The sequence below is a fragment of the Bradyrhizobium sp. AUGA SZCCT0176 genome (assembly GCF_018130145.1).
Taxonomy (GTDB): Bacteria; Pseudomonadota; Alphaproteobacteria; order Rhizobiales; family Xanthobacteraceae; genus Bradyrhizobium.
The window spans coordinates 57,672-115,342 of record NZ_JAFCMB010000005.1 but is presented as its reverse complement, the minus strand read 5'-3'; the positions used below and the strand labels follow the sequence as shown (position 1 = coordinate 115,342).

Here is a 57,671-nt window from a genome sequence, read left to right as displayed (position 1 = left end):
TTTCACCGATCTCAATTACGTACCCGATGCGCGCCGCTTCGACATGGGCGAGCGCGATTATTTTATTTCGATGGAGATGGCGTCCATTGGCATGGAAATGCTCGCCGAATGGGGCGCCGCGGCCGTGGTGCAGCGTATCGCGATGCTGACGGAGCGGATTGCGGAAGGCGTGCGAGACATCGGCGTCAGCGTACCGGATGCGCGGCTGCGCGCGCCGCATATTTTGAGCCTGGCGTTCAAGGGCGGGATGCCGGCGGGACTCGTCGAGGGACTGGCCAGCGACGGCGTCTACGTCGCGCCGCGATTGGGACGGCTGCGGATATCGCCGCATGTTTACAATGATGAGGCGGATGCGGATCGGTTTGTGGAGGTGTTGGCGCGGCGGTTACGGGGATGATCCGCTGATCTACCCTCCGTCATGGCCGGGCTTGTCCCGGCCATCCACGTCTTTGCAACAACGCAGAAAGCAAGGCGTGGATGCCCGGGACAAGCCCGGGCATGACGATAGAACTCAGGATGACGCGGCACGTTTCTGCGCGGGCTCCGCGCCCGTCATCGCAAAGCCCTCATACCCCTTCGCCGCGACGTCGTCGCAGATCTGCCGATAAGGCCCGACGCCGCCGATATAAGGCATGAAGATGCGTGGCTTGCCGGGGACGTTGGCGCCCATGTACCAGGAATTGGCCTGCGGATAGAGCGTGGTGTAGGCGACTTCGTTGACGTGGGCGACCCAATTATCCTCGGCGTCCTTTTTGGCTTCCATGGCCTCAAAGCCGCGGTCGCGCATATAGGTCACGCAGTCGGTGATCCAGTCGACATGCTGCTCGATCGAGACGATCATGTTCGACAGCACCGACGGGCTGCCGGGACCGGTGATGACGAAGAGATTGGGAAAGCCGGCGCTCATCAGGCCGAGATAGGTGCGCGGACCCTCGGCCCATTTCTGGTTCAGCGTCTGTCCATTGCGGCCGCGGATGTCGATCCTGGCGACCGACCCGGTCATCGCGTCGAAGCCGGTCGCCAGCACCAATGCATCGACTTCGTAGTCCTTGCCGCCGGTGCGGACGGCATTGGCCGTGATCTCCTCGATCGGGTTGGCCTTGATGTCGACCAGCGTCACGTTCGGACGGTTGAAGGTCGAAAAATATTCGGTGTCGATGCAGATGCGCTTTGAGCCGATCGGATGATTGTTCGGCTGCAGCAATCTTGCCTTCTCGGGATCCTTGACGATTTCGGCGATCTTTTCGCGGACGAAATCGGCGGCGGTGTCGTTGGCGGCCTGGTCCAGCGCGAGGTTGTTGTAGACAGACATGAAGGTGAGCCCGCCGCGGTTCCAGCGCGCTTCGTATTTGGAGCGGCGCTCGTTGTCGCCATCGTCAAGCGCGCCGCGGTCGGGCATTTCGGTATAGATGCCGTTGCGCGATTCCGTGCGCGCGAATTGCCTGACTTCCGGATATTTGGCGCGGAACGCCTGCCGCTCTTCCTCGGTCAGCATGGCGTTGCGGGCGGGAATTGAGAAATTCGCGGTGCGCTGAAACACCGTGAGGTGGCCGGCCTGCTCGGCGATCACAGGCACCGACTGGATGCCCGACGATCCCGTGCCGATCACACCGACGCGCTGGCCGGTGAAATCGACGGTTCCATGCGGCCAGTGTCCGGTGTGATAGATCTTGCCCTCAAAACTATCGAGACCCTTGATCTCGGGCATCCGTGCGTTCGACAGGCAGCCGGTGGCGAGCACGACGAATTTTGCGGTCACGGTCTTGCCGTCGGAGGTGGCGACCGACCAGAGGTTGGTACGCTCATCGAACTCCGCGCGTTCGACGACGGTGTTGAACTGGATGTCGGGACGGAGACCAAAACGGTCGGCGACGTGGTTGGCGTACTTCAAAATCTCCGGCTGCGGCGCGTAGCGCTCGCTCCAGTCCCATTCCTGCTGCAGCTGTTCGGAGAACGAATAGGAATATTGCATGCTCTCGACATCGCAGCGCGCGCCGGGATAGCGGTTCCAGTACCAGGTGCCGCCGACGCCATCGCCCTGCTCATAGACCCGCGCTGAAAAGCCCTGCCCGCGCAGTTTATGCAGCATGTACATGCCGGCAAAGCCCGCGCCGACCACGACGACGTCGTAGCTCTCGGAAACTTTCCCGGAAACGGATGGCAATGCGGACATGAATGCGGGCTCCCTCGATTTATTGTCGATTTGGCAAACAGCATTCTCCGCTGGGTACGAAAGCGCAAGAGACAAATCGGCCGCGCCGGGTTGCATATTTTGCGACGTGGAATGCGAAAGATTACGTGTCGGGAAAGCCGCTTGGCATCCCAGCCCCTGATGGGCTAGCGTCGGTCAACACGGCAAACAAAAACCAACAACGAGCGGCGTCAAAGCCGCCCCAGGGAACGGATACGACCATGAAATCCCCGATCTGCGACATGCTGGGAATAGAATTTCCGCTGCTGGCGTTCAGCCATTGCCGCGACGTGGTCGCCGCCGTCAGCCGCGCCGGTGGATTTGGCGTGCTGGGTGCGACCCGATATTTGCCAGAGACGCTGGAGCAGGAACTAAAATGGATCGACGACCACGTCGACGGCAAGCCCTACGGCATCGATGTGCTGATCCCGGAAAACATCTCGACATCAGGCGAGAAGAACGTTTCCTGGAAAAGCCTGGAGAAGCGGGTTTCGCAAGAGCACCGTGATTTCACCCGCAACCTCCTGAAGAAATACAACATCGAACTCACGACCGAGAGTGTCGCCGACAACCAGCCGCAACCGTTTGACGCCGAGATCGCGCTGGAGTTGCTCGACGTATCCTTCCGTCATCCGATCAGGCTGATCGCCAACGCGCTCGGCGTGCCGCCGAAGGCGATGATCGAGATGGGCCGCAAGCACGACGTGCCGGTCGCCGCCCTCATTGGTTCCAAGGAGCACGCGCTTCGGCAGGTCGCAGCCGGCGTCGATATCCTGGTGGCGCAGGGCACCGAAGCCGGCGGCCATTGCGGCGAAGTTTCCACCATGGTGCTGGTGCCGGAGGTGATCAAGGCGATCAAGCCGATCCGCAACGTGCCGGTGCTGGCCGCGGGCGGCATCATGACCGGACACCAGATGGCCGCCTGCATGGCGATGGGCGCGGCCGGGGTCTGGACCGGCTCGGTGTGGCTTGCCACGGTCGAATCCGAGACCACCGAAATTTTTCGTGAGAAGATGATTGCGGCGTCCTCGCGCGATGCCATCCGCTCCAAGGGCCGTACCGGCAAGCCCGCGCGGCAATTGCGCTCGGTATGGACCGATGCCTGGGACCGCGGGCCCGACAGCCCCGGCGCGCTGCCGATGCCGCTGCAAAGCATCATCAGCCGCGACGCCTTCAACTCGATCGACCGCGCCGCGGCTGCCGGCAACGTCCAGGCGCGCGACCTCGTCAGTTATTTCGTCGGCCAGGGCGTCGGCCTGATCGACAGCGTCAAATCCGCCGGCGCGGTGGTGCAGGAATTCAAGGAAGATTTTGTCGACGCGGTCGAGCATATGAACGCGTTGATGGAGGAATGACGACATCTCCCCGTCATTGCGAGCGAAGCGAAGCAATCCATCGCGCCGCGGAAAGAAAGAATGGATTGCTTCGTCGCAAGCGCTCCCTTGCACAAACGCTTTGCGTTTGTTGCAGGCAATGACGGGGATAGAGTGAAAACACCTAACGTGATACCCAGCAAGAGAAACAAGAATAAATGACCTCCATCCCCGAAGACCGCATTCCCGTCATCGTCGGCGTCGGCGAAATCGTCGACCGGCCAAAGGATATCGCCGCCGGACTCGAACCGCTCGCGCTGCTGGAACAGGCGCTGAAGCGCGCGGAGGCTGACAGTGGCGCAAAACTGCTTGGCGAACTCGGCTCGCTCGACGTCGTCAATTTCCTGAGCTGGCGCTACCGCGATCCCGAAAAACTGCTCGCGATGCGGCTCGGCGCGAAACCGGCGCATTGCTATTACGGCCCGGTCGGCGGCGAGAGCCCCATCCGTTACCTGCATGAGGCGGCCAAGCGCATCGCGCGCGGCGAATGCAGCGTGGCGGCGGTGTGCGGCGCCGAGGCGCAGTCGACCGCAACTAAAGCACAGCGGGCCGGTATCGATCTGCCATGGACGCCGTTTGCCCATGACGTCGAGGAGCCGAAGCGCGGCGCGGCGTTCCAGAAGCCGATGGCGGTGACGCTCGGCGTGTTCCGCCCCATCACGGTCTATCCGCTGTATGAGTCCGCCACATCAGCGCATTGGGGCCAGACCCCGCGCGAGGCGCTGGCCGAATCCGGACAGTTGTGGTCGACCTATGCGCGCGTGGCGTCGGAGAATCCCAATTCCTGGCTGAAGAAGCAGTTCACGCCGGACGAGATCACAACGCCGACACCGGAAAACCGGCCGATCGCCTGGCCCTACACCAAGCTGATGGTAGCCAACCCGACCGTCAACATGGGCGGCGCGATCCTGATGACGTCGCTGGCAAAGGCGCGCGCCGCCGGCGTGCCCGAGGACAAGCTGATCTATCCGTTAGGCGGTGCGTCGGCGGAAGAGCCGCGCGACTATCTGGTGCGAGATCAGTTTTTTGAGAGCCATCCGCAGAATGCCGTGCTCAACGCCGTGATGGATCTGGTGGAGGGCGACGGCAAAAAATTCGACGCGATCGAATTGTACAGCTGCTTTCCCTGCGTGCCCAAGATGGCGCGCCGGACGCTCGGCCTCGGCCCCGATGTCAGGCCCACCGTCACCGGCGGCCTCACCTTTTTCGGCGCGCCGCTCAACACCTATATGACGCACGCGGCCTGCGCGATGGTGAGGAAGCTGCGTGAAGGCGGCACGCTCGGCCTGCTCTACGGCCAGGGCGGATTTGTTACCAAACATCATGGCCTGGTGCTCTCGCGACAAGCACCGAGAGAGGCTCTGGCGCAGGACACCAGCGTCCAGGCCGAAGCCGACCGCCGCAAGGGCGCCGTGCCTGAATTCGTCACGGAAGCCAGCGGCAAGGGCAAGGTCGAGAGCTTTACCGTGATCTATGGCGGCAAGGGCGATGTCGAGCATGGCGTGGTGATGATGCGCACGGCGGATGACGCGCGTGCCCTGGCGCGAGTGCCGGCGAGCGACAGCGCCACGCTGGCGCATCTGCGCAACATGGAGCGCACACCGGTGGGGTCGCTCGGCGAGATCGTCACGGCCGGTGATGGCGTGTTGGAGTGGCGGGTGGGGTGACTCTCTCTGCTCCCTCGCCCCGCTCTTCGCGGGGTCGAGACGAGCGAAGCTCGCTCTTAGAGGGTTGGGGTGAGGGGCTCTATCCGCGAGCGCACTTGAAGTGAGACCTGTACCCCCTCACCCGGCGCTACGCGCCGACCTCTCCCCGCAAGCGGGGCGAGGTTAAGGAAGCTCGCCCTACCCCTTCACGTCCTGCTTTTCCGAGGCCGTCGTCGGCTTGCCCTTGGCGGCGGCGCCGACGACGCGGACCGGATCGCCGTCGGCGATGCCATCGGGCGGCGCGGTGATGATGCGGTCGTCGGGGGCGACGCCGGAGGCGAGTTCGATCTCGCGGCCGAGATCGCGGGCGATGGTCACGGTCTTGAACAGCACCTTGTCGTCAGGCCCGACGGTCGCGACCCGCAAACCGTCCTTGTTGAAAATGAGAGCGCTGGAGGGAATATGCAGCGGCACGGCGTCGCGCTGCAGGTTCAGCCGCACGCTGGCATAGCCGCCCGGCATCAACTCGCCGCTCGAATTATCCAGCGCCAGCTGCATCCGCGTCGTGCCGGATGCCACCTCGACCGACTGCGAGGAGGCCTCCACCGTCGCCGCAAAGCTGCGGTTCGGATATTCCGGCATCGTGAGCGCGGCCTTTGCGCCGATCTTGATCGCGGGCACATAGCTTTGGGGCACGTTGACATAGACGCGCAGCTTGGTGATGTCTGACACCACGAACATCGCCGGCCCGGTGCCGCCACCGGCATTGATCAGCGCACCGACATCGGTCTCGCGCGCGGTGACGATGCCGTCGAACGGAACCGTGATCTTCTTGTAACCCGCCAGCGCCTCCAGCCGTTCGACATTGGCGGTACCGGAATTGACGGCCGCCTTCTTGTTGGCGAGGTCGGCGGTGCGCTCGTCGATTTCCTGCATCGAAACGAAGTTCGAGGCGAGCAGCGTCTTGCGCCGGTTCAGCGTGGCCTCTGACAGCCGCGCGCTCGATTGCTGGCTCACAAGATCAGCTCGGGCCTGCAGCAATTGCTGGTCGAGGTCGGGCGCCTCGATCTCCGCGATTACCTGGCCTGCCTTGACCTTGGCGCCGATATCGGCGCTCCAGCTTTTCAGATAGCCGCTGACGCGCGCGAATATTGGAGCGCGCGAATAGGCTTCGAGCCGGCCCGGAAGATCGATGGTGGGGTTGAGCGCGCGGGCATTGGGGAACGCGACGGCGACGCTCGGAACCGCCTGGTTGTCGGTCCATTCGCGCAGCTTCGCGCCGGATTCTTCGCGCGCCCGGATGCCGGTGGCGACGATCAGCCCCGCCCCGATCAGCGCCACGACCCCGAATAGGCCCAATTTCCGGCGCGATACCGGCGGGCGTTGTTCAGTGGTCATGCGGGCTCTCCGGTGCGGCGTCGGCAATGACGCCCTGTTTCTTGTGTACCATACTGAACACCACGGGAACAAACATCAGGGTGGCGATGGTGGCGAAGATCAAGCCGCCGATCACCGCCCGCCCGAGCGGCGCATTCTGCTCACCGCCCTCGCCGAGCCCGAGCGCCATCGGCGTCATGCCGATGATCATGGCCAGCGCCGTCATCAGGACCGGGCGGAAGCGGACGAAGCCGGCTTCCAGCGCCGCCGCGATGGGATCGCCGAGTTCCTCGTAACGCTCGCGCGCAAAGCTGATCACCAGCACGCTGTTGGCGGTGGCAACGCCCATGCACATGATGGCGCCGGTCAGCGCCGGCACCGACAGCGTGGTCTGCGTCGTGAACAGCATCCAGACGATGCCGGCCAGGGCCGCGGGCAGCGCCGTGATGATCACGAACGGATCGGACCAGGACTGGAAGTTCACCACGATCAGGAAATAGATCAGCACCACGGCAGCGAGCAGCCCGAACAGCAAGCCCGAGAACGCGCTGTTCATGGTCTGCACCTGGCCGAGCAGCACCACCGAACTTCCTTTTGGCACGTCCTTCGCCGTCTCCGCCATCGCGGTCCGGACGTCGGCGGCAACCGCGCCGAGGTCGCGGCCCTGCGGCGTCGCGTAGATCTGCACCATCGACTGGATGTCGTATTGCGAGACGACGGCACTGGAGGCCGAGCGCCTCACGTCCGCTATGCCGCCCAGGATCGGCGCCTGCGGATTGCCGGTCGCCGTAATGGGCAGCGCCTGCAGGGCGCTGAGCGAGTCCATCTTGTATTGCGGCGTCTGCATCACGATCGAATAGGACACGCCGTTGTCGGGGTTGAGGTAGAAGGTCGGCGCGACCTGCGAACTGCCGGCGAGATTGACCACGAGGCTGTTGGTGACGTCGCGCTCGGTCAGACCGACATATTGCGCCCGGGTGCGGTCGACATCGATGTTGAAGGTCGGCGCATTGGGCGATTGCTGGATGCGCGCGTCCGCGATACCGGGAATGCGGCGAATCTTGCTCAGCAGCTTGTTGGCATAGTCGAAGTTCGCCTTCATGTCCGCGCCGCGGATCTGCAGGTCGATCGGCGCCGGCGCGCCGAAGTTCAGGATCTGGCTGACGATGTCGGCCGGCAGGAACGAGAAGTTCATGCCGGGGAACAGCCGCGGCAATTGCTCGCGCAAGATCTGGACGTACTCATCCGTCGGCCGGTGGCCTTCCCTGAGCTTGATCTGGATGTCGCCGTCCGCCGGTCCGATCACGCCGGTGTTGTTGTAGGTCATGTTGATGCCGGAAATCGGCATGCCGATATTGTCGGTCAGCGTTTCGATCTCGCCGGGCGGAATGATCTTGCGGATCGCCTTCTGCACGTCGGCGAGCTGGTTGGCGGTCTCCTCGACGCGGGTGCCGACCTGGGTGCGGACATGCATCAGGATGTTGCCGGCATCGACCGCCGGAAAGAAGTTGCGTCCGAGATACGGCACCAGCAGGAAGGACAGCGCGACCACGGCAAGAAAGCCGGTGACGAACAGCGGCCGCCGTCCCAGCGCCATCGACAACAGATCGTGGTAGCCGGCGCGAATCCGCTCGAACCGCGCCTCGAAGGCGCGCTGGAAGCGCACCAGCGGATTGCGCGTCGGCGGCGGCCCGCCCTCATGATGGACATGCGGCTGGAGCAGATACTTCGCCATCGTCGGCACCAGCGTGCGCGACAGCAGGAACGACCAGATCATCGCGAACATGACGGCTTCGGCCATCGGCACGAACAGAAAGCGCGCCACGCCCTGCAGGAAGAACATCGGCACGAACACGATGCAGATGCACAGCAAAGAGACGAAGGCCGGCGTCACGATCTGGTTGGCGCCATCCAGGATCGATTGCTCGACCGGCTTGCCCTGCTCCAGATGGTAGTTGATGTTCTCGATGGTGACGGTGGCATCGTCGACGAGGATGCCGACCGCCAGCGCCAGCCCGCCGAGCGTCATGATGTTGAGCGTCTCGCCGATCGCCGACAGCATGATGATAGCGCCCAGCACCGACAGCGGGATCGAGACGGCGATGATGATGGTCGAGCGCCAGCTTCCGAGGAACAGCAGGATCATCACGCTGGTCAGAAGCGCGGCGATGACGCCTTCGACGGCAACGCCCTCGATGGCGCCGCGCACGAACACCGACTGATCGCCGATGAAGCCGATCTTCAGCGTGTCGGGCAGCGAATCCTTGACCTCGATCACCTTCTGCTTGATGCCCGCGATGATATCGAGCGTCGAGGTCGCACCCGCCTTCAGCACCATCATCAGGACCGAGCGGTTGCCGTCGACGTGAACGATGTTGGTCTGCGGCGGATTGCCGTCGCGCACGGAGGCGACGTCGCGAACATAGACCATCGCGCCGTTCACCGCCTTGATCGGCAGGTCGCCGAGCTCTTCCATTCGAAGCGGCGAGTTGTTGAGCTGGATGGTGTATTCGAACTGGCCGATCTTCTGGGTGCCGACCGGCGTGATCAGGTTCTGCGCGGCGAGCGCGTTGGCGACGTCCTGCCCGGACAGGCCGCGGGCCTGCAGCGCGGCCGGATTGAGGTCGATCTGGACCTGACGCTGCTTGCCGCCGAACGGATAGGGAATAGCCGCGCCCGGCACGGTGACGAGCGGGGTACGCAACTGGTTGATGCCGATATCGGCGAGGTTTTGTTCGGTCAGCCCTTCACCGGACAGCGCAACCTGGATGATCGGAACGGTGGAGGCGCTGTAATTGAGGATCAGCGGCGGGGTCGCGCCGGGCGGCAACTGCCTGATCATCGTCTGCGAGATCGCCGTCACCTGGGCGTTGGCGGTACGGATGTCGACGCCCGGCTGGAAGAAGATCTTGACGATCCCGATGCCGGTGTAGGAATTGGCGACGATGTGCTCGATGTCGTTGACGGTGGTCGTCAGCGCCCGCTGAAACGGCGTGATGATACGCCCGGACATCTGGTCAGGCGGCAGGCCGGTATAGTTCCAGACCACCCCGATGACGGGGATGCGGATATCCGGGAAGATGTCGGTCGGCGTGCGCAGCGCGGCCAAGGGTCCGATGATCAGCAGCAGCAGCGCGAGCACGACGAAAGTATAGGGCCGGCTCAGCGCAATACGGACCAGTGCGATCATCTAGGAGGCAATCCCGAGGCCTGTGAAGGGCTGAGAACCGGCATCCAAAAAAAGGCCAGTTCAACCGCGCTGATTTAGCCGAACCGGGGCCAAATAGCCAACGCGGGCAGCGCAGCCGTCCTTCACTTCCTTGGCATAGCTGCTGGCCCCGGCTCGGGCCGGGCAGCACGCCGACCAGCCGGATGGCGGGTTGAGGTACGGTAGAAGTACGGAGCCCACCGTTCCGCAAACGCAGGCAACCAAATGCAAAAAGCCCGGCCCCTTCGGGAGGCCGGGCTTTCGTATCGTCATCCCGTTATGGTCAGGCCGCGCGCACCGAGTCGAGGAACTTGCCGACCTCTTGCTTGAGACGGTTGCTGTCGCCCGACAATGATTGCGCGGCGGAGAGAACCTGCGTGGAGGCGGAGCCGGTCTCGGAGGCGCCGCGCTGCACGTCGGTGATGTTGGAGGACACCTGCTGGGTGCCGTGGGCGGCCTGCTGCACGTTGCGGGAGATTTCCTGCGTCGCAGCACCCTGCTCTTCGACGGCCGCGGCAATGGTCGAGGAGATCTCCGACAGCTTTTCGATGGTGCCGCTGATTTCCTTGATCGCGTTCACGGAGTCCTGGGTCGCCGCCTGGATGCCTGATATCTGCTGGCCGATCTCGCCGGTGGCCTTGGAGGTCTGCTCGGCCAGCGCCTTCACTTCCGACGCCACGACCGCGAAACCACGGCCGGCATCGCCGGCGCGCGCCGCTTCGATGGTGGCGTTGAGCGCCAAGAGATTGGTCTGCTCGGCGATGGTGTTGATCAGCTCGACGACGTCGCCGATCCGGCTCGCCGCCTTCGATAATTGGCTGACGCGGTCGTTGGTGGTGCGGGCCTGGTCGACGGCCGCAGTGGCCATCCGCGCCGATTCCTGAACCTGACGGCTGATCTCGTTGACCGAGGAGGACAACTCTTCGGTCGCTGACGCCACCGACTGCACGTTGGTGGAAGCTTCCTCGGAGGCTGCGGCCACCATCGTGGTCAGTTCCTGGGCGCGCTCGGCGTTCGACGTCAGCGTGCCGGCGGAGGCTTCCAGTTCGCTCGAGGCCGACGACACGGTCTCGACGATCTCGCCGACCGCCGTCTCGAAGTTATCGGCGAGCTTGATCATGTCGTCCTTGCGCTGCCGGGCGGCGATCTGGTCCTGCTTGATCTTCGTCTCGGCTTCGTCGCGGGCCTTCTGCTCGGCATTCTCTCTGATGATCGTGACCGTCTTGGCGAGGTCGCCGATTTCGTCGCCGCGCCTGGCGCCGGGAATCACGACGTCGAGGTTGCCGCCGGCCATCTCACCCAGCGCGCCGTTCAGGCGCATCATCGGACGGGAGATCCCAAGGAAGGAAAACACCATCGATGCAAACAGCGCGATAATCACCACGATACCCATCGCGAGGCTGACCGTGCTGGCCCGTTCGGTCTCGGCGGCGGCTTCTTCCTTCGATGTGGTGTAGTTCTTTCGCGCTATTTCGACCAGGCTATCCATCTGCGTGCCCGCCTCCTGGGCAAACTTGACGGTGCGGTTGGTGACAATGTCCGCCTTCAATTCCTCGATCTTGACCACTTCGTCATTGGCGGCCAGGAAACGTTTGACGATCGAATCCAGCGAACTGACCACCACCAGCAGATCGCGGTCATCGGCCTCGCCCCGCAACAGGTTGAAATTGGCCTTGAGCGCGGCCTGGGTCTTGGCGATCTGGGCGATCAGGCTGACATCGCCGGTGGCGCCCAGCCGCCAGACCATGGCTCGCAACGCGTTGACCTTGGCGTCGGCCATATGCAGCAGCTTTTCGATCTCGAGCTTGTTGTCGAGCTTGGCCAGCGCGGGTGACGCCAATTGGGTCTCGATCGCCTTGGTCCATTCAGCCGAAATCGCCGAGCGCTTGTCGATCACCGTGAGAAGATTGAGCTGCGTCTTCGCCAGCTCATCGACGCCAGTCGTGTAGGAATTCATCAGCGACCTGATTTTCTCCAGGCGCTGCTTGATCTCCGGTATCGCCGCAATCGCCAGCGCGTCATCCAACGCCTTGGCTTCAGTGGCTTTCAATCGATTGAGCTCAGCCGCGTTCCTTTCGACGTCCGCGGCCTTTGTCGACAGGCGGATGTTGCGCGCGGCAAGCTCGATCTGCCGTCCGTTCAAATTAGCTGTTATCGCGGCGTCGATGACCCGCTGCGAGCGATCCGCACGGCTGTTTGCCGCCTCGATCGCCCGTTCCGACATCATCTGGTTGGCCACCATGCCGCCCGCCAGCAATATGCCGACGGCGCCGGCCAGGCCCAGCTTATATCCGATGCGATTGAGCTTGATCATTGTCAGCGAACCCCAAATTTCCCCAAAACGCGCAGTCGGCGATGGCCAGCGGGAACCACCGAACAGCGCGCGCGCCGTAAAGATGGTGCTCTTGTAAACAAGACTGGTTAATTTTAGCTCAGTAGAGGCTACCGAGTAGCCCAACCGGATTTCGCTGCAAGGTTGCAGGACGAAAAAGCCCGGCCCCCTTGGGAGCCGGGCTCTTCGCCGGTGATCGGCCGGGTGTCAGGCTGCCCGGACCGAATCCAGGAACTTGCCGACTTCGAGCTTGAGGCGGTTGCTGTCGCCGGACAGCGACTGCGCCGCCGACAGCACCTGCGAGGAAGCCGAGCCGGTCTCGCTGGCGCCGCGCTGGACGTCGGTGATGTTGGCCGAGACCTGCTGGGTGCCTTGCGCCGCCTGCTGCACGTTGCGGGAGATTTCCTGTGTCGCGGCCCCCTGCTCTTCCACCGCGGCGGCGATGGTCGACGAAATCTCCGACAGCCGCTCGATGGTGCCGCTGATTTCCTGGATTGCGTTGACCGACTCCTGGGTCGCGGCCTGGATGCCTGATATCTGCAGGCCGATCTCGCCGGTGGCTTTCGCGGTCTGCTCGGCCAACGCCTTCACTTCCGACGCCACGACGGCGAAGCCGCGGCCGGCTTCGCCGGCGCGCGCCGCCTCGATGGTGGCATTGAGCGCCAGCAAATTGGTCTGGCCTGCGATGGTGTTGATCAGTTCGACGACGTCGCCGATCCGGCTCGCCGCCTTCGACAATTCGCTGACCCGGTCGTTGGTGACGCGGGCCTGGCCGACGGCGTCGGTCGCCATGCGTGCCGATTCCTGCACCTGGCGGCTGATCTCGTTGACCGACGACGACAGTTCTTCGGTCGCTGACGCCACCGACTGCACGTTGGTGGAAGCTTCCTCGGAGGCCGCCGCCACCGCGGTCGTCAGCGACTGCGAACGTTCGGCGGTCGCCGACAGCGTGCCGGCCGAGGCTTCGAGCTGCGTCGAAGCTGACGACACGGTCTGAACGATCTCGCCGATGACAGATTCGAAATTGCGGGTGATGCCGTCGACCCGGCGGCCGCGCTCGATCTTGGCTTCGGCGTCAAGGGCCGCGGCCTCGTCGGCAGCCTTCTTCGCGATCAGCGCCTGCTTGAACACCTGCAAGGCGTCTGCCATGGCGCCGATTTCGGTCTTCTCGCCCTGATGCGGAACTTCCGCGCTGAGGTCGCCCTTGCCCAGCGCCTGCATCGGGGTGACGATGGAAGCGATGCCGGTTGAGACATCGCGAACCAGATAGATGCTGACGGTAATGCCGATGATGACGGCGGCGCCGAGAATCACGGCCAGCATCATGAAGGCGGACGCGTAGCTGTCAGCCGCGCTCTGAGCCGCCCGGTCGGCACCGGCGTTGTTGAGGTCGATGTCCTTCTTCAGGACGGCGTCGGCCTCGAGTCCGATCTTGTTGACCGTCTTCGAGTTCATTTCATGCGCCTCGAGCGGAACCTTGCCGACGGCGCTGCGCGACAGCGCCATTACTTCCTCGGTACCCTTCTTGTATCGCTCCCAGAGGTCGGACCATTCCTTGTAGAGCGCACGCTCCTCCGGGGAGGCGATCATCGGCTCGTAGAGCGCGCGGATCTTGTTGTTGTTCTCGACCACGCTCGCCAGGGTTTTTTCCTGGGCCTGCTTTACTTCCAGCGTCCCGACCAGCATGTGCTCGCGGATCACGTTGCGGTAGGTGAAGACGCCGGCGCGCAGGTCGCCAAGCACGCGAACGCTCGGCATCCAGTTGGTCGTGATATCGACGGTGTCGGCGTTCATCGCCCGCATGTTGCGGACCGCCAGCAGGCCCATGCCCGTCATCGCGACCAGCAGGAAGGCAACGACAGTAATGATTTTGGCGCGGATCGAGTACTTGGCAAGCATGGGTTGGAATCTCTTGGTTTTGGACGCGCGCAAGACGCGCCGGTTGCGACGGGCGGGTTAAGTCGACGCCCTTACACGCAGCAGAATCTTATTCGTTCTCAGGTTGTGTTAATTTGGCGCACCGTAAAAATACGGTACGCGACAGAAGTCTCTGAGAAATGAATAGCGTAGGACGCTCAGCGCATCAGCTTGAGTGCGTCGGAAAAGAATTCGGCGCCGCCGAAATTGCCCGATTTCAGTGCAAGCAGCATCTCGCCGTTTTTCGCGCCCACCGCGCGCAGAACCGGCACGCCTGCAGCGATTTCTGCGCCGACGAGGAAGCCGGGAATCCCCAGGCGATCGACCACGGCGCCTGAAGTTTCACCACCGGCGACGACCAGCCGGCGCACGCCGGACTGCACCAATCCGTCCGCGATGTCGGCCATCGCCTGCTCGATGGCATGTCCGGCTGCATCGCGGCCATGCCGGGATTGCAGAGCTGCGACCTGATCCGGCGTCGAGCTGCTCGCGATCAGCAGCGGGCCCTCACCGATCCGCTCCTTTGCCCACGCCAGCGCACGCCGCGCCTCATCCGCGCCCGCAACGACGCGGTCGGGATCGAGATGCAAGACCGGCATCGCCTTTTCGGCATTGGCAATTTGCTGCAGCGTCGCCTGCGAACAACTGCCGGCCAGGCACGCGGCCGGTCCGCCGACCGGCGCATCGGCGTTCGCCTTTGTCACGTTCGATTTAGCCTTGCCGGAAGCCATCATCGCCCGCGCGAGGCCGAGCCCGATGCCGGAGGCGCCGACCGACAATCGATGATCGAGCGCGACGTTGCCGATGGTTTCCAGATCGCGGTCGAACACCGCGTCGATGATGGCGGCGCCGATGCCTTTGCCGGCGAGATCGGCAAGACGCGCGCGCACAGAAGCTTCCCCGCGCGCGAGCGTTGCAAGGTCGACCAGTCCGACTTTCGTCTGGCTCTGCCGCGCCAGCACCCGCACCAGATTGGAATCATGCATCGGGTTGAGCGGATGATCCTTCAGCGGACTTTCGTTCAGCGGCACGGCGCCAACGAACAGATTGCCCTGATAGACGGTGCGGCCGGTTTCCGGAAAGGCCGGCGTCACCAGCACGATGGCATCGCCGGAGTCGCCGCGCAGCGCATCCATCACAGGACCTATATTGCCGGCGTCGGTGGAATCGAAGGTCGAGCAGATCTTGAACAGCACGTGATCAGCGCCACGGCTGCGCAGCCATTTCTCCGCCGATCGCGAGCGCGTGACGGCCAGGCCCGCCTCGATCGAGCGGCTCTTCAGCGACACCACGACCGCGTCGACTTCCGGCAGCGCGAGATCATCAGAGGGCACGCCGATAGTCTGCACCGTGCGCAGGCCGCAGCGCGTCAGCGTGTTGGCGAGATCGGATGCGCCGGTGTAGTCGTCGGCGATGCAGCCCAAAGACAATTTCACGATTTTGCTCCGGCGTAGGGTTTGAACCAGCCGAGGCCGTCGGTGGTGTTGCCGCGCGGGTTATATTCGCAGCCGACAAAGCCGCCATAGCCGAGCCGGTCGAGCTCAGCGAACAGGAACGGATAGTTCAACTCCTCGCCGTCGGGTTCGTTGCGCGAGGGAATGCTGGCGATCTGGATATGGCCGATGATTGGCATCATCTCGCGCAGCCGCATGGTGACGTCGCCATGGATGATCTGGCAGTGATAGATGTCGAACTGCAGCTTCAGGTTCGGAATCTTCAATTCGGTGATGAGATCGCGGGCGAACAGGAAATCGTTGAGGAAGTAGCCGGGCACGTTGCGCGCATTGATCGGCTCGATCACCACGTCGAGACCATGGGGCGCGAAGAACTCGGCCGCCCACGCCACCGACTTGTAAAACTGCTCGACCGCCTTCGGTTCGCTGCGATTGGCGATGCCGGCCATCAGATGCAGCCGCTTGACGCCGGTCGCCTTCGCGTAAGGCAGCGCCGTCTCGAGGCTTCGCTTCAGATCGTCAAAGCGCTCCGGCAGCGCGGCAAAGCCTTTTTCACCGGCATCCCAATTGCCCGGCGGCAGATTGAACAGCGCCTGCGTCAGACCATTCTTTTTCAGCCGCTCGCCGACGGTCTCCGCCGGATGATCATAGGGAAACAGGAATTCGACCGCGGTGAAGCCGGCCTTCGCCGCGGCGTCGAAGCGGTCGAGGAACGGGACCTCGTTGAACATCATCGAGAGATTGGCGGCAAAGCGGGGCATGTTCTGTCCTCTTGTGTGTCGCGATTATTTGGGCTCGCCCGGCAGATGCGTGCCGGTGACGCGGGCATACATCCGCGCCACCGAGGCGTCGTCGTCGCGGCCCATGCCGGAGGCCGCCGTCATCAGGAACATCTGCAACGCGGCGGCGGCGACCGGCACCGGGAATTTCGCCGATCGAGCCATGTCCTGGATGATGCCGAGGTCTTTCACGAAAATCTCCACCGCACTGCGCGGCGCGTAGTCGCCATCGAGCACGTGCGGCATGCGGTTCTCGAACATCCAGGAATTGCCGGCGGAGGCCGTGATCACCTCATAGACTTTTTTGATGTCGAGGCCCTGCTTGGCGGCAAACGTAATCGCTTCCGAGGCCGCGGCGATGTGCACGCCGGCCAATAGCTGGTTGATCATCTTGAACGCGGCGCCCTGCCCCGCGGCATCGCCGAGCTCATAGAGTTTGGCCGCCATCGCATCGAGTGCCGGGCGCGCCTTGGCGAACGCGGCGGCGCTGCCCGAGGCCAGAATGGTGAGTTCGCCCTGCGCCGCGCGCTGCGCACCGCCGGAGATCGGCGCGTCCAGATAGAGCCGGCCGGTTTCCTCGAGCTGTTTCGCCAGCCGCCGCGCTACATCGGGATCCATGGTGGCGGAGGAGATGAACACCGCCCCCTTGGCCAGGGTTTCCGCAACGCCATTGGCGCTAAACAGGATGGCTTCGGTTTGCGCGGCGTTGACGACGACGCTGACGACGATATCGGCGGCCTTGGCCGCCTCCGCCGGGGTTTTGGCGCCGTTGCCGCCGTCGGCCACGAACCGCGCCACAGACTCCGCCGAGACGTCGCAGCCCGTCACCTCAAACCCGGCGCGGCGCAGCGAGGTGGCCATGCCAAAGCCCATCGAGCCCAGCCCGATGACGGCGGCGCGCGGTTTTGCGGATTCTGGCATTGTGGCGTTTCCTTGTGCTCTTGGAGTCTGACCCTTGCGGCTTTGCCTCTGGGTATCACGGCTTGGCCGCGCTGCCAAAGCGTGAGAAAAGGCTCGCGAAACGGGGTTTGGGCCATGGGCGAGACAAGGATTCGGGAGGAAATCTGCCGCCTCGGCCGCTCGCTGTTCGAGCGCGGGCTGACGCCGGGCTCCTCGGGCAATATCAGCGTCAGGCTCGACGATGGTGGCTGGCTGGTGACCCCGACCAACGCCTCGCTCGGCTCGCTGGATCCGGCCCGGCTGTCGCGGCTCGGAGCCGACGGCAAACTCGTCTCCGGCGACGCCCCGACCAAGGAAGTGCCGCTGCACACCGCCCTCTATCAGACCCGCAGCGCCGCGCGCGCCGTGGTGCATCTGCATTCGACCCACTCGGTGGCGCTCTCGATGCTGCCGGAGATCGATCCGCGCGCCGCATTGCCGCCGATGACGCCCTATTACCTGATGAAATGCGGCCAGACCGCATTGGTGCCGTATTTCCGGCCCGGCGATCCCGCGGTAGCGGATGCGATCAAGGGGCTGGCCGGCAAATACTCGTCCGTGCTGCTCGCCAACCACGGCCCGGTGGTATCGGGCGACACGCTGGAAGCCGCGGTGTTCGCGATCGAGGAACTGGAAGAAACCGCGAAATTGTATCTGCTGCTGCGCGGGCTGAACCCGCGGTATCTGTCACCGGAACAGGTGGCGGATTTGACCAAGGTGTTCGGGCTGGTGCTGCCGGAGCATGGGCACGAGCACGATTAGCCATTGCCGCCAGCCCCGTCATTGCGAGCGTAGCGAAGCAATCCATGGCGCCGCGTCCGGAGAGATGGATTGCTTCGTCGCTGCGCTCCCGTGCGCAAACGCTTCGCGTTTGTCGCAGGCAATGACGTGGAGAGGCCTCCCATCACCGCTAACACAACTACAATCCCAGATACGCCTTCCTTACATCCGGATTGGTCCTGATGTCAGCCGCGCTGCCCTGCATCAGCACGCGGCCGGTTTGCAGGATGTAGGCGCGGTCGGCGATTTCGAGGCACTCCGCCATCCGCTGCTCGACGATCAAGACGGTCATGCCGGTGTCGCGGATGCGTTTCACCGCCTGGAAGATTTCATCGACCAGCTTCGGCATGATGCCCTGCGAAGGCTCGTCGAGCATCAAGAGCCGCGGCCGCGTCATCAGCGCGCGGCCGATCGCCAACATCTGCTGCTCGCCGCCCGAAAGCGTTTCGGCGCGCTGATCCAGCCGCTCCGACAGCCGAGGGAACAGCTTGAACACCAGGTCCAGCGGCGCCTCGCGGTCGGCTTCGCCGCGATAGAGGTAACTGCCGAGCCGCAAATTGTCGCGCACCGAGAGCCGCGGAAACAGCCGGCGGTTTTCCGGCACATAGGCGATGCCGCGCGAGGTAATGACATGCTGCGCCAGGCCGTCGATCCGCTCGCCGTCGAAGGTGACGGTGCCGGAACGCGGACGCTCGGCGCCGGCGATCGATTTCAGCAGCGTCGACTTGCCGGCCCCGTTGGCGCCGGCGACGCAGACGACCTCGCCCTTGGCGACCTCGATCGTGACAGCCGAGATCGCGACCAGCCCCTGATAGGCGGTGGTGACTTCATGCACCGACAGCATGACGATCCCCCAAATAGGCGGTGATGACTTTCGGATCGCGAACGACGTCGGCGGGCTTGCCCTCGACCAGCACCTTGCCGAGATCGAGCACGATGGCGCGATCGACCAGCGGCATCACGATTTCCATGACGTGCTCGACCATCAGAATGGTAACGCCGGTGTCGCGCACCTTGCGTACCAGTTCGACGCCGGTCTGGGCCTCGAGCGGCGTAAGACCGGTCAGGCATTCGTCGAGCAGCAGCAGTTTTGGTTCGGTCGCCAGCGCGCGCGCCACTTCGAGGCGGCGTTTTTCCGACGGGACCAGATCGCTGGCGAGCACATTGGCGCGCGCGGCCAGGCCGCAGAACTCCAGCACTTCATGGGCCTTCTGCCGCGCTACGCGCATCACGGTGTTTCGCATCAGCGCGCCGACGATGACATTGTCGATCACGCTCATGGTCTCGAAGCTTTTCACGACCTGAAAGGTCCGGGCCACGCCGCGCACGCACCGCTCGGCTGCCGGCAGCGCGGTGACGTCTTCGCCGTCGAACCAGATCGTCCCTTGCGTCGGCGGCAGTACGCCCGCAATCAGATTGAACAGCGTCGATTTGCCGGCGCCGTTCGGCCCGATCAGTCCGACGATCTCGCCGCGCCCGACCGAGATCGAGACGTCGCTGTTGGCGACGAGCCCGCCGAAGCGTTGCCAGACGCCGCGGGTTTCCAGCAGGGGCGTGCTCATCGCGTCGCCTCCTTGCGCCTGGGCGTGAACAGCGAGACCAGGCCTTGCGGCCGCGCCAGCGAGATCGCGATGATCAGGCCGCCATAGACGATCAGATCGACACCGCGGCCGGAACCGCCGGCATAGGACCGCGTCAATTCCGTGACCGGAATCAGGATGACGGCCCCCAGCATCGGCCCCCACAGCGTGCCGATGCCTCCGAGCACCGCGGGCAGCGCCATCAGCAGCGAGATGTGAAAGCCCATGATGCTCTCGGGATCGATATAGGAGACGAACTGCGCATAGAAGCTGCCGCCGACCGCGACCAGAAACGCCGAGACCGCGGCTGCGCCCATCTTGGAATTGAACACGACGACACCAAGGCTTTCAGCGGCGTCCGGATTGTCCTTCACCGCGCGCCACCAATAGCCCCATTTGGAATCTTCCAGCCACCAGGTGACGAACCAGGCGACGCAGGCCAGCGCCAGCGCAAAGTAGAAGTACGGCAGCTTGCTGCGCGCGAACTGGAATTTGAGCCAGCTGTCGCCGCGCACGGGAATCTCGATGCCCAATGCCGCGCCCGCCCAATCCCAGTTGTGGAACAGCAAGAGCCCGATCTCGGCAATGACGATGGTGGCGATCGCGAAATAATGTCCGCGCAGGCGGAAGCAGGGATAGCCCAGCCCCATCGCAATGACAGCCGATATCAGGCCGCCGCCGAGCATGCCGAACCACGGCAGGACGCCGAACTTGGTGAACAGCAGCGTCGTGGTATAGGCGCCAATCCCGAAATAGAGCGCGTGACCGAGCGAGATCTGTCCGCAATAGCCGGAGAGGATATTCCAGCTCTGCGACAGCGCCGCCCACATCAGCGTTAGCACCATGATGTTCTGGACGTAGGAGTCCTTGACGAACAGCGGCACCACGGCAGCGATGGCGGCGAGGCAGAATGCGACGATCAGGTCGCGGCGACGGCGTTTTGCGAAATCCGTATCCATCACATCGACCCGAACAGACCGCGCGGCCGCACGAACACGACCAGGAGATAAACCGCATAGATGCCGACCGACTTCAGCGAAGGCGGCAGGATCAATGCGGTGGTGGCTTCGACCAGGCCGACGATGATGCCGCCGGCAAAGGCCCCGAACACGCTGCCGAAACCGCCCAGCGCCACCGTGACGTAGGCAATCAGCGCAAACGACGCACCGACGTCGGGATAAATATAAAAGAAGATCGACATGATGGCGCCGGCGAGACCCACCAGCGCTGCACCGAGGCCCCAGCCGAGCGCGAACACGCGGTTCTTGTCGATACCGACCAGCGCCACGGCGCCGGCATCCTCGCGGGTGGCTTCGAGCGCGCGGCCGAAATCGGTGCGGTTGATGAAGAAGTAGAGCCCGCCGAAGGCCGCCATCGCCACCGCCGCGCCGATCAGTTGCGGCTGGGGCAGGAAGATGCCGCCGATCGAGATGGTTTTGCCGCCAAGCCATGAATGGGTGACGCTGCGGTAATCCGGCGTGAAGAAGAACTGCGCCACGCCGCGCATCACGATCGCAAGCCCGAAGGTGGAGAAGATCTGCACCATGCCGGCATTGGCCTTTGCCCTGACCGCGAAGCGCACGATCAGGAGATAGACCACGGCGCCAAAGACGAACAACGCCGCAGCGACCAGCGGCGCCGCCAACAATGGATCGATCGCGAAGAACGCGAACAGGAAGAACGACGCGTACATCGCGATCATCAGGAATTCGCCATGGGCGAAATTCACGACGTCCATCAGGCCGAAGATCAGCGCGAGGCCGACCGCAATCAGCCCGTAGAGCAGCCCCATCAGGAGGCCGCTCGCCAGGCTTTGGATAATGGTCTCGGCTGTCATGTCCCCCGCCCCCGTGTCCGGCCGTTACTTCATCGGCCAGACGGCCTCGGCGACCGCGCCTTGCGGCGGGGAGATGGTGACGAACTTGCCGCCGATATATTGCAGCAGCACCGGATCGGCGTCGTTGTTCTGGCCCAGATCGTCGAACTTCACACGCTTCCACGGCATGATGGTCTGCTCGCCCGGGATTTCGGTCGCGGCCAGCGCCGCGCGGATCTTTTCACCGTCGGTCGACTTGGCGCGGTTGATGGCGTCCGCCAGCACGATCAGGCCCATGAACTCGCGCGAGGTGTTGTCGTTCAGGTCCTTGCCCGACTTCGCCTTGAACAAATCGTTGATCTTGCCGACCATCGGCCGCTTGGCGGCGAGATCGAGCGAGAAGCTGCCGCGGGTGATGACGCCCTCGAGCTTGTCGCCAACCGCGTCGTACAGCGCCTTTTCGGAAAAGCCCGCGGCCTGCGCCACGATGGCCTTCGGCTTGTAGCCGAGTTCGGCCATGGTCTTGACCAGCATGATGCCGTCGGTGGTGTAGCTCGAGGGCATCAGCACGTCGGCATTCGCCGACTTGAGCTGCTGGACCTCTGCCGACAGCGACGGCGAATTGGAACGGTACTTGATGTCGGCAACGATCTTGTATCCGCGCTCATTCGCAAGCTTGATCTGCGCGTTCGCGGAGTCGGTTCCGAAGATGGTGTCCTCGTGGAACAGGGCCAGCGTCTCGATCTTGGTGCCCTTCTTCTTCAAGGCGTCGTAGAAGTCGAACATCGCCTTGGTGAACATTTCGTCGTGGGGCGCGGCGCGGAAGAAGAATTTCAGGCCACGGGTATGCAGGCTCGGCGACGAGTTGTCAGCCGAGACAAACGGGGTCTGATAGCGCTCGCAGATCTGGCTGATGGTGACCGCCACCGAACTCTGGTAGCTGCCGATGATGGCGCAGACTTTCTCCTGCGTGATCAGGCGCTCGGCTTCGGCACGGCCCTTCTGGGGATCGCCCTGATGGTCGGCGAACACGAGGCGAATCTTGGCGCCGCCGAGGCCAGGCAATCCGGCATCCTTTGCCAGCGGCAGCTCGAAATCATGCTTGTTGTTGATGATGTCGGTGGCGGTGACATAGGCGTGCTGCGCGTCGACGCCGATCTGCGCATTGGCGCCGGACATCGGATAGGTGACGCCGATCACCACTTCGGGCGTTTGCGCGCGGGCCGCGATCGGCGCGAGAGCGGCGGCAGCGGTGGCTCCAAGCAATACATTGCGGCGCGTGATCGTCATTGCAAATCCCCTTTTGAACGGCTGACATCGATGAAGCGGTTGGCGGTTACGGTAAAGCCTCAATGATCGGCACGAGCTGCATCAAAGCACGGCAAGCGCCTTGTTCTGCAAATCGGTCACCAGCATCAATCCAGGCGCATGCGTGATCGCAAACGGCAATTTGGCCGCCGCGATCACCGATTGCGGCGTCACACCGCAGGCCCAGAACACCGGAATCTCGTCGTCCCCGACCGGCACCGCGTCGCCGTAGTCGGGCTTGTTGACATCGGCGATCCCGATCGAATGCGGATGACCGAGATGAACGGGCGCACCGTGCACCGAAGGAAAGCGCGAGGTGATCTGCACGGCGCGGATCGCATCCGCCGGTTTGAACGGCCGCATCGACACCACCATTGGACCCGCAAACGGGCCCGCCGCGCCGCAGGCGATGTTGGTGCGGTACATCGGCACGCGCACATTGCGCTCGATGTGGCGGATCGGCAGGCCGTCCGCCAGCAACGCTTCCTCGAATGAATAGGAGCATCCGATCACGAACGCCACCAGGTCGTCGCGCCAGTGCGCGGTAATGTCGGTCGGCTCTTCCACCACTTCGCCGTCGCGCCAGACGCGATAGCGCGGCAGGTCGGTGCGGATGTCGAGGTCGAGGCCGAGCGAGGGAATTCTGAAATCACCGACATCGGACATGCCGATGATCGGGCACGGTTTGGGGTTGAGCTGGCAGAACCGGTGAAACGACGCCGCGAGCTTTTCCGGCAGGATCACCAGATTGCCCTGCACGTAGCCGTTGGCGACACCGGCCGTGGTGGTGGCCATGCCGGTCCGGCAGGCGTGCCGGGCGGCGACGCTGGGCGATAAATTCGCCGTATCGAAGCCGGGTCGTTCCGTCTTTGCCAAGCTGGTCATCGTTGCAACAGCTCCAATCAGGTCGACATGTACTCCCGCATATGGCTATTATAATGTCTAATCGTCATTTTTAATCAAGATCGATAAAATTAATTTATCGATATGCGGGCAGAGGGTGCATGGTCGATTTCAAGGCAATCGAGACCTTCATGTGGGTGGTGACGCTCGGCAGCTTTCGCGGTGCTGCGCAGAAGCTCAACACCACCCAGCCCGCCATCTCGCAGCGGATCGCCCAGCTCGAACGCGAGGTGGGCGTGAGATTGTTACAGCGCGAGCGCCGCATGGTGATGCCGACACCGAGCGGCCGGCAATTGCTGGTCTATGCCGAGAAACTGATCGGGCTGCGTTCGGAAATGCTGGCTGTGGTCGGCGACCACTCGGCGATGCGCGGCGTGCTGCGGCTCGGCGTCGCCGAGACCATCGTCCACACCTTCCTGACGCAGCTGATCAAGAGCGTCAATCACACCTATCCCAACCTCTCGCTCGAGATCGAAGTCGACATCACCTCGAATTTGCGCAACCGGCTGCTGGCGCAGGAGATCGAACTGGCGTTCCTGCTCGGGCCGGTGACGGGGCCGACCATCAGCAACCGGGTGCTGTGCGATTATTCGGTTGGATTCCTTGCCAGTCCTTCGCTCGGACTAGGCAAGGAACGGCTGTCGGTGCATGACCTCGCCAAATTTCCCATCATCACCTTTCCGCGCAAGACGCCGCCTTACGAAATCGTCCGGTCGCTGTTCAACCGACCCGACCTGCCACCGATGCGCCTGCACGCCAGCGCCTCGCTCGGAACAGTCAAACACATGGCGATCGAAGGCCTCGGCATTGCGGTGATTCCAACGGCGATCGTCGAAAGCGAAATCGCGGATGGCAGGCTGCAATTGCTGTCGACCAACCTGCAGATGCCATTGTTGACGTTTTCGGCGAGCTGGCTGGCTTCTCCGGACACCATCGCGGTCGAACGGGTGGCCGAATTGGCGGCCTCGCTCGCGCAAGGTGGCGTCGTTGTTGACGCGCCGCTGCAGGCGCGTCATTGAAGCGGATCGGGTGAGCATCAATCAAGACCGGAATGGCTCAATGACCAAGATCGCATCCAACCTGCAAATCGATTCCGCCCGGCTGTGGGACACCATTCACGAAACCGCCAAATTCGGCGCAACGCCGAAAGGCGGCGTGCGGCGGCTGACGCTCGGACCTGAGGACAAGCAGGTCCGCGACTGGTTCCGGAAAGCCTGCGAAGCCGCCGGCCTCGAGTGTCACGTCGACGCGCTCGGCTCGATGTTCGGCCTGCGCAAGGGGCGCGACATGTCGAAGGCGCCGATCGGCGTCGGTTCCCACCTCGACACCCAGCCGACCGGCGGCAAGTTCGACGGTATACTCGGCACGCTCGCCGCGCTTGAAGTGGTTCGCACCCTCAACGATGCCGGTATCGAGACCGAGACGCCGATCTGCATCTGCAACTGGACCAATGAGGAAGGCTCGCGTTTTGCGCCGGCGATGATGGCGTCGGCCGCCTATGTCGGTGATTTCACCACCGACGACATTCTGTCGCGCAAGGATGCCGAGGGCGTCACGGTGGCGGAGGCGCTCGACAGCATCGGCTATCGCGGCGAGAGCCCGGTCGGCCGGCAGAAATTCTCCAGCTTCGTCGAACTGCATATCGAGCAAGGCCCGATTCTCGAAGCCGAGAACAAGACCATCGGCGTGGTCGATTCCGGCCAGGGCGTGCTGTGGTACGACGGCAAGATCACCGGGTTCGAAAGCCATGCCGGCTCGACGCCGATGCCGTTGCGGCGCGACGCACTGGCGACGCTGTCGGAAATCGTGCTGGCGATGGAAGCAACCGCCAGGAAACACGGCCCGAAGGCGGTCGGTACCATCGGCGAGGCCGTGATCGCCAATCCCTCGCGCAACGTCATTCCCGGCGAAATCGCCTTTACGATGGATTGCCGCAGCGCGGACGCCGCGATCATGGACGCGCTGGACAGGGATTTGCGCGCGGCGATCACCGAGATTGCGGTCCGGCGCAAGGTCGACGTCAAGCTCGACTTGGTCTGGCGCAAGCCGCCGACCCATTTCGATCCGAAACTCGTCGACGCCGTCGAGAACGCCGCCACCGCGCTGGGCTATTCGCATCGCCGCATCACCTCCGGCGCCGGCCACGATGCCTGCAACCTCAATACGGTAATGCCGGCGGCGATGGTGTTCGTGCCCTGCAAGGACGGCATCAGCCACAACGAACTGGAAGACGCCACGCAGGCTGACTGCACCGCCGGCGCCAACGTCCTGATGCATACCGTGCTGGCGCTTGCCGGCGTGGCGTCATAAAATAATCAAAACCGGAGGGACTGCCGTGCGCGGTGTTTTTGTCGATGCCAATGATTCGCTGGCCGTGATCTTCGAGCGGCTGGAACAACCCGGTGACCCCAAGGTCCGTATCAACAGGGATCCCGACATCACCTCGGATCAGTATCCGGCCTTGCTCGACGGCGCTGAAATCGCCGTCGTCGATCACACCGCGCTGCCGACCGAGATTGCGAAAAAGTGCACCGAGCTGAAGCACGTGGTGTTCCTCGGCACCGGCGCGCGCAGCTACATGAATCCGGAAGAGCTCGCCGAACTCGGCATCGAGGTGCACCTGATCAAGGGCTATGGCGACACGGCCGTGGCCGAATGCGCCATCGCGCTGATGTGGGAAGGCGCGCGCGGCCTCGCCAGCATGGATCGCGGGATCCGCGCCGGCAACTGGCTGCGCGATGACGCCATGCAACTGACCGGCAAGACGCTGGGGCTGATCGGCTACGGCGGCATCGCCGCCGAAGTCGCGCGGATCGCGCTCGGCAGCGGCATGCGCGTGATCGCCTGGAACCGGTCACCCAAGAAGCACCCGAAGGTCGAGTTCGTCGAACTCGATGAGCTGCTGAGCGAGAGCGACGTCATCTCGATCCACCTGCTGCTCAACGACGAGACGCGCGGGATGGTTTCGCGTGCCTGTATCGAGGCGATGAAGCTCGGCGTCATCCTCGTCAACACCGCGCGCGGCGCCATCGTCGACGAGGAAGCGATGATCGAGGCCCTGAAATCAGGCCAGATCCGCCATGCCGGCCTCGACGTCTTCAACATCGAGCCGCTGCCGGCGGATCATCCCTTGACCAAGCTGCCCAACGTCACGCTGTCGGCGCATTCTGCGTTCCGCACACCGGAGGCGAGCGAGAATCTGATCGGGGCGGCGCTGGAGCACTGCCGGCGGATCGCGAAGGGGAAATAGGATTTCTGTCGTCCCGGCCTTGAGCCGGGACCCATACGCCGCGGCGGTCGTGATCGTCGCAGGTGTGAGCCACCTTGCTTTAGCCGATAGCACAACGCGGTATGGGTCCCGGCTCAAGGCCGGGACGACGATCGAGTTTGTGATCTCGCAGTCCTAATCCACCATATCCGCGACCGCCTTGCCGCAAGCGGTCGTATCCGCGTTGCCGCCGAGATCGCGGGTGCGCAGCGTGCGTTCGCCGAGCGTGCGCTCGATGGCGCCGACGATCGAGGCCGCCGCTTCCTTCTCGCCGAGATGCTCCAGCATCATCGCGCCCGACCAGATCATGCCGATCGGGTTGGCGATGCCCTGCCCGGCAATGTCAGGCGCCGAGCCGTGCACCGGCTCGAACACCGACGGGAAATTGCCTTCCGGATTGATATTGCCTGACGGCGCGATGCCGATGGTGCCGGTGCAGGCCGGGCCAAGATCGGAGAGAATATCGCCGAACAAATTGGAGCCGACGACGACGTCGAACCAGTCCGGATGCAGCACGAAATTCGCGGTGAGAATATCGATGTGGTACTTGTCCCACTTGACCTTGGGATAGTTCTTCGCCATCGCCTCCACGCGCTCGTCCCAATAGGGCATCGTGATCGAGATTCCGTTGGACTTGGTCGCCGAGGTCAGATGCTTCTTCGGGCGTGATGCCGCAAGATCGAATGCGAATTTGAGAATGCGATCGACGCCGACGCGCGTCATCACCGTCTGCTGGGTGACGAATTCACGGTCGGTATCCGGGAACATGCGCCCGCCGACGGAAGAATATTCGCCCTCGGTATTTTCGCGCACCACCCAGAAATCGATATCGCCGGGCTTGCGGTTCGCGAGCGGCGACGGCACGCCGGGCATCAGCCGAACCGGGCGTAAGTTGACGTACTGGTCGAACTCCCTGCGGAACTTGATCAGCGAGCCCCACAACGAAATGTGATCGGGGATTTTTGCCGGCCAGCCCACCGCGCCGAAATAGATCGCGTCGTGCTTGCCGATCCGGGCCTTCCAATCCTCCGGCATCATCTCGCCGTGCTTTTCGTAATAGTCCCAGGACGCGAAGTCGAAATGATCGAAATGCACGGCGACGCCGTGCTTTTTCGCGGCCGCCTCAAGAACGCGCAGGCCCTCCGGCACCACTTCCTTGCCGATGCCGTCGCCGGGAATGACCGCGATCCGATAGGTTTTTTTGCTCATCCTTGAAATCCTTGGGTGGCTTGCTCTTTGGGTCGTGTGCCATGCCCCAGACACGGCCTGTTGATGGCCTTGCAATGGACCAAACGGCGCGCGGGTGCAACGCTGCAGTGCAATGTTGACCACTGATGGGCCGACCGCCTACCAATTTCGCAGACCACTCCCCCGATACCCCTCATGAAGCGAGAATTCCCATGGATCTGCATTTGCGCGGCAAGCGCGTCCTGATCACCGGCGCCTCCAAGGGCATTGGCGCGGCCGCGGCCGAAGCTTTCGCCGAGGAAGGCTGCGACATCAGGCTGGCCGCCCGCAACGGCGAGCAATTGAAGGCGCTGGCAGATCGCCTGCGTTCGAACCACCAGATCGACGCCTCGGTGCATGTCGTCGACCTGCGCAAGCCGGCCGACATCGAAAAGCTGGTGAAGGATACCGCCGACATCGACATCCTCGTCAACAATGCCGGCGATATCCCGGGCGGCTCGATCGACAAGATCGACGAGGCCACCTGGCGTCACGCCTGGGAACTGAAAGTGTTCGGCTACATCAACCTCACCCGCGCGGTCTATGCGCAGATGAAGGCGCGCGGCCATGGCGTCATCGTCAACGACATCGGTGCCGCCGGTGAAAAATTCGACGCCAATTATATCTGCGGCAGCGCGGGCAATGCGGCCTTGATGGCGTTCACGCGTGCACTAGGCGGCAAGAGCCTCGCCGACAATATCCGCGTGGTTGGCATCAATCCCGGCCCCGTCGGCACCGACCGCCACGTCACGCTGCTGAAGACTCGCGCCAAAAACCAGTTCGGCGACGAGAACCGCTACAAGGAATTCCAGAAGGGCCTGCCGCTCGGCCGCCCCGCCCATGCCCGCGAGATCGGTGACCTGATGGCGTTCCTGGCCTCGGACCGTTCGGGATATACGTCGGGCGTGATTTATACAGTCGACGGCGGGATCAGTGCGGGGTGGGGGTAGCGCGATCAACCGCCGTCATTGCGAGTGAAGTTAAGTTCGTCATTCCGGGATGGTGCGCTAGCACCAGACCCGGAATCTCGAGATTCCGGGTTCGATGCTTCGCATCGCCCCGGAATGACGGGCACATCAACCTGCCGTCCTTTCAAACAATTGCCTTATCAGCGTCGTGATCCTCCCCGTCGGCGACATCATCTCGTGCATGATCGAAAAATGGTCGGCGCCGGGAACTTCCTCATAGGTCACCGGCAATCCGTATTTGGCGCGGTGGCCAGCGAAGTCGGCGGTTTGCTTGCGCAGCAGCGGCAGCTCGGCGCTGCCGGCCACCAGCGACAGCGGCTTGAGCGGACCGCCCGGCTGCTTCACCGGCGAATTGCGGAGCGACGTCGCCTCGTCGGCTTTCAGTTTCTCGTTGAGATAGCTGTGCCTGATCGGCTCGAGGTCAAAAATGCCCGATATCGCCATCCCGGCCCTCACTAACGGATGCGACAGCGCCATCGAGGTGAGATGGCCACCGGCGGACCAGCCGGACACCACGATATCGTCACCGGCCGCACCGAGCGCCGGCAATTGTCCGGTGAGATAATCGATGCCGGAATGGATTTCGGCGACAATCTCGTCGAGCGTCGCATCCGGCGCCAGCGTGTAGCCAATCAGCGCTACAATGATGCCGTGCGCCATCGGGCCTTCGGCGAACACTGTAAAGGCCTCCTTGGCGCGGGTCTGCCAATAGCCGCCATGGATGAACAGCAGCGTCGGCGCCTTGTCGGCGGCTTTCAGGAAGTCGATCCGGTTGCGCTCGCGCGGGCCGTAGCGGAGGTCGAGTTGGTCGGGGAAGCGCTTGCGCATGTCGGCGGAACGCTGCTCCCAGCCCGCGACCAGCTCGACGGCGCCGGGCACGGCGACGACATTATTGAGGCCGAGATCGCGCTCCTGCTGGCTCATCGCGCGCCAGTCCAGCGCAGAGAACAATGCCGGCATTCCAAATCTCCAGTGCAGCCACGACGTGGGCGCGTTTCCACTTTGCCAAAAAATGTTCTACAGCACCATTCACGACCAAGAAACTGCGGAGAGAAAAGTGGCTGATCAGGGGCTGGTGCGAGAGACGGCGTGTGCCATCGTTGGCAAACTGAGAGCGGGTGAAGTCACGCCACTCGATCTGCTCGACGTGCTGGAAAAGCGGATCGCCGAAGTCGACGGCCCCGTCAACGCGCTGCCGACGCTGTGCTTCGACCGCGCCCGCGACCGCGCCAAAACGCTGATGAAAAAGCCGGTCGGCGAGCGCGGCCTGCTCGCAGGCCTGCCGATCCCGATCAAGGACCTCACAGCGGTCGAGGGCGTGCTGACCACGCAGGGCTCGCCGATCTACAAGGATAACATCCCGGCGAAATCGGACATTCTGGTCGAGCATCTCGAAAACAATGGCGGCGTGATCTACGCCAAGTCGAACACGCCGGAATTCGGCGCCGGCGCCAACACGTTCAACGAAGTGTTCGGCGCGACGCGCAATCCCTGGGACACCTCCCGCTCCGCCGCCGGCTCCTCGGGCGGTGCGGCGGTGGCGCTCGCCACCGGAACAGCCTGGCTCGCCCACGGCTCCGACATGGGCGGCTCGCTGCGCAACCCCGCAAGCTTCTGCGGCATCGTCGGGCTGCGGCCGAGCATCGGTCGCGTCGCGCACACGCTCGCGGCCGCGATCGACCGCAACCTCGGCGTCCAGGGCCCGATGGCACGCAATGTCGAAGACGTCGCCTTGCTGCTCGACGCGATGAGCGGTGAACATCCCGGCGATCCCTTGTCGCTGCCGGTGCTGCCGAATTCGTTCCTGTCCGCCGTGCGCGCCGGCAACAAGCCGAAGCGTATCGCCTATTCGCCCGATCTCGGTATCACCCCTGTGGACCCTGAAGTCGCTGCCATTACCCGCAAGGCAGCGCAGCGTTTCGCCGAGCTTGGGGTCATCGTCGAGGAAGCCCATCCGGATCTGCGTGAGGCCCATGAATGTTTCCACGTGCTGCGCGCGTTCGACTTCGCGCTGAGCAAGGCGCAATTGCTGCGCACCAAGCGCGACCAGCTCAAGCCCGAAGTGATCTGGAACATCGAGGAAGGCCTCAAGCTGACCGTCGAGCAGATCGAGCGCGCCGAAGCGCAGCGCGTCGCGATGACCGCACGCACGCTGGAATTCTTCGACAAGTACGATCTGCTGCTGGCGCCCGCCACCATCGTGGCGCCGTTCCCGGTCGAGAACCGCTACGTCGCCGAGTGCGCCGGCAAGAAGTTCGACAATTATGTCGAGTGGCTCGGCATCGTCTACGCGATCACGCTGGTGTGTTGCCCCGCGTTGTCGCTGCCGTGCGGTTTTACGGCCTCGGGCCTGCCGGTCGGACTGCAGATGGTGGCCAAGCCGCGCGGCGAGGCGCAGCTCCTGGCCGGCGCAAAGGCGCTGGAAGATATTCTGGGCGTCCGCGGCACCACGCCGATCGAGCCGCGCGCGCCGAGGTAACGCGTCTTTCCCTCAAATCGTCGATGCATCGTCACGAATGAGGTTCCGATATGACCGAAGACCAGGAGCCGCCGCCGGAGAGCAAGCTGACGCGCAGCAAGCAGCGCTGGGCGCGCGAGGGAAAATTCCTCACCGGCAAAGTTACCCGTCCCGATGACCAGCGCTTGCCGCCGGGCCAACATCTGACGCGCGACTGGCCGGTGCTCGATCTCGGCCTGACGCCGAGCATTTCGCGCGAGCGCTGGCGGCTCGACGTCTACGGCGCGGTCGAAAATCCGATCTTCTGGAATTTTGCCGAATTCAGCGCGCAACCGCAGACGCAATTCCTGTCCGACATCCATTGCGTCACCACCTGGTCGCGCTACGACAATCAATGGGAGGGTCTTTCGACCCGCGACCTCCTGATCGCGTGCCGGCCGCGCGACGAGGCAGCGTTCGTGGTGCTGCATTCGCATGACGGCTACTCCACCAACCTTGCGCTGGAGGATTTCGCCGCCGAAGACGCCCTGCTCGCCCACAGCTGGTCCGGCCAGCCGCTGGAGCAGGACCATGGCGGCCCGGTGCGGCTGGTGGTGCCGCATCTCTATTTCTGGAAGAGCGCCAAATGGCTGCAGAGCATCGAATTCCTCGATAAGGACGCGCCGGGCTATTGGGAAGTCCGCGGCTATCACAACCGCGGCGACCCGTGGGCGGAGCAGCGTTACAGCGACTGACGCCTTACTGAGCCAAGGGAGAACGCCCGTGCCGACCGAACGCTTTCAATTCACCGGTGAAGGCGGCCATCAGCTTGCCGCGGCGCTGGACAAGCCCGACGGCGCCACCCACGCCTATGCGCTGTTTGCGCATTGCTTCACCTGCGGCAAGGATGTGCTGGCGGCCAAACGCATCGCAACCGCGCTAAACGCCCGCGGCATCGCGGTGCTGCGGTTCGACTTCACAGGCTTGGGCTCCAGCGAAGGCGATTTCGCCAACTCGACCTTTACGTCAAATGTTGCCGACCTCGTCCACGCCGCCGATCACCTACGCGAAACCCGGCAGGTGCCGACGATCCTGATTGGTCACAGCCTCGGCGGTGCCGCGATCCTCGCCGCTGCCGGGCTAATCCCCGATGCCAGGGCGGTCGTCACCATCGCCGCGCCCTCCGATCCCGCCCACGTCACGCATTTGTTTGGGGATCGCATTGAGGACATTCGCACCCAAGGCAAGGTCGAGGTTCAGCTCGCCGGACGCCCCTTTCACATCAAGCGTGAATTCCTCGACGACATCGCCGAACATGGCCTGATGGCGCATGTCGCCAAATTGCACAAGGCGCTGTTGATCATGCATTCGCCGACCGACGACACCGTCGGGATCGACAACGCGACCAATATTTTTGTCGCTGCAAAGCATCCGAAGAGTTTCGTGTCGCTGTCCGGCGCCGATCATCTGCTCAGCAACAAGCGCGACACCGTCTATGTCGCCGACGTCATCGCCGCCTGGGTCGAACGCTATGTCGAACCGCTTCCGGCCCAAGCGGCCGCCGAACTCGGCGAGGTAGCGCGCAATGTCGTGGTGCGCGAGACCCGCGCCAGCAAATTCCAGCAGACCGTCACGTCAGGGCCGCACCAGATGCTGGCCGATGAACCCGTTGCCGCCGGCGGCCAGGACAGTGGGCCCGGGCCGTATGACTTCGTGCTGGCGGGCCTTGGCGCCTGCACCTCAATGACGATGCGGATGTATGCCGACCGCAAATCGCTGCCGCTCGATCGCGTCACGGTGACGCTGCAGCACAAGAAGATCCATGCGGAAGACTGCGCCGAATGCGAAACCCGCGTCGGCATGCTCGACCAAATCGACCGCGTGATCTCGATCGAAGGCGCGCTCGACGCCGAGCAGCGCAAACGCTTGATGGAGATTGCCGACAAGTGCCCGGTGCATCGCACGCTGACGTCGGAAATCCGGATCGTGACGAAGGCTGCGGAGTAACGGAGCTAGGCCGTTGCCAGCGGACGCACGCGCAGCGCGCCGCGCAGGCCCAGGGCCGTGCCGACCAGTATGCCAGCAACCGCGATCAGCGAGGCGAGCGCCAGGGTTGAAAAGCCTGACAGGCCCTGCCCGATCGAGCAGCCGAACGCCATCACGCCGCCGGCGCCCATCAACGCCGCGCCGCCGGCCGAGCGCAGCATGTGGCGCGGCGACTGATAACCTTCCAGGTGAAAACGCCCGGTCGCCAGCGCCGTGATGAGGCTGCCGGCGAGCACGCCGCCGACGGTGGCAATGCCGAAATTCAGCGTCGATCCCGTCGACAGCATGACATATTGCAGGGCATCCGCGATCGGCGCGATGAAGGTCAGCGACACCACCGGCGTCGGATTGAAGTCGTCGGCGCCGAGATAGCCGCTCGCAAACCAGCCCCCCGCCACCAGAAGGCCGATCACAAGACCGGCGGCGACCTGGCCCGGCGATTTCCGGAACGGGGCATGCGCGAAGGCGAAGATGATCAGCGCGGCGCTGACGGCGGAGGCCGCCAGCATGCGCGCCGTGATTTCACTGAGGCCGAACGCCGACAGCAGTGCCGGGACGGAATTGACCGTCGTCGTGGTCTGCGAGGCCTGCACCATCGCGATGCGCGCGGGCGCGATCAGGCCCTTCAGCGTCATCATCGCAAAAATGCCGAGCACGATCACCACCACGAAGGAGCGAAGATTGCCGCGCCCGAGCAGCACCAGCGCGCGCGAGCCGCAGCCGTTCGACATCACCATGCCATAGCCGAACAGCAAGCCACCGAAGAACATCAGCGGCACCGAAAATGATGGTTGCAGGTAAATCGACTTGCCGAGATCGACGAGGCCGGCCGCCGCCAGCAATTGCGTCGATGCCACCGCGACGCCGATCGCGAGCGCGTAGGTGCGGACCAGACGGCCATCGCCTTCCGCCCACCAGCCGCGCAGGCTCGAGAGCATGCAAAAGCCGCTCAACAGGCCGACCACGCCGTAAACGAGGCCGATCAGCAGTCCGCTCAGCACAATGATGTTCGCAGTGCCCTGCACGGCATTTTCCTCAAGCGTTCGGCGATATCAACCGCGACAGCATAAATATGCTACAGATTTCACCCTGCTATAGCGGCGCATGCATGGGGGCGTCCACGGCGGGGGCGAACAAAGAATGAAGCTTCCGCGCAGCGGCACAACGAGAGAATAAAACAATCGACCCCAACCGGAATGCGACTGGTTTCGTTCCCGCTGCAACGAGGAAAAAGTTCTGTCCGAGAGGATTTACACCGGCCGCAGGATCACGCGGTCACGCGACGAACCCGCCACCGCGATGAAAGCGGCCTTGGCCTGTTCCAGCGGATAGATCGCGGCCGGCTTGATCGGGAACGGCTTCAGGTGGCCGCTCGCAAAGCCCGGGCCCAATTCCCTGAGCACCGCGCCGGTTGCGACCGACGACAGGCCGAGCGTATCGATGCCGACATAGGTGTGCTGGCCGCGATAGAACTCCAGAATGTTGAACTGCACGATGCGATCGACCGCGGCGATCAGGATCTGGCGCCCGCGCAGCGCCAGCGATTTGTGCGCGGCCTCAAAATAGGGATCGCCGACGGTGTTGAAGACGATGTCGGCCCCCTTGCCGTCGGTGAGTTCGCGCACACGCGCCGCGACATCGGTCGCGGAGGCATTGATCACGTCGACCTTCGAATTGGCGTGGCCTTCATAAAGTTCGTCCTTGCGGACGACGCCGATCACGCGCGCGCCGTGCCAGCTTGCGATCTGCACCGCCGCCTGTCCGACCTTTCCGTTGACGCCCATCACAAGCACAGTCTCGCCGGCTTTTGGAATGCCGGCGCGGCGCAGCCCTTCCATCGCGGTCACGAAGGGAACGCCGATGCCGGCGGCCTCCTCCCACGAAATGCTTTTGGGTTTCTCCACCACGGCATCGGCTTCGACCACGAGATGGGTGGCATGGGTGCCGTCGCGGCGAATGCCGAGATCGCCGGAAGAGCCGAACACTTCGCGCCCGATCGACCCCGCCGGGCCGTCGATCACGACGCCCGCATAGTCGCGGCCCGGCGTGCGCGGAAACACCGCATAGGACATCAGGCCGGTCGCGGCCTTGACGTCGGACGGGTTGACCGCCGCCGCCTTGACCTCGATCAACAGCTCGTTTTCGGCACGCGACAGCGCCCGCGTCTCGACCACGGGCGCAAGCGAAGCCGGGTTCTCCGCCTTCGCCGCCAGCCGGACGCAGCGCGCTTCAACTGTCTGACCAGGTGGTGTGGAGACCGGCTTCATCGATATTCCCTGTGATGTGGGCTTCCAGCGCGATTTGACGCCCGCAGGGATCGTTACACCGTCGCGGCTTCGTCCCATGACTAGCGGACTGCCCGCTGAGTTCAAGAGGCTTGTTGAAGGAAGCCGGCTAGATCTTCGGCGGCGGCGCCGAACCCAGAATGGCTTCGATCGCAAGGCCGAGCCCAAGCAGTTTTGTATCGCTGCCGACCGGACCATCGATCTCGAGTCCGACCGGCAGTCCCTCCGGCGTCATTCCAGCATAGAGCGACAGGCCGGGAAGGCCGGCATTGCTGCCGGGATCGGTATTGCGGATCATGGTGTCGAATGTCGGCACCGGCGCGCCGCCATTGATCGACATCTCGCCGGACCCCTTCCCGGCATCGATCAAAGGCGCCGGTGCGATGGTGGTCGGAAACAGAATGCAGTCCAGATTATTGTCGCGGAAGTACGCCTCGTACATTTTCTGCAGCGCGGGCCGATGCACCGTGATGGCATCCTGATAGGCGGCACCGAAGGCGTCGGTGGTGATGGCGCCAAACACGCCCTTGACATCGGGACTGGCGATCCCGGCCACGATGTCGGCCAGCGTGACATCCGTGATGCCGCTCGCCTCGAGATAAGCGGGGATGTCTGCGATCGGTTCGTGCAGCGCCACCGGGAACGACACCTTTGCATCCAGCTCGAACAGGCCAGGCATATCGACATCAACCAGAACGACGCCGGCGTCGGCAAGTTTTGCACGCGCAGCCCTGGTCACGGTTTCGAGGTCACGGTCGAGCCCGCTCCAGAACGCCGCCGGGATGCCGAACCGCTTGCCGCGCAACGGCTCGATCTTTGCCATCGGCGTGGCGGTGATGACGGAATCGAGCAGCGCTACATCCGCGACCGTACGGCCCATCGGGCCCACGGTGTCGCGGGTGTGGCTGATCGGAACCACCAGATTGGCGTCGTCGTAGCGGCGCTGTGCGCCGCCATTGCCGACCGACGGTCGCAGTCCGACAATGCCACAAAGCGCTGCCGGCACGCGGGTCGAACCACCGGTATCGGATCCCAATCCGCAGCTGACGATACCAGCGGCAATCGCCGCGGCTGTTCCACCTGAGGAGCCGCCCGGGATCCGCGTCTTGTCATAGGGATTCTTCACCGGCCCTGCAAAGGACGCGAGGTTGGTGCTGGTGATGCCGAACGCCAGCTCGTGCATGTTGGCCTTGCCGATCATGATGGCGCCGGCCTTCAAGAGCCGGTCCCACGACGGCGCATTGCGGCTCGTCCGCGCGTTCTGCAGCGCCGGCGTGCCAGCCGATGTCGGCATGTCTGTCGTGTTGATGTTGTCCTTGACGACGATCGGGAGCCCGGCAAGCGGGAGTGCGCCGCGTGAGCCCTCGTCGATTTCCGCCGCGGCTGCGATGGCCGGATCCTTGTTCAGAATAATCAGCGCATTCAGATCCTTGACCTGTTCGGCGCGCGCGATCGCGGCCTTGGTCACATCGACGGCCCTGATCTTCTTGTCCCTGACAGCGGCAACGATGTCGGCGGCGGTGGTCGGGTTGGAATCAGCCATGGCGGAACTCACGTCTCCGAGAGAAGGAAGCGGCGACCGCAAAGCCGGCCGACGACTTCAGATATCACGGCAAGACGGATCGGGCATGAACACATTTTCAGCTATCTGATGCTATCCCTTCGGCCGCTTGTCGAACACGCGTTTGGCCTTTCCCAGCGATCGCTCCAGGGTCTCGGGGGCGACGGCTTTGATGCGGGCGGTGATGCCGATGGTGTTCTTGATGAAGGTTGCGACTTTTTCCGTGTGCGTGGGCAGACCGCTGCCGTCCCAATGTTCGGGACGGGCTTCCGCCAGCACGGTCATTTCGTCCATGCGGCCCTCGCGCGTCAGTTCGATGATGAAATGTCCGCCGCACCAGTCGGTCGCGAGCAAAGCTTCCTCGATCTGGGTCGGGAACACGTTGACCCCGCGCAGGATGATCATGTCGTCGGAACGACCCGTGACCTTTTCCATCCGCCGCATGCCCGGCCGCGCCGTGCCCGGCAGCAGCCGCGTCAGGTCGCGGGTGCGGTAGCGGATGATCGGAAAGGCTTCCTTGGTCAGCGAGGTGAACACCAGTTCGCCTTTTTCGCCGTCCGGCAGCACTGCGCCGGTCTCGGGGTCGATCACTTCGGGGTAGAAATGATCCTCCCAGATATGCAGGCCGTCCTTGGTCTCCACGCATTCCTGCGCGACGCCGGGGCCGATCACTTCCGACAGGCCGTAAATATCGGTCGCGTCCATATCAAAAGCCTGTTCGATCTCGACGCGCATCGCGTTGGTCCAGGGCTCGGCGCCGAAGATGCCGAACTTGAGCGAGGATGCGCGAGGGTCGAGCTTCTGCTTCCTGAACTCGTCCAGGATCGCCAGCATGTAGCTCGGCGTCACCGTGATGATGTCGGGCTTGAAGTCATTGATCAGCTGCACCTGCCGCTCGGTCATGCCGCCGGACACAGGCACCACGGTGCAGCCGAGTTTCTCGGCGCCGTAATGCGCGCCTAACCCGCCGGTGAACAGGCCGTAGCCATAGGCGTTATGCATGATCATGCCGGTGCGGCCGCCGGCGGCGCGGATCGAACGCGCCATCACCTCCGACCACACGTCGATATCGGCCTGGGTGTAGCCGACCACGATCGGTTTTCCCGTCGTGCCGGAAGACGCATGGACGCGGACCACTTTCTCGCGCGGCACCGCGAACATGTTGAACGGGTAGTTGTCGCGCAGGTCGGTTTTGACCGTGAACGGAAATTTGGCGAGATCGGAAAGCTGCTTGAAATCGCCGGGGTGCACGCCGGCCTTGTCGAAGGCCTTCTTGTAGTGTGCGACGTTGTCGTAGGCATGCGCCAGCGACCATGCGAGGCGCTTTGTTTGCAGCGCCACGATCTCGTCGCGGGAGGCGCGCTCCACCGAGTCCAACTCGGCGCGGTAGCCGCCTGCACTGGATTGAAGCCTGGTCGAAGCCATCGCGCGTTTCCTCAAAGATCGTTTTTGTTTTATTTTATCGTGGTACCGGGCAGCCACGCACCACCGATGGCGCGGGAATGACCGCGGAATTCCGCGATCACAACGTCACCAGCGGTGACCTGCACATCGTAGATGCCCGACCTGCCGCTGCGGGAGATCTCGCGCGCGCTCGCCACCAGCACATCGCCGAGCTTGCCGGGCCGGATGAAGGTGACATGGCACTGCGCCGCGACCGCGCGCTCGTTGTGGGTGTTGCAGGCAAAAGCAAAAGTGGAATCCGCCAGCGTAAAGATGAAGCCGCCATGGGCGATGCGCTGGCCGTTGACCATCTCCGGCCTGACCGTCATCGAAAGCGTTGCCCGGCCCGGCCCGATCTCGACGATCTGCATGCCGAGGCCCTTGCTGGCGTCGTCCTCCTTCCACATCGCGTCCGCACAGGCGCGCGCGAGGTCGTCGGGCGATAGCGCGGCATTGACGTTCACTGCGGTCTCCCTGTCGTCGGGCCTGTTGCAACCGGCCTCTTTCATTCGGGTAGTCTAGCCGTCGCACCGTCAAACGCGACGGCTTTGTTCACACGTGGTCGTAATCCACCACGACCCTGTCCGACACCGGCCGCGCCTGGCAGGTGAGGATGAACCCCGCCTTCAGTTCCCACGGCTCCAGCGAATAATTCACTTCCATCTGCGCGTCGCCCTCGACCAGCTTGGCGCGGCAGGTCGAGCACATGCCGCCCTTGCAGGCAAACGGCAGGTCCATGCCGGCGCGGAGCGCGGCGTCCAGAATGGATTCGTCCTCGGCGACCGGCACCTCGCGGCGCTTGCCGTCGATCACGAGCGAGGCCAGCGCCTTCGGCGGCGCCGATGTCTCGACGATCTTTTTGGCGCGCGGCTTGCCGCCAAACTCGGAGACGAAGCGCTCGACGTGAATGCGATCCTCGGCAACGCCGATCTCGCGGCAGGTGTTTTCGATGTCCTCGCTCATGCCCAGGGGGCCGCAAACGAAGACGTGATCAACACTCGACGCCGGTACCAGCGAACGCAGCAACACGCGAACCTTTTCGCCGTCGAGCCGGCCGTGCAGGATCGGGATGTCCTGCTCCTCGCCGGAGATCACGTGAAAGACGGAGAACCGCTGCATGAAGCGGTCTTTCAGTTCCTCCAGAGCCTCGCGGAACAGCATGCTCGATGTCGAGCGGTTGCCGTAGAACAGGAAGAAGCGGCTGTTCGGTTCGCGCGCCAGCACGCCCTTGACGATCGACAGGATCGGCGTGATGCCCGATCCCGCGGCAAAGCCGACATAGACCCGTGCTTGATCGGGCGCATGCGCGACGCCGAAGCGCCCCGTCGGCGTCATCACGTCGAGCTCGTCGCCGGCTTTCAGTTCATCCGCCGCCCAATTCGAAAACGCACCGCCATCGACCTTCTTCACCGCGATGCGCAATTCGCCGTCGTCGGGGCCGGAGCAGATCGAATAGGAACGGCGCACTTCCTCGCCGTCCATGGTCGTGCGCAGGGTCAGATATTGACCGGGTGTAAAGCTGTAGTCGCCTGATAGCTCCGCGGGTATCGCAAAGCTCAGCGATACCGCATCCGGCGCTTCGCGGCGCAGGTCGTTGACGGCAAGACGGTGGAAGCGGGGTGTCAGGGACATGATCAATGACACTTGAAATAGTCGAACGGTTCGCGGCAGCTCTTGCAGCGCCACAGCGCCTTGCAGGAGGTCGAACCGAACTCGGAGAGGACTTCCGTATTTCCCGAGCCGCATTGCGGACACGAAACCTGCTGCTCACCGAACAGCGCGCGGCGCGAATTTGAAGCCTGTGGCGGTGCGATGCCGTATTCCCTTAGCTTGCGGCGGCCGTCCTCGCTCATCCAGTCGGTGGTCCAAGCCGGTGACAGCACGGTGCGGATCTTGGGCCGCGCAATGCCGGCGCGTTCCAGCGCCAGCTCGATTTCCAGCGCGATCATGTTCATCGCCGGGCAGCCGGAATAGGTCGGCGTGATCGCGACCTCGACATGGCCGTCACTGACGGCGACCTCACGCAGCACGCCGAGATCGGCAATGGTGAGCACCGGAATCTCGGGATCGACCACTTGGGCGGCCGCATCCCAGGCGCGCCGGCGCAAATCAGCATCGCTGAGCAAGGCGGTTACCATGTCGCCCCCGGAAACGTGCGCGGCAGCGACTGCAATTCGCTGAGAAGATGGCCGAGATGTTCGCTGTGCCGCCCGTCGCGGCCGCCCTGCTGCATCCAGTTGTTGTCAGGCAACGCCAGTGTTGCCTCATTAACGACGCCGGACACGGTCTTGAGCCATGGCGCGTGCAATTTGGCGGGGTCGATCGCGATGCCGGCGCCGATCAGGCCGCGCTCGCTGTCGTCGAGATGGAACATCTCGCCGGTATAGGCCCAGAGATCGTCGATCGCGCTCTGCGCGCGCCGGTGGCTCTCCTCGGTGCCATCGCCGAGCCGCACCATCCATTCCGATGAATGCCTGACGTGATAGGCGCTTTCCTTTTCGGACTTCGCCGCGATCGCAGCCAGGGTCGGATCGCTCGATTGCATCATCGCGCGCCAATAAAGATCCGCGAAGGCCGCATAGAAGAACTGCCGCACCATGGTGCGCGCGAAATCGCCGTTCGGCTGTTCCAGCAGCAGCAGATTGCGGTACTGCCGGACGTCGCGCAGATAAGCGAACTTGTCCTCGTCATTGTCCCGGCCTTCGACCTTGGCGGCGTAAGCATAAAGCTCGCGCGCCTGCCCAAGCAGATCGAGGCCCATATTGGCGAGCGCCATGTCCTCTTCCATCATCGGCGCGTGGCCGCACCATTCCGACAGCCGATGGCCCAGAATCAGCGCATCGTCGGCGCGGCGCAGCGTGTAGAGCACCAGCGGGGTTTCGGAGACCTGGATCGAGGCAACAGCCATCACATATGCCCGACTTCATCAGGCACATCGTAAAACGTCGGGTGCCGGTAGATCTTGGATTCCGCGGGCTCGAACATCATGCCCTTCTCGGAGGGATCGGATGCCGTGATCGCGTTCGACGGCACCACCCAGATCGAGAGGCCCTCGCCGCGTCGGGTGTAGATGTCGCGCGCGGCCTGCAACGCCAGCGTGGTGTCGGCGGCGTGCAGCGAGCCGACATGCTTGTGCGCGAGCCCATTGCGGCTGCGGATGAAGACTTCCCAGAGCGGCATGTTCGGCGTGGCCATGATGATCTCCCTATTCCGCCGCTTGCGCGTGCTGGCGCTGCTTGCGCTTCTCCGCATAGGCAGTCGCCGCTTCGCGCACCCAGGCGCCGTCGTCATGCGCCTTGCGCCGCGCCGCCAATCGGTCGCGATTGCAGGGGCCGTTGCCGGCGAGCACCTGATTGAACTCTTCCCAATCGATCGCGCTGTATTCCCAGTTGCCGTTGGCATTTTGTTTCATGCCGGGATCGGGAATCGTTAAGCCCAGGAATTGCGCCTGCGGCACGGTGGCATCGACGAATTTCTGGCGCAACTCGTCGTTCGAAAAGCGCTTGATCTTCCACTTGGTTGAGGTGTCCGAGTGCTGGCTTGCCTTGTCGGGCGGGCCGAACATCATCAGCACCGGCCACCACCAGCGATCGAGCGCGCTCTGCGCCATCGCCTTCTGTTCTTCGGTCCCCTTCGACAGCATCACCATGATCTCAAAGCCCTGGCGCTGATGAAAGGATTCTTCCTTGCAGACGCGGATCATCGCGCGCGCATAGGGGCCATAGGAACAGCGACACAGCGGAATCTGGTTCATGATCGCCGCGCCATCGACCAACCAGCCGATCGCGCCGATGTCAGCCCAGGTCAGCGTCGGATAGTTGAAGATCGAGGAGTACCTCGACTTCCCCGCCAGCATCAAATCGACCAGCTCTTCGCGCGAGGTGCCGAGCGTTTCGGCGGCGGCATAGAGATAAAGCCCGTGGCCGCATTCGTCCTGCACTTTGGCGAGCAGCGCCGCCTTGCGACGCAATGACGGCGCGCGGGTGATCCAGTTGCCTTCGGGCAGCATGCCGACGATTTCGGAATGGGCGTGCTGGGAAATCTGGCGCGTCAGCGTCTTGCGGTAAGCGGCCGGCATCCAGTCGTTCGGCTCGATGCGCTCGTCGGCATCGATGCGCGCCTGGAAGTTTGCGGAACGTGCGGCGTCCTCGATGTGGCTGTTATCGCCATCGGACGTATTGAGCGCCTGCGTGTACATGGCCGACCTCCCCGTATGTTCTTTCCTCCAACATATAACATAAAAATACGAATGCAAGTTATTTTTGTAACATGTTTACGTCCCGTCGAACCGGCGCGCCAGCGCCCCGCCCGGCTTCGGCAACGGCCCGTTTTCGTTGGTCGCGTGGTCGTCAAGCCATTGTTCCGACGCAGCAAGCAGCCCGCGATAGATCTCGCCGCAGAGCCGTCGCGCCGCCCTGCCCGGCCAGTCGCGGGGCAAAAGCGGTGCCGGCAGCAGCGGGTCGCGCAGCACGACGCGGCGGTAATGGTGGATCAGCAGAATCCGCGCGGTGAAGGCATCCGTGTCGGAAAGAATCTCGCCGCGGCCGATCGAGGCGCGGAGCGGCTCGAAGGTTTTCATGAATTTCAAATAGGCATCCGCGGTGCGCTGAAGCGGCCAGCTTTCGCTGAGCAGACGCCGGCCGCTGTCGTCCTCGGCGGAGACTTCGAGACGGATGGCGCCCGCCGCCTCCTCCGGAACCGGTACGCCTGACGGTGCAACCCAGACGCCCGGCAGCGGACTGCCGAAGCCGGCATTCTTCAGCGCATCGCGCGAAGCGTCGCGGTCCCCGCCATTGCCGATCAGCAGCAGTTCAAACCGCCCGGTCCAGTCGGACGGCGGCGGATCGTAGATGTGCTTGGTGGCGGTATCGAAGGTTTGCCGCCCCTTCTTGTCGAGCCGGTAAAAACTGTTGCGGCCGACCTTGTTGCGCTCGAGCCAGCCGTCGGTCGCGAGCCGCGACATCGCGGTGCGGACGACGCCGCTGTCGATGTCGATCGCGGCAAAGAATTCCAGCAGCGTGCCGAGCCAGACCGATCCGCCGCGCGGCACGATGGCATCGCCGAACACGGTGATGACGATCGAGCCGGTGCGCGACGGTTCGCGCTTGAGCTGTTCGACGATGCGGGCGAGCGGCTGCGGCATGCGTCAAGGCATACCGCGTTTTGCGGATTCACGAAAACGCCGGCGCGAGGCCGGCGTTCTGAATTAGCTATCGGTAACCCGATTACCTATCCGGGTTCGGATAAACCATGCTGCGCCAGCCGCTGCGGTCGAACGGGGCCCATTTACCTTCCGCCTGCGCCAGACGGTCGGCGACCGCATAGACCACGGCGGGGTGATGACCCATGCCGCAATGGCTGCTTTCGACCTCAATGCTCTCCGACGTCGCGCTGGTCTGCTCCCTGCAGCCCTGCCAGGCGCAGATGCCGTCGGTACGGCTGAAGATCGCGGTGGTCGGCACCGGCGGCGTGCCCGCCAGCGCCCCGCCGAAACGCGTGTCCTCTTCGTCGGCGCGGCGGCCGCTCGCCATTTCATAGACGCGCCAGGCATTCGTCGCCTTCGGGCCGGCCGCGAACGGGCTGCCGAGCGTGATCACCGAGCGTACGCGCTCCGGCATCATCTTGGCGAGCTGACGCGCGTAAAGGCCGCCAAGGCTCCAGCCGACGAGGCTGACCTTCTGGCCATGCGTGTCGTTCAATTCGTGGACGAGATCGACCATCGCGTGCTGCACGCCCTGGCGCAGACCGAGATTGCGGCCCTGGCGCCAGCCGCTGACGGCGTAGCCGCGGCTCTTCAGGAAGCTGCGCAGCGGACGCGTCGAGGTGTCGGAAGCCACAAGACCGGGCAATACCAGCACCGGATGCCCGTCGCCTCTCGGCGCCAGACTCAGGAGCGGCAAAGCACCGAGGAAAGCGCCCAATTCGGAAATCGCCCGCCCCTCCAGAAACATCAGGGTTCTGGACGGCGGACGAAGCGTCTGCGCAGCAACGGACATCATATCTCCTCTCGGGCTCGGCCCCTTAAGTTGCGGCAGCCGGCCACTGGTTCAGTGGGAAGACGAAAGCCTGGTAGAATCGTTCCGCAACGCAACATTATTTCGTAAAAAGCTAGGGAACCAGAATTCTTCTTTCAACGGCGCACTTCACACTTGTGACAATTAAAAGCGCAGACGTGATGAAATAGTCACACGAGCCGCAGCAGGTACTCGAGGGTGTAAAGCACCAATCCTGCAAGCCCGCCGATTAGCGAGCCGTTGAAACGGATGTATTGCAGGTCGCGGCCGATGTTGATTTCGATCAGCGCGATCAACTGCCCCATGTCCCAGGATTTGACCTGATCGGAGATGAAGGTGGAGACGCCGCTCTTCTGTTCGGCGACCACACTGCGCAGCACGGCGACCAGACCCTGGTTGATCTCGGCGCGCATCTCGGCGTCAGCAGCCAGCGCCTCGCCTGCCGTTACGAACATGCGCACGAGATATTGCTCCAGCACCTGCGTCTCGCCTGACGCGCTGCGCTCGAAGAACGATCGCGCATTCTCCCAGATGTGGCGCGCGAGGCTGTTCAGTTCGGGGCGCGCCAGGAGATCGCGCTTCAGCCCTTGGATGCGCTCGGCATAGGCCGGATCGCTGCCGAGCCGGTCGACGAAGGTGAGCACCATGCGGTCGAACTCGTCGCGGAACGGATGCTTGGGATCGTTGCGGACTTCCTCGAAGAACGCGGTCGCCGACGCCACGATCTTGTTCACCAGGAACCGGTCGGCGCGATAGAGTTTTAGCAGCGTCGGCAATTCGTCGCGGATCTTCTCGCGGATCATCGCCATGGTCTCGGCCTGCGTCAGCGATTGATGCACCGCGCGCATGATGTCGTCGAGCAGGCCCTGGTGCCGGCCTTCCTTCACGAAGGTGCGCAGCGTGCCGGCCGCGAGCGGCGCCAGATCGATCGACATCAATTGCGAGGTGATGCGGCGGCTGACAAAGGTCATCAGGCCGGAATTCTCCGTGGCCGCAACCGCTTCCGGCAACAGCCGCAGTGCAAAGCGCGCCAGATCCTCGCTGCGCTTGCGGTCGCGCAGCCAGTCGGCGATGAACGAGCCGAAATCGATCTGCCGCAACTTTGCTTCGACCGGGGCCGCTTCCAGAAAATGCTGCTCGATGAATTCGCCGAGCTTGTCGGCGATGCGGTGCTGGTTGCTCTGGATGATCGCGGTGTGCGGGATCGGCAGACCCAAAGGCCTACGAAACAAGGCAACCACCGCATACCAGTCGGCAAGGCCACCGATGGTGGCGGCCTCCGCAAAGGCCGCGACGAAGCCGAACGCCGGGTGGATCGGCAGCAGCGCCCTCGCCGCAATGAAGATCGCAAACGTCGCCGCCAGCACCAGCGTCGCCAGCAGTTTGACGCGCCGCAGTTCGGCAGCCCGCTGCGCGTCGGCAGGCGTGTCTACGACGAATGTGCGGGGGACGGTCATGGCGGCTTTCGACTGAACGCAGACCCTCATCCTGAGGAGGCGCGAAGCGCCGTCTCGAAGGATGAGGCCTCATGGTTCGAGACGGCGCAAGTGCGCCTCCTCACCATGAGGGTCTGACTGATCTAAGTGAATACCAGACAAAAAGAAGGCCCGCCTAAGCGGGCCTTCCAAAAGGGCAGTTGGCAGATCGCTATCAGGCGGTCTTGCTGTAGACCTTGGAGAAGTTGTCCTGAGCGGTCTTGGCGCTGTCGGCGACGAGCTTGCCGAGATATTCTGACGTGGCCTTCGCCCGCGAGACGAACACTTCGCCACGCGCACGGACCATGTCCGACTGGATCTGGGCGGCTTCGCTCAGCGACTTGGCCGAAGCGAGCTTGTCGATGCCGGCGAAGAACGCTTCCGCGTCCTGATAAAACGCCTGCTGGATGTTGCGGCTGATCTTGGCAGCCTCGGAAACCGAACCGGCAACGGCGGTCTCGATGGCAGCGGTCACCTTCTCGGAACCGGCATGCATGTCGGCGGCGCGAACCTTCGCGGTCTCGGCCTGCTTCTTCACGAACTCACGGGCAGCTTCCGGAACTTCCAGGTTCTGGAGCTTGGTGAACGCCTCGGTGACGGGCGCGAAGGCTTCCTTGACGGTGTTCAGCACGGAATTGGTTTCGGTGGTCATGGGGGTCTCTCCATCCTCAGGTTTGAGCTATGGGCTCACCCCGTCCGGAGTGGCCCGGGGCGAGATCGTTGTGCCATAGTTAATGTTGCGGCGCAATATCGATGTTGCATCGCGACATCACGAATGCGTGATGAGCCTCAATGATGAGCGGTTTGCCTAGGGAACCAGCAAAAGTTCCACTTTCGTCTAATGCCGAACGGCCGGCTTTGGTGCCGAACGGCCGGCTTTGGTGCCGGACGGCCACCCTCTAGTGCTGGACGGCGCCCGGAAGCCCGTAGGCCTCCAGCTGGGCTCGCACCTGCGCCACATTGTGCCCGAGCACGACAATGTCATGCTTCTTGCCGTCGACGTCCCGGACGTGGTCCCGCAGCAGGGCCTCGGCCTTGAAACCGAGGCTCTCGAACAGCGCGATCGCCGCCTGCTGGTCGACCGTCATCTGCACCGAGAGCTTTTCCAGCCCGGCGCCCAGCGCCAGCGCAAAGGTCTCCTGCGACAGCGCCCGGCCGACGCCCTGCCCGCGCACGTCCTGCGACACCACCATCCGGATCTCGCCGACATGCTGCGACCAGGAATGCGGGTCGCGCACCAGCGTGCCGCAACCGACCACCGCGTCGCCCTTCACGGCCAGCAGGCTCGTGATCTGCCCGCGCTCGATCTCGTTGATCCAGGCCGACAGCACCTTGGGCTGGCTGATGTTGCGCGGCAGGAACAGCAGATCATGGGTCGGCAGCTTCTGCGCGAAGGCAAGCACCGCGGCCTCGTCGGCGCGGGACATCAGGCGGAATTCGATCTCGCCGGCGTCGGTCTTGACGTGGCGCGGATAGGAACGTGTTTCACTCATGTTGATCTCTTACCTAACCAGTTGTCCAGTTTCGGCCATAGCCGCTTGATCGCATTGGCGCCGGCGACGACGCTGACATGGCCGCCCTTCAGGACCACCTCTTCCTTGTCGGACGAGCCGACCTTGGCGATCAGGTGCTTGGCCGCGTCATAGGGCACGATGTGATCGTGTTCGGCGACCGCGTGCAGGATCGGCACCTTGATGTCAGCGATATTGGCCGCACGCCCGCCGACCGTCATGGTGTCGTTGTAGAGCTTGTTGTCCCACATCAGGTCCTTGGTGATGGCGCGGAAATACTCGCCCGCCAGCGGCAACGTGTCGGTGCCCCAGCGATCCATCATCCGGTAGGCCTTGACGTATTCGTCGTTCCAGATGTTCTCCCACAAATTCACCTGGCTGACCGCGCGCGACGCCGGCCGCAGCATTTCGAACGAAGACAGGATCATTTCCGGCGGCACATTGCCGATGCTGTCGACGAGGCGATCGACATCGAAATAGCGCCGGTCCGAGAAATTCGAGAACAGCTTCATCTCGCGGAAATCGATCGGCGTGGTGAAGCAGATCAAATTCTTCATCGGTCCGTCGTTGAAGATCGAGCCGTACAGCAGCGACAGCACGCCGCCGAAGCAATAGCCGATCACGGTGACGTCTGTTTCACCGGAATCCTGCTGTACGCGGCGGACGCAATCCGGGATGAAGTCGAGGACGTAATCCTCCATCCGCAGCGATTTTTCCTCCGGTTTCGGCGCGGTCCAGTCCATCATGTAGACGTCGTAGCCGCGCTTGAGCAGGAATTCGATAAAACTCTGGCCGGGCACCATGTCGAGGATGTAGCCGCGGTTGGTGGTCGCCATCACGATCAGGATCGGCACGCGGTAGATTTCGTCCGCGATGGGCCGGTAGTGATAGAGGTTCAGCGTGCCGCGGCTGAGCAGCACGTCCTTCGGCGTCGAACCCAGCGCGGGGCCCGACGAGGAGATGTATTCGACGCCCTTGATGCTGCGCTGGATCGCGCGCTGCACCTCGGACTGGATCCGCTCGGGAATCGACGCCAGATCGAGGGCTGCTGCGGGCGCGTTCATTTTTGCTCTCCCTCCGACGGGGGACGCTTGGTGCGCGGCGGCCGCGCCGCGCCATAGCCGCCTTCAGGCGCCAGCGAATTGTGATGGATCTGGTGCAGCATCGCCTTGATCTCGTTGAGCTGGCCTTCGATTCCCTGGATGCGCTCGGCCATGCCGACCATTTGCGCCCGGCTCGGCAGGTTCATGCTGACGAGATACTTCTCCATCAGCTCGCCGAGCTGCTTCTGCGCGCCGGCCGAGACGCCGCCGACCTGATTCATCACTTTTGAGAATTCGGGCGAAGCCATCGCCTGGTTGGCAAAGGAGTTGAACCCCTTCTCCATCTCCCCGATCATCGTCTGCCAGATCACGGCAGGATCATTGCCTTTGTCGGCCATTGGCGCCCTCCCTTGGTTACGAGCGCTTTGCCACGCCTCGGATATTATTCCGCCATACCACACCGTTGCGGCGTGGCGGTCAACCGGGCGACGTCGCGTTTTCAAGCGAAGCGGGTAGCGGTTCGCGTCTGGAAAACGCGTCAGAACAAGGGACTGGTTAACAGTGAGCAGCAAAGCCTTCTGCGATGCGGTAAACCGTGCCATACAAGACCCCATCAAGGTACCATCGCAGGACTGATCCAAAGGACCGCCAACGTGACGCTTGCCCATCAGCCGCCGCAGATCGCCCACGCCAATGGCATCGACATTTGCTACGAAAGCTTCGGCGATGCCGGCGCGGAACCGTTGCTGCTGATCATGGGCCTCGGCGCCCAGATGATCCATTGGGACGATGATTTCTGCCGCCAGCTGGCCGCGCGCGGTTTTCGCGTCATCCGTTTCGACAACCGCGACATCGGCAAATCCTCCCGCATGACCGGCGGCAAGCGTCTGAGCGCGCTCGAACTGCTCAAGCTGAAATTCCTGAAGATCCCGGTCGCCGCGCCCTACAGACTGATCGACATGGCCAAGGACACGGTCGGCCTGATGGACGTGCTCGGCATCAAGTCGGCGCATCTGGTCGGCGCATCGATGGGCGGCATGATCGCCCAGGAAGTCGCGATCTCGTTTCCGGCACGGGTGCGCTCGCTGACGTCGATCATGTCGACAACGGGCAATCCCAAGGTGCCGGGGCCGACACGGGAAGCCGCCGCCATGCTGATGGCGCCGCCGCCCGCGACCAAGGAAGAGTATTTCGAACGCTTTGCAAAAACCTGGAAAATCTTGCGCGTCGGCTCGTTTCCGGAAGACGAAGCGCTCGACCGCTCGCGCGCCGAACGCACCTATGAACGCGGCCTCAACCCGGCCGGCGTCGGCCGCCAGCTGCGCGCGGTGCTCGCCTCCGGCAGCCGCAAGGAACGGCTGAGCGCGGTGAAGGCACCAACGCTCGTCATCCACGGCACCGTCGATCCCCTGGTGCGGCCCGAGGGCGGCAAGGATACGGCAGCCTCTGTGCCAGGCGCGAAGCTTGTGATGATCGACGGCATGGGCCACGCGTTGCCGATCCCGATGTGGCCGCAGATCATCGATGCCATCGACAAGCACGCCCATGGTGCGGCGGCGAAGGCGGCTTGATCAGGTTACTTCGAGGTGACTTCGTGAGTATCGGGTGCCCTCTTACGGCCGGCGGGGTCGAGTACTATAGACGGCACACCGATATCGTCAGATGGAGCCCGATCATGGATCTCTTTTTTCGGCCACGCATCGCCCTGGCCACCGTCGTCCTGTTCGCCCTCGCCTCTCCGAGCGCCTGGGCCGCCTCCGCGGCGCAGCAGGAAGCCAACAGAAAAGCGGTGCTCGACTTCTATGAGAAGGGGCTAAACCAGAAAGATGCCGACGGCGCGATCGCCTATATGGGCGATCGCTATGTCCAGCACAATCCGAATGCCGCTGACGGTCCCGAGGGCTTCCGCAAGTTCATTGGATTCCTGCGCGAGAAATTCCCGAACTCCCGCAGCGAGATCAAGCGTTCGTTCGTGGACGGCGATTACGTCATCCTGCATGTCCACGCCATTCGCGAGCCCGGCACGAGGGGGAGCGCGATCATCGACGTCTTCAAGCTCGAGAACGGCAAGATCGTCGAGCATTGGGACGTCGTCCAGCCGATCCCCGAGAATCCGGCGAACAGCAACACGATGTTCTGAGGCATCGTCCGGGCATCATCGACCGATACGCGGAGCAGCGTGACGCACTACGTGCGTGTTGCGATCCAGATGACATGGCGCGCGCCGCCGCCTCTTCCGGTGGCGCGCACGGCAACCTCATTCACATCGAAACCGGCGGCACGCAGCCGCTTTGAGAACGGCGCGTTGGGTCCGGACGACCAGACGGCCAGGACGCCGCCGGGACGAAGCGCGGTATGTGCCGCGCCCAATCCGGCTGAACTGTAGAGCCCATCATTAGCCTTGCGGGTCAGGCCTTCCGGGCCGTTGTCGACGTCGAGCAGAATCGCATCGAATTTCGATCGGCTGGATCGAATAATCTCGGTGACGTCCACTTCCTGAATGCTGACGCGCGTATCGTTCAGGCTGCCGCCAACAATCTCCGCCATCGGACCTCGCCCCCAGGCGACGACGGCCGGCACCAGTTCAGCCACCACGATCCGCGCCCCGGCGCCGAGCACCGCAAGCGCAGCCCGCAACGTAAAGCCCATGCCCAATCCGCCGATCAGCAGATGCGGCTTCTTGTTCGCTTCCAGCTTCTTGACCGCAAGGGTGGCGAGCGCGGCTTCGGAACCACTGAGGCGGCTGTTCATCAGCTCGTTGGTGCCGAGCATGATGGAAAACTCGGCGCCGCGCTTCATCAGGCGCAGTTCCGCGTCGGTGCCGGGCACACGCGCGGTATCGATTTTTTCCCAGGGAATCATGTCGGGGTTCTAGCACGACCGGCTTTTCGTCGTCCCGGCGAAGGCTCAGATGCGCAATTGCGCATCGGGGGACCCATAACCACAAGTGCTGGTGGTTACGAAGACTCGTCGAACAGCATTTTTCAACCCGATAGATCACGCGGTATGGGTCCCCCGATGCGCAAATGCGCATCCGAGCGTTCGCCGGGACGACGGATGAAAAACTATCCGCCCGCCCACACATCCAGCACGTAGCGGTTCCTGGCGCCGAGATCGTCGATCCAGCGCAGGCCTGCTGCTTCGTCCGCGCCGGTGCGTTCGCGATAGATCGACACCAGCGCGGCCTTGACGTCCGGCTCCATCTTGCCGCCGTCGCCGCAGACATAGACGATCGCGCCCTTCTCGATCAGGTTCCACACCTGATCCTTTTGCGCCGCGACCAGATGCTGCACATAAGTCTTCGGCCCGTCGGCGCGCGAGAACGCGGTGTGCAGTTCGGCGATGCCGTTGGCGGAGAACGCCTTCAGTTCTTCGGCGTAGAGAAAGTCCTGCTCGGGATGGCGGCAGCCGAAGAACAGCATCGCCGCGCCTAAGCTCGCGCCCTTGGCCTTGCGGTCGGCGCGCTCCTGCAGGAAGCCGCGGAATGGCGCCAGCCCCGTGCCGGGTCCGATCATGATGATCGGCACCGACGCATCGTCCGGCAGGCGGAAGCCCGCCTTGGTTTCGCGCACCGTGGCATGGATGGTGTCGCCGGCGCGGCGGCCGGCGAGATAGTTCGAGCAGACGCCCTTGTAGACGCCGCGGCCCGAACTCGCGGGCGCTTCGACCACGCCGACGGTGACGCTGCAGCGCGAAGCATCGCCCGCCGGTGACGACGAGATCGAATAATAGCGAGGCGCCAGCAGCGACAGCATTTCGAGATAAGCATGGAACGGCAGCTCGCAGGCCGGATATTCCTCCAGCAGGTCGAACACCGATTTACGTTTTCCGAGAACGTCGCTCCGATAGAGCCCGGTCGAGGCGGCGTCATCGCCGACATAGGCCAGCAGCTTCGGCTTGGTCATCGGACAACGCGTGTTTTCCGACATGATCTGGATCTGCTTGCGGGTCGCGATCTGCTGCAATTCGACGAACTCGGTCAGCAAACGCCCGACCGACACGGCGTCGCCGGTCGGCAGTTGCGCACGGCGGCCTTCGGCGACCGCGAGCCGGATCTGATCGGCGGGCAGGAAGCCGAACCGGCGCGCGACGGAATCGACCAGCGCCGGATCATTGCGCGGCACCACGCTGAGGTGATCGCCGACTCGATAGGAAGCGCCCGGCGGCAGCTGCACTTCGATATGCCGCGTCGAGCGGTCAGACGGATTGGCGCCGACCTTGTTCTGCAGCTCGGAATTGACCTGCACCTTCATCGGCGAAACGCCGCCCTGCGCCACAATCACGTTGACGGCGGTCGGCGCCACCGGCTCGATCGTGTAAAGCGGCGCATCGTCGGCGCTGCGGGTGAAGGTCGACGCGAGGCCGAACTCCTTGGTTGCTGCTGCTGCGGCGGCGGCAAACCATTTTTCGAACTGGCCGTCGAGATCGCTGCGGGCATCGCCCTCGCCGCGCCCGTGGACGCTGCGCGCGCCGTGCGCGGCCAATTGCTCGTCGATGGCACGAGGCACCGACTGATAGGTCGCCGCCCAGTCGCTGTTGCCGCAGCCGAACACCGCGTAGCGGACTTTGGCCAGCGCATCCTTGGGCAAGCCGCTGTCCAGCCAATTGACGAACTGCGTGGCGTTGTCGGGGGCGGCGCCATTATAGGAGGCGCAGAAGATCAGGACGCCGCCCTGCTCGGGCAGCTTGCCGACGTAGTCATCGAGGGCGCCGAGTTTGGTCGAAAATCCGTTGACCTCGGCGAGATCGGCAACGCGGGTGGCGAGTTCTTCGGCGGTGCCGAGGTTGGAACCGTAGAGCACGAGCAGCGGCGTGTTGTGGCCGGGGCGGTTGCGGGCTGGTGCTGCGGCTGTGTTCGAGGCCGCCACCGCGGCAGCGGCGCGACCAGCGAACGCGCCGCGCTCCTTGTCGGCACGCGGGCGCACCTTGATCTTGAAGCCGTCCGGCTTGATCGTCAGCGTCTCCTTCAAATGCATCTGGTAGCGGTTGACGTCGATCAGCTTGAAGCGCTGCAGGATCATGCCGATCGCCAGCGCCGCCTCGTGCATCGCAAAGCCGCGCCCGATACAGGCGCGCTGGCCGTTGCCGAACGGTTTCCAGGCGTTGACCGGACGCTTGGCCTCGGCCTCGCGGCTGAAATTCTCCGGATCGAACGCGTCAGGGTTCGGGCCCCACACGCTGGGATCGCGGTGCAGCGCCATGACGAGCACGGTGACGAAGGTGTTTTTCTTCAGCTTGTATTTGCCGCCGATGGTCTCGTCCTGGAGCGGGGCGATGCCATAGGCCGGCGCCGGCGGCCACAGCCGCAGCGCCTCCTTCAGAATCTGCGTGATGTAGGTCAGCTGCGTGACCTGCTGATAGGTCGGCCGCGCGTCGACATCGGGACCGAGCACGCGGTCGACTTCCTCATAGGCCTTCTTCAGCACGTCGGGATGCTTGAGCAACGCATAGAGCGTGCAGGACAAGAGGCCGCTGGTGGTCTCATGGCCCGCGATCAGGAAGGTGTTGATCTGGTAGCGGATGTTGACGTCGTCGAGCTGCTCTCCGGTGGCGCGGTCGACGCCGGTCATCATGGCGCCGAGCATGTCCTTCTTGCCCTCGGCAGCTTCCGCGTTGCCGCGGCGCTCGGCGATGATCTCGTCGACCATCTTGTTCATGAAGGCGACGTCCAGCGCCAGATCCTTGCGGCGCTTCTGCAGCCACAGGCCTTCCAGCGGGATGCCGCGGGTCATCATGATGGTCTCGAGCGAGCGCACCAGCGATTCCACGAACGGATGATAGTCGCGGCGATAGAACGAGTTGAAACGGTAGTCGAAGCCGCAGAGGCCGATGGTGTCGAGCGTCAGCGCGGTCATGTCATGGACGACGTCGATTTCCTCGTCGCCGTTCAGCCGCTCCCATTTTTTCACCAGCTGCTCGGCGATGTCGACCATGCTCGGATGATAGGACGTCATCGCGCGGTTGCCGAACGGCTGCAGCAGGATGTTGTGCGCCTTGCTCCAGTTCGGCTCTGACGTGTCGGCGGTGAAAAGACCGTCGCCGCCGACCGCGCGCACCCGGCGCAGCGAGCCGCGCACCGCCTTGTCGAAGCGCTTCTCGTCGGAGAGTTCGTCGATCAGATCGTGGCCCGACACGATCACCAGCGGCGCACCCATCATGTCGAGCCAGAAGATCGGCCCGAGCTCCTTGGTCAGCCGCACCAGATGCTGAACGGGCGCGTTCGGATCCAGCGACAGCATGTTGCCGACAACGGGTTTTTTCGGCGGATGCGGGATCGGACTGAGTTTGTTCGGTGACGCCATTGTCGAATTGTCTCCTGCCTTGGTCCGATTCTTTGTATCAGCCCGTCATTGTATCAGCTCGTCATTACGAGCGAAGGGAAGCAATCCATCTCGCCTTGAAAAGAAAGAATGGATTGCTTCGTCGCTTCGCTCCCTTGCACAAACGCTTCGCGTTTGTTGCATGCAATGACGATAAGGTAATTTATGCTCTAGCCAAACCGCTTCCTGCGCCATTCGATCAGTTTGGCGCTGACCTCGTCCGGCTTTTCCTGTTGCGTCCAATGGCCGCTGTCGCGCACCAGATATTTTTCGAGATCGGGAACGATCTTTTCCATGCCGTCAGCCGACGACGGCGGCAGCACATGGTCGTTCTCGGCCATGATCATCAGCGCCGGTACTTTCACCGTGTGATCGATCGCGGCCGAACGCTGCCAGTTGCGCGACATGTTGCGGTACCAGTTGATGCCGCCCGTGAAACCTGACTTCGTGAACGTATCGACGAACACCTTCTTCTCTTCCGGCGACAGGATTGGTGTGCGCGGATCATGCTTGGCGTCGTAACCCGCAATCATCTGCGGAAACGCCAAATTGAGTCGCGGTGAAGCACCGACGCCGGCAACCACCTGATCGGCGGGTGTGTCGGCGGGCCGCGGCACCGGCTTGCGCATGAAGGCGTCAAACGTCTGCTCGACCCGGCTGCCGAAGATCCTGTCGGGCTCGCGGGCCGGATCCTGGAACTGCACGATGTACATGCTGTCGCCGAACCGTTTGCGGAACAGCTCGATCGGATCGGCCGGCGGGCGATCGTGATGCGGCGTGTTGATGCCGACCACGCCGGCAACGCGATCAATGTGGCGGAGCGGCATCTGCCAGATGATGAAGCCGCCCCAATCGTGGCCGACGAAGATCGCTTTGTCGATCTTCAGATGGTCCATCAGGCCGACGAGATCGCCGGTCAGGTGCTCGATGTCATAGGCCTCGACCGGCTCGGGCCGGTCGGTCGAACCATAGCCGCGCTGATCCGGCGCGATCACCCGGATCCCGGCCTCGCTTAGCGCCTTGATCTGGTGACGCCAGGAGAACGCGATCTCCGGCCAGCCGTGGCACAGTATGACCGGCGGCTTGTCGGTCTTCGGCCCGGCCTCGTAGTAACCCATGCGAATGCCGTTCGTCTCGGCGAACTGCAGCGGCGGCATTTCAATCATTGCAAAACCCTATTCAGCCGCGCTGGTCATCTTGGACGGCGGCGGCGCATAGGCCGCCTCCAGCGCTTCAAATTCCAGCGGAAGCATGTCGCACAAGACCTGGACATGCGGGATGATATTGGCGCCGGCGATGAAGCCGAAATCGAGCTGGTCGCGATAGCTCTGCACGGTGATGTTGAGCGCCAGCCCGTGGGTCGAGATCGACACCGGGAAGATGTGCAGCAACTCCGCGCCGGCCGCATAGAGCGTCTGCCGCGGCCCCGGCACGTTGGACACGGTGATGTTCGCCGCCGGCGGCAGCACGTTCGAGAGGTCGGAACGGCTGTAGAGCAGCGCCAGGATCTGCACCACGATCGGCGCGCCCAGCATCGAGATGTTGGACACCTGCGGCATCAGGGCCCGCAGCGGGTGCGACATTTCCTTGGACTTGGTGGATTGCGCGATGATCGCCTCCAGCCGCCCCTTGGGATCTTCGACGTTGGTGGCGATCGAGCAGATCATGCCGAACACCTGGTTGTTGGCCTCGGTGTTGCCTTCCTCGCGCAGCGAAATCGGCACCGCCGCCGTCAGCGACTTGGTCGGCAGCGCGCCCTGCTGCAGCAGATAGCGCCGCACCACGCCGGAGGACAGCGCCAGCACGACGTCGTTGAGCTTGCCGCCGGAGGCTTTCGCCACCGCCTTGGCCCGCGACAGCGAGATCGAGGTGCCGGCAAAGCTGCGCTCCGACGAGATCGCCTTGTTCAGGATGGTCGGCGGCGAAACCATGCTGGCGATGCTGTCGCGCGACTTCGGATCGGAAATCTTGCCGACCACTTCGGAAACGCTCTTGAGCATCGTCGGCACGCTGGCGGCGAATTTCACCGCGCTCTCGATCTGGAACATGGCGTTGTCGAACAGGATCGATCCGAGATCGCTCTTGCCCGAACGCGGCAATTCCAGGCTCTTCGGCGCGGTGGAGGAATCGAACGGCTGGCGCCAGAGCTGCTGATAGGAATCGATCAAATTGGCGGCGATATCGCGCGGCTCCTGGGCGACCTTGCGCGCGGTCGGCGGCTCGACCTGGCGCGGCACCGGCGTCAGATCGTAGATCATGTTGGTCAGCGCCGCACCGGCGCCGCCGTCGATGCAGGCGTGGTGCATCTTGGAATAAAGCCCGATCTCGTTGTCCTTCATGCCCTCGAAGACATAGAACTCCCAGAGTGGGCGGGCGCGGTTGAGCAGCTTGGCATGCATCCAGCCGACGATGCGCTCCAGCGTCGCGCGGTCGTAGGGGGCCGGCAGGCTGCCGCGGAAAATGTGGCGGT

The 57,671-nt window shown here is 63.5% G+C and carries 50 protein-coding genes (2 of these 50 cut by a window edge); 13 read left to right on the top strand and 37 right to left on the bottom strand.

All coding sequences use genetic code 11. The features are described from left to right. A protein-coding gene (locus JQ600_RS14400) for an aminotransferase class V-fold PLP-dependent enzyme (protein ID WP_212385760.1) crosses the window boundary here: on the top strand, positions 1-397 show its end. It extends 755 nt beyond the left edge of the window; 397 of the gene's 1,152 nt are visible here — the last part of the coding sequence; its start codon lies off the left edge, out of view; it ends in the stop codon at positions 395-397. Positions 398-511: 114 nt separating this feature from the next. On the opposite strand, the gene JQ600_RS14395 is transcribed toward JQ600_RS14400, so the two are convergent. Next, on the bottom strand, positions 512-2,173 hold the full coding sequence (locus tag JQ600_RS14395) for an NAD(P)/FAD-dependent oxidoreductase (RefSeq protein WP_212385761.1): 1,662 nt from the start codon (positions 2,171-2,173) through the stop codon (positions 512-514). 239 nt (positions 2,174-2,412) lie between these two features. Between JQ600_RS14395 and JQ600_RS14390 the strand changes: the two genes are divergently transcribed. Beyond that, positions 2,413-3,546 (top strand): nitronate monooxygenase, encoded by a 1,134-nt coding sequence (locus tag JQ600_RS14390; RefSeq protein WP_212385762.1) that lies wholly within the window; start codon positions 2,413-2,415, stop codon positions 3,544-3,546. A 176-nt stretch (positions 3,547-3,722) separates the two neighbouring features. Next, positions 3,723-5,231, top strand: a complete 1,509-nt coding sequence (locus tag JQ600_RS14385) for an acetyl-CoA acetyltransferase (RefSeq protein WP_212489960.1) — start codon at positions 3,723-3,725, stop codon at positions 5,229-5,231. 177 nt (positions 5,232-5,408) lie between these two features. Here JQ600_RS14385 and JQ600_RS14380 read toward each other — a convergent pair whose 3' ends face one another. From JQ600_RS14380 to ltnD, 7 genes are all read right to left on the bottom strand, one after another. Continuing rightward, the gene (locus JQ600_RS14380; RefSeq protein WP_212385764.1) at positions 5,409-6,608 is read right to left on the bottom strand and encodes an efflux RND transporter periplasmic adaptor subunit; all 1,200 of its coding nucleotides are present in this window, start codon (positions 6,606-6,608) and stop codon (positions 5,409-5,411) included. Beyond that, positions 6,598-9,777: an efflux RND transporter permease subunit gene (locus tag JQ600_RS14375; protein ID WP_212385765.1), complete on the bottom strand. Its 3,180-nt coding sequence runs from the start codon at positions 9,775-9,777 to the stop codon at positions 6,598-6,600. The genes JQ600_RS14380 and JQ600_RS14375 overlap by 11 nt, the downstream gene beginning before the upstream one ends. 301 nt (positions 9,778-10,078) lie before the next feature. Beyond that, entirely contained in the window at positions 10,079-12,106 is a 2,028-nt protein-coding gene (locus JQ600_RS14370; RefSeq protein WP_212489980.1) for a methyl-accepting chemotaxis protein, read from the bottom strand. A gap of 228 nt (positions 12,107-12,334) precedes the next feature. Further along, on the bottom strand, positions 12,335-14,026 hold the full coding sequence (locus JQ600_RS14365; RefSeq protein WP_212489959.1) for a methyl-accepting chemotaxis protein: 1,692 nt from the start codon (positions 14,024-14,026) through the stop codon (positions 12,335-12,337). 176 nt (positions 14,027-14,202) lie between these two features. Then, entirely contained in the window at positions 14,203-15,480 is a 1,278-nt protein-coding gene (otnK, locus tag JQ600_RS14360) for a 3-oxo-tetronate kinase (RefSeq protein ID WP_212385767.1), read from the bottom strand. Then, positions 15,477-16,259: a 2-oxo-tetronate isomerase gene (gene otnI / locus JQ600_RS14355; RefSeq protein WP_212385768.1), complete on the bottom strand. Its 783-nt coding sequence runs from the start codon at positions 16,257-16,259 to the stop codon at positions 15,477-15,479. The genes otnK and otnI overlap by 4 nt, the downstream gene beginning before the upstream one ends. Before the next feature lie 24 nt (positions 16,260-16,283). Next, positions 16,284-17,276, bottom strand: coding sequence for an L-threonate dehydrogenase (gene ltnD, locus JQ600_RS14350; protein WP_249132926.1), 993 nt, complete (start codon positions 17,274-17,276; stop codon positions 16,284-16,286). A gap of 36 nt (positions 17,277-17,312) precedes the next feature. On the opposite strand from ltnD, the gene JQ600_RS14345 reads away from it, so the two are divergent. Then, positions 17,313-17,978, top strand: a complete 666-nt coding sequence (locus JQ600_RS14345) for an aldolase (RefSeq protein ID WP_212385769.1) — start codon at positions 17,313-17,315, stop codon at positions 17,976-17,978. Between the two features lie 157 nt (positions 17,979-18,135). Here JQ600_RS14345 and JQ600_RS14340 read toward each other — a convergent pair whose 3' ends face one another. The 6 genes from JQ600_RS14340 to JQ600_RS14315 all read right to left on the bottom strand — a co-directional run bounded on the left by JQ600_RS14340 (position 18,136) and on the right by JQ600_RS14315 (position 23,585). Beyond that, on the bottom strand, positions 18,136-18,840 hold the full coding sequence (locus tag JQ600_RS14340) for an ABC transporter ATP-binding protein (RefSeq protein WP_211997511.1): 705 nt from the start codon (positions 18,838-18,840) through the stop codon (positions 18,136-18,138). Beyond that, on the bottom strand, positions 18,824-19,558 hold the full coding sequence (locus tag JQ600_RS14335) for an ABC transporter ATP-binding protein (protein ID WP_212268373.1): 735 nt from the start codon (positions 19,556-19,558) through the stop codon (positions 18,824-18,826). The genes JQ600_RS14340 and JQ600_RS14335 overlap by 17 nt, the downstream gene beginning before the upstream one ends. Next, a complete protein-coding gene (locus tag JQ600_RS14330; RefSeq protein WP_212268375.1) occupies positions 19,555-20,535 on the bottom strand; it encodes a branched-chain amino acid ABC transporter permease in 981 nt (326 codons plus the stop codon). Before JQ600_RS14330 ends, JQ600_RS14335 begins: the two co-directional genes overlap by 4 nt. Beyond that, on the bottom strand, positions 20,535-21,413 hold the full coding sequence (locus JQ600_RS14325) for a branched-chain amino acid ABC transporter permease (protein WP_212268377.1): 879 nt from the start codon (positions 21,411-21,413) through the stop codon (positions 20,535-20,537). Before JQ600_RS14325 ends, JQ600_RS14330 begins: the two co-directional genes overlap by 1 nt. Before the next feature lie 24 nt (positions 21,414-21,437). After that, positions 21,438-22,682, bottom strand: a complete 1,245-nt coding sequence (locus tag JQ600_RS14320; RefSeq protein ID WP_212385770.1) for an ABC transporter substrate-binding protein — start codon at positions 22,680-22,682, stop codon at positions 21,438-21,440. Between the two features lie 81 nt (positions 22,683-22,763). After that, a complete protein-coding gene (locus tag JQ600_RS14315) occupies positions 22,764-23,585 on the bottom strand; it encodes a putative hydro-lyase (protein WP_212385771.1) in 822 nt (273 codons plus the stop codon). Between the two features lie 119 nt (positions 23,586-23,704). On the opposite strand from JQ600_RS14315, the gene JQ600_RS14310 reads away from it, so the two are divergent. Genes JQ600_RS14310 through JQ600_RS14300 form a run of 3 tightly spaced genes read left to right on the top strand, consistent with a single transcriptional unit; the run spans position 23,705 to position 26,853 of the window. Further along, positions 23,705-24,622, top strand: a complete 918-nt coding sequence (locus tag JQ600_RS14310; protein WP_212268383.1) for a LysR family transcriptional regulator — start codon at positions 23,705-23,707, stop codon at positions 24,620-24,622. A 40-nt stretch (positions 24,623-24,662) separates the two neighbouring features. Then, complete coding sequence (locus JQ600_RS14305; RefSeq protein ID WP_212268385.1) at positions 24,663-25,913, top strand: Zn-dependent hydrolase; 1,251 nt, start codon at positions 24,663-24,665, stop codon at positions 25,911-25,913. Between the two features lie 25 nt (positions 25,914-25,938). Then, positions 25,939-26,853, top strand: coding sequence for an NAD(P)-dependent oxidoreductase (locus tag JQ600_RS14300; protein WP_212489958.1), 915 nt, complete (start codon positions 25,939-25,941; stop codon positions 26,851-26,853). A 153-nt stretch (positions 26,854-27,006) separates the two neighbouring features. On the opposite strand, the gene JQ600_RS14295 is transcribed toward JQ600_RS14300, so the two are convergent. Further along, positions 27,007-28,080 (bottom strand): tartrate dehydrogenase, encoded by a 1,074-nt coding sequence (locus JQ600_RS14295; protein ID WP_212385772.1) that lies wholly within the window; start codon positions 28,078-28,080, stop codon positions 27,007-27,009. A gap of 191 nt (positions 28,081-28,271) precedes the next feature. On the opposite strand from JQ600_RS14295, the gene JQ600_RS14290 reads away from it, so the two are divergent. Next, the gene (locus JQ600_RS14290; RefSeq protein WP_212385773.1) at positions 28,272-29,048 is read left to right on the top strand and encodes an SDR family oxidoreductase; all 777 of its coding nucleotides are present in this window, start codon (positions 28,272-28,274) and stop codon (positions 29,046-29,048) included. A 126-nt stretch (positions 29,049-29,174) separates the two neighbouring features. Here the strand turns inward: JQ600_RS14290 and JQ600_RS14285 are convergent, their stop codons facing one another. Beyond that, on the bottom strand, positions 29,175-30,026 hold the full coding sequence (locus tag JQ600_RS14285; protein ID WP_212385774.1) for an alpha/beta hydrolase: 852 nt from the start codon (positions 30,024-30,026) through the stop codon (positions 29,175-29,177). 52 nt (positions 30,027-30,078) lie between these two features. On the opposite strand from JQ600_RS14285, the gene JQ600_RS14280 reads away from it, so the two are divergent. Genes JQ600_RS14280 through JQ600_RS14270 form a run of 3 tightly spaced genes read left to right on the top strand, consistent with a single transcriptional unit; the run spans position 30,079 to position 33,510 of the window. After that, a complete protein-coding gene (locus tag JQ600_RS14280; protein ID WP_212385775.1) occupies positions 30,079-31,545 on the top strand; it encodes an amidase in 1,467 nt (488 codons plus the stop codon). 50 nt (positions 31,546-31,595) lie between these two features. Beyond that, positions 31,596-32,258: a sulfite oxidase-like oxidoreductase gene (locus JQ600_RS14275; protein ID WP_212385776.1), complete on the top strand. Its 663-nt coding sequence runs from the start codon at positions 31,596-31,598 to the stop codon at positions 32,256-32,258. A 28-nt stretch (positions 32,259-32,286) separates the two neighbouring features. Further along, complete coding sequence (locus tag JQ600_RS14270; protein ID WP_212385777.1) at positions 32,287-33,510, top strand: bifunctional alpha/beta hydrolase/OsmC family protein; 1,224 nt, start codon at positions 32,287-32,289, stop codon at positions 33,508-33,510. 5 nt (positions 33,511-33,515) lie between these two features. Here JQ600_RS14270 and JQ600_RS14265 read toward each other — a convergent pair whose 3' ends face one another. The 17 genes from JQ600_RS14265 to JQ600_RS14185 form a co-directional block, all read right to left on the bottom strand. Next, positions 33,516-34,487, bottom strand: coding sequence for a YeeE/YedE family protein (locus JQ600_RS14265; protein WP_409363251.1), 972 nt, complete (start codon positions 34,485-34,487; stop codon positions 33,516-33,518). Positions 34,488-34,799: 312 nt separating this feature from the next. Further along, entirely contained in the window at positions 34,800-35,816 is a 1,017-nt protein-coding gene (locus JQ600_RS14260; protein ID WP_212385779.1) for a zinc-binding alcohol dehydrogenase family protein, read from the bottom strand. 127 nt (positions 35,817-35,943) lie between these two features. Then, a complete protein-coding gene (gene iaaH, locus JQ600_RS14255; protein ID WP_212489957.1) occupies positions 35,944-37,377 on the bottom strand; it encodes an indoleacetamide hydrolase in 1,434 nt (477 codons plus the stop codon). Between the two features lie 111 nt (positions 37,378-37,488). Beyond that, positions 37,489-38,820, bottom strand: coding sequence for a phenylacetate--CoA ligase PaaK (gene paaK, locus JQ600_RS14250; protein ID WP_212385781.1), 1,332 nt, complete (start codon positions 38,818-38,820; stop codon positions 37,489-37,491). 29 nt (positions 38,821-38,849) lie between these two features. After that, positions 38,850-39,302 (bottom strand): hydroxyphenylacetyl-CoA thioesterase PaaI, encoded by a 453-nt coding sequence (gene paaI, locus JQ600_RS14245; RefSeq protein ID WP_212385782.1) that lies wholly within the window; start codon positions 39,300-39,302, stop codon positions 38,850-38,852. An 88-nt stretch (positions 39,303-39,390) separates the two neighbouring features. Next, on the bottom strand, positions 39,391-40,470 hold the full coding sequence (gene paaE / locus JQ600_RS14240; RefSeq protein WP_212268407.1) for a 1,2-phenylacetyl-CoA epoxidase subunit PaaE: 1,080 nt from the start codon (positions 40,468-40,470) through the stop codon (positions 39,391-39,393). 2 nt (positions 40,471-40,472) lie between these two features. Further along, a complete protein-coding gene (gene paaD / locus JQ600_RS14235; RefSeq protein ID WP_212385783.1) occupies positions 40,473-40,976 on the bottom strand; it encodes a 1,2-phenylacetyl-CoA epoxidase subunit PaaD in 504 nt (167 codons plus the stop codon). Further along, positions 40,970-41,746, bottom strand: a complete 777-nt coding sequence (paaC, locus tag JQ600_RS14230) for a 1,2-phenylacetyl-CoA epoxidase subunit PaaC (protein WP_212385784.1) — start codon at positions 41,744-41,746, stop codon at positions 40,970-40,972. Before paaC ends, paaD begins: the two co-directional genes overlap by 7 nt. Beyond that, on the bottom strand, positions 41,746-42,033 hold the full coding sequence (gene paaB, locus JQ600_RS14225) for a 1,2-phenylacetyl-CoA epoxidase subunit PaaB (protein ID WP_192737264.1): 288 nt from the start codon (positions 42,031-42,033) through the stop codon (positions 41,746-41,748). Before paaB ends, paaC begins: the two co-directional genes overlap by 1 nt. Before the next feature lie 10 nt (positions 42,034-42,043). Next, positions 42,044-43,036, bottom strand: a complete 993-nt coding sequence (gene paaA, locus JQ600_RS14220; RefSeq protein ID WP_212385785.1) for a 1,2-phenylacetyl-CoA epoxidase subunit PaaA — start codon at positions 43,034-43,036, stop codon at positions 42,044-42,046. A gap of 75 nt (positions 43,037-43,111) precedes the next feature. Continuing rightward, on the bottom strand, positions 43,112-43,981 hold the full coding sequence (gene paaX / locus JQ600_RS14215) for a phenylacetic acid degradation operon negative regulatory protein PaaX (protein WP_212385786.1): 870 nt from the start codon (positions 43,979-43,981) through the stop codon (positions 43,112-43,114). Positions 43,982-44,063: 82 nt separating this feature from the next. After that, a complete protein-coding gene (locus JQ600_RS14210; protein WP_212385787.1) occupies positions 44,064-44,834 on the bottom strand; it encodes a triacylglycerol lipase in 771 nt (256 codons plus the stop codon). A gap of 188 nt (positions 44,835-45,022) precedes the next feature. Continuing rightward, on the bottom strand, positions 45,023-46,309 hold the full coding sequence (locus JQ600_RS14205; protein WP_212268419.1) for a DUF445 domain-containing protein: 1,287 nt from the start codon (positions 46,307-46,309) through the stop codon (positions 45,023-45,025). A 193-nt stretch (positions 46,310-46,502) separates the two neighbouring features. Beyond that, on the bottom strand, positions 46,503-46,979 hold the full coding sequence (locus JQ600_RS14200) for a phasin (RefSeq protein ID WP_212268421.1): 477 nt from the start codon (positions 46,977-46,979) through the stop codon (positions 46,503-46,505). Between the two features lie 247 nt (positions 46,980-47,226). Then, a complete protein-coding gene (locus tag JQ600_RS14195) occupies positions 47,227-47,820 on the bottom strand; it encodes a GNAT family N-acetyltransferase (RefSeq protein ID WP_212268423.1) in 594 nt (197 codons plus the stop codon). Next, positions 47,817-48,902, bottom strand: a complete 1,086-nt coding sequence (locus JQ600_RS14190) for an alpha/beta fold hydrolase (RefSeq protein WP_212268425.1) — start codon at positions 48,900-48,902, stop codon at positions 47,817-47,819. The genes JQ600_RS14195 and JQ600_RS14190 overlap by 4 nt, the downstream gene beginning before the upstream one ends. Further along, positions 48,899-49,279 carry a hypothetical protein gene (locus JQ600_RS14185; protein WP_212268517.1) on the bottom strand — a complete coding sequence of 127 codons (381 nt, stop codon included), beginning with the start codon at positions 49,277-49,279 and terminating at the stop codon, positions 48,899-48,901. The genes JQ600_RS14190 and JQ600_RS14185 overlap by 4 nt, the downstream gene beginning before the upstream one ends. A 255-nt stretch (positions 49,280-49,534) precedes the next feature. Between JQ600_RS14185 and JQ600_RS14180 the strand changes: the two genes are divergently transcribed. Both JQ600_RS14180 and JQ600_RS14175 read left to right on the top strand, forming a co-directional pair. Beyond that, the gene (locus JQ600_RS14180; protein WP_212385788.1) at positions 49,535-50,452 is read left to right on the top strand and encodes an alpha/beta fold hydrolase; all 918 of its coding nucleotides are present in this window, start codon (positions 49,535-49,537) and stop codon (positions 50,450-50,452) included. Between the two features lie 104 nt (positions 50,453-50,556). Continuing rightward, positions 50,557-51,021 carry a nuclear transport factor 2 family protein gene (locus JQ600_RS14175; protein WP_212268429.1) on the top strand — a complete coding sequence of 155 codons (465 nt, stop codon included), beginning with the start codon at positions 50,557-50,559 and terminating at the stop codon, positions 51,019-51,021. Between the two features lie 47 nt (positions 51,022-51,068). Here JQ600_RS14175 and JQ600_RS14170 read toward each other — a convergent pair whose 3' ends face one another. The 4 genes from JQ600_RS14170 to JQ600_RS14155 form a co-directional block, all read right to left on the bottom strand. Continuing rightward, on the bottom strand, positions 51,069-51,743 hold the full coding sequence (locus tag JQ600_RS14170; protein ID WP_212385789.1) for a spermidine synthase: 675 nt from the start codon (positions 51,741-51,743) through the stop codon (positions 51,069-51,071). Positions 51,744-51,946: 203 nt separating this feature from the next. Continuing rightward, positions 51,947-55,183, bottom strand: a complete 3,237-nt coding sequence (locus tag JQ600_RS14165; protein ID WP_212385790.1) for a bifunctional cytochrome P450/NADPH--P450 reductase — start codon at positions 55,181-55,183, stop codon at positions 51,947-51,949. A gap of 188 nt (positions 55,184-55,371) precedes the next feature. After that, a complete protein-coding gene (locus JQ600_RS14160) occupies positions 55,372-56,367 on the bottom strand; it encodes an alpha/beta fold hydrolase (protein ID WP_212385791.1) in 996 nt (331 codons plus the stop codon). A 9-nt stretch (positions 56,368-56,376) separates the two neighbouring features. After that, positions 56,377-57,671, bottom strand: the 3' portion of a protein-coding gene (locus tag JQ600_RS14155; protein ID WP_212385792.1) for a wax ester/triacylglycerol synthase family O-acyltransferase. It continues 253 nt past the right edge of the window; 1,295 of the gene's 1,548 nt are visible here — the last part of the coding sequence; its start codon lies off the right edge, out of view; it ends in the stop codon at positions 56,377-56,379.

Bases quoted from the DNA above. Each gene is read 5' to 3' on its own strand.
- JQ600_RS14290 (WP_212385773.1), top strand. From the start codon at position 28,272: ATGGATCTGCATTTGCGCGGCAAGCGCGTCCTGATCACCGGCGCCTCC.
- JQ600_RS14295 (WP_212385772.1), bottom strand. From the start codon at position 28,080: ATGAGCAAAAAAACCTATCGGATCGCGGTCATTCCCGGCGACGGCATC.
- JQ600_RS14200 (WP_212268421.1), bottom strand. From the start codon at position 46,979: ATGACCACCGAAACCAATTCCGTGCTGAACACCGTCAAGGAAGCCTTC.
- JQ600_RS14170 (WP_212385789.1), bottom strand. From the start codon at position 51,743: ATGATTCCCTGGGAAAAAATCGATACCGCGCGTGTGCCCGGCACCGAC.
- JQ600_RS14280 (WP_212385775.1), top strand. From the start codon at position 30,079: ATGTTCTACAGCACCATTCACGACCAAGAAACTGCGGAGAGAAAAGTG.
- JQ600_RS14385 (WP_212489960.1), top strand. From the start codon at position 3,723: ATGACCTCCATCCCCGAAGACCGCATTCCCGTCATCGTCGGCGTCGGC.
- JQ600_RS14310 (WP_212268383.1), top strand. From the start codon at position 23,705: ATGGTCGATTTCAAGGCAATCGAGACCTTCATGTGGGTGGTGACGCTC.
- JQ600_RS14260 (WP_212385779.1), bottom strand. From the start codon at position 35,816: ATGAAGCCGGTCTCCACACCACCTGGTCAGACAGTTGAAGCGCGCTGC.
- JQ600_RS14285 (WP_212385774.1), bottom strand. From the start codon at position 30,026: ATGCCGGCATTGTTCTCTGCGCTGGACTGGCGCGCGATGAGCCAGCAG.
- JQ600_RS14265 (WP_409363251.1), bottom strand. From the start codon at position 34,487: ATGCTCTCGAGCCTGCGCGGCTGGTGGGCGGAAGGCGATGGCCGTCTG.
- paaB (WP_192737264.1), bottom strand. From the start codon at position 42,033: ATGGCCACGCCGAACATGCCGCTCTGGGAAGTCTTCATCCGCAGCCGC.
- JQ600_RS14340 (WP_211997511.1), bottom strand. From the start codon at position 18,840: ATGCTGTCGGTGCATGAAGTCACCACCGCCTATCAGGGGCTGGTCGCG.
- paaD (WP_212385783.1), bottom strand. From the start codon at position 40,976: ATGGTAACCGCCTTGCTCAGCGATGCTGATTTGCGCCGGCGCGCCTGG.
- JQ600_RS14345 (WP_212385769.1), top strand. From the start codon at position 17,313: ATGGGCGAGACAAGGATTCGGGAGGAAATCTGCCGCCTCGGCCGCTCG.
- JQ600_RS14195 (WP_212268423.1), bottom strand. From the start codon at position 47,820: ATGAGTGAAACACGTTCCTATCCGCGCCACGTCAAGACCGACGCCGGC.
- JQ600_RS14330 (WP_212268375.1), bottom strand. From the start codon at position 20,535: ATGGATACGGATTTCGCAAAACGCCGTCGCCGCGACCTGATCGTCGCA.
- JQ600_RS14205 (WP_212268419.1), bottom strand. From the start codon at position 46,309: ATGACCGTCCCCCGCACATTCGTCGTAGACACGCCTGCCGACGCGCAG.
- JQ600_RS14175 (WP_212268429.1), top strand. From the start codon at position 50,557: ATGGATCTCTTTTTTCGGCCACGCATCGCCCTGGCCACCGTCGTCCTG.
- JQ600_RS14390 (WP_212385762.1), top strand. From the start codon at position 2,413: ATGAAATCCCCGATCTGCGACATGCTGGGAATAGAATTTCCGCTGCTG.
- paaK (WP_212385781.1), bottom strand. From the start codon at position 38,820: ATGGCTTCGACCAGGCTTCAATCCAGTGCAGGCGGCTACCGCGCCGAG.
- paaC (WP_212385784.1), bottom strand. From the start codon at position 41,746: ATGGCTGTTGCCTCGATCCAGGTCTCCGAAACCCCGCTGGTGCTCTAC.
- JQ600_RS14210 (WP_212385787.1), bottom strand. From the start codon at position 44,834: ATGTCCGTTGCTGCGCAGACGCTTCGTCCGCCGTCCAGAACCCTGATG.
- JQ600_RS14160 (WP_212385791.1), bottom strand. From the start codon at position 56,367: ATGATTGAAATGCCGCCGCTGCAGTTCGCCGAGACGAACGGCATTCGC.
- JQ600_RS14185 (WP_212268517.1), bottom strand. From the start codon at position 49,279: ATGGCCGACAAAGGCAATGATCCTGCCGTGATCTGGCAGACGATGATC.
- JQ600_RS14305 (WP_212268385.1), top strand. From the start codon at position 24,663: ATGACCAAGATCGCATCCAACCTGCAAATCGATTCCGCCCGGCTGTGG.
- JQ600_RS14315 (WP_212385771.1), bottom strand. From the start codon at position 23,585: ATGACCAGCTTGGCAAAGACGGAACGACCCGGCTTCGATACGGCGAAT.
- paaA (WP_212385785.1), bottom strand. From the start codon at position 43,036: ATGTACACGCAGGCGCTCAATACGTCCGATGGCGATAACAGCCACATC.
- JQ600_RS14380 (WP_212385764.1), bottom strand. From the start codon at position 6,608: ATGACCACTGAACAACGCCCGCCGGTATCGCGCCGGAAATTGGGCCTA.
- JQ600_RS14365 (WP_212489959.1), bottom strand. From the start codon at position 14,026: ATGCTTGCCAAGTACTCGATCCGCGCCAAAATCATTACTGTCGTTGCC.
- otnI (WP_212385768.1), bottom strand. From the start codon at position 16,259: ATGCCCCGCTTTGCCGCCAATCTCTCGATGATGTTCAACGAGGTCCCG.
- JQ600_RS14395 (WP_212385761.1), bottom strand. From the start codon at position 2,173: ATGTCCGCATTGCCATCCGTTTCCGGGAAAGTTTCCGAGAGCTACGAC.
- paaX (WP_212385786.1), bottom strand. From the start codon at position 43,981: ATGCCGCAGCCGCTCGCCCGCATCGTCGAACAGCTCAAGCGCGAACCG.
- JQ600_RS14375 (WP_212385765.1), bottom strand. From the start codon at position 9,777: ATGATCGCACTGGTCCGTATTGCGCTGAGCCGGCCCTATACTTTCGTC.
- paaE (WP_212268407.1), bottom strand. From the start codon at position 40,470: ATGTCCCTGACACCCCGCTTCCACCGTCTTGCCGTCAACGACCTGCGC.
- JQ600_RS14320 (WP_212385770.1), bottom strand. From the start codon at position 22,682: ATGACGATCACGCGCCGCAATGTATTGCTTGGAGCCACCGCTGCCGCC.
- iaaH (WP_212489957.1), bottom strand. From the start codon at position 37,377: ATGGCTGATTCCAACCCGACCACCGCCGCCGACATCGTTGCCGCTGTC.
- JQ600_RS14335 (WP_212268373.1), bottom strand. From the start codon at position 19,558: ATGAGCACGCCCCTGCTGGAAACCCGCGGCGTCTGGCAACGCTTCGGC.
- JQ600_RS14275 (WP_212385776.1), top strand. From the start codon at position 31,596: ATGACCGAAGACCAGGAGCCGCCGCCGGAGAGCAAGCTGACGCGCAGC.
- JQ600_RS14325 (WP_212268377.1), bottom strand. From the start codon at position 21,413: ATGACAGCCGAGACCATTATCCAAAGCCTGGCGAGCGGCCTCCTGATG.
- JQ600_RS14165 (WP_212385790.1), bottom strand. From the start codon at position 55,183: ATGGCGTCACCGAACAAACTCAGTCCGATCCCGCATCCGCCGAAAAAA.
- JQ600_RS14190 (WP_212268425.1), bottom strand. From the start codon at position 48,902: ATGAACGCGCCCGCAGCAGCCCTCGATCTGGCGTCGATTCCCGAGCGG.